The organism is Flavobacterium sp. F52, assembly GCF_000278705.1.
Classification (GTDB): domain Bacteria; phylum Bacteroidota; class Bacteroidia; order Flavobacteriales; family Flavobacteriaceae; genus Flavobacterium; species Flavobacterium anhuiense.
The window spans coordinates 230,686-288,356 of sequence record NZ_AKZQ01000019.1 but is presented as its reverse complement, the minus strand read 5'-3'; the positions used below and the strand labels follow the sequence as shown (position 1 = coordinate 288,356).

Annotated in this window: 50 protein-coding genes (2 of these 50 only partly in view); 15 read left to right on the top strand and 35 right to left on the bottom strand. The window is 33.2% G+C overall.

The genetic code is table 11. From position 1 onward, the window contains the following. Together FF52_RS06995 and FF52_RS06990 are read right to left on the bottom strand one after the other, a co-directional pair. Nucleotides 1-76: the 5' portion of a translation initiation factor gene (locus FF52_RS06995; protein ID WP_008464140.1), read on the bottom strand. The gene continues 257 nt to the left of window position 1, outside the view; the window shows 76 of its 333 coding nt (coding positions 1-76); its start codon is at nucleotides 74-76; the stop codon falls past the left edge of the window. Nucleotides 77-189: 113 nt separating this feature from the next. Then, complete coding sequence (locus FF52_RS06990; protein ID WP_008464139.1) at nucleotides 190-1,140, bottom strand: isopenicillin N synthase family dioxygenase; 951 nt, start codon at nucleotides 1,138-1,140, stop codon at nucleotides 190-192. A 189-nt stretch (nucleotides 1,141-1,329) separates the two neighbouring features. On the opposite strand from FF52_RS06990, the gene FF52_RS06985 reads away from it, so the two are divergent. Continuing rightward, nucleotides 1,330-3,306 (top strand): alpha-ketoacid dehydrogenase subunit alpha/beta, encoded by a 1,977-nt coding sequence (locus FF52_RS06985; RefSeq protein ID WP_008464138.1) that lies wholly within the window; start codon nucleotides 1,330-1,332, stop codon nucleotides 3,304-3,306. Nucleotides 3,307-3,380: 74 nt separating this feature from the next. On the opposite strand, the gene FF52_RS06980 is transcribed toward FF52_RS06985, so the two are convergent. The 4 genes from FF52_RS06980 to FF52_RS06965 form a co-directional block, all read right to left on the bottom strand. Beyond that, nucleotides 3,381-4,352 carry a quinone oxidoreductase family protein gene (locus tag FF52_RS06980; RefSeq protein ID WP_008464136.1) on the bottom strand — a complete coding sequence of 324 codons (972 nt, stop codon included), beginning with the start codon at nucleotides 4,350-4,352 and terminating at the stop codon, nucleotides 3,381-3,383. A gap of 120 nt (nucleotides 4,353-4,472) precedes the next feature. After that, a complete protein-coding gene (locus FF52_RS06975) occupies nucleotides 4,473-4,913 on the bottom strand; it encodes a Crp/Fnr family transcriptional regulator (RefSeq protein ID WP_237718536.1) in 441 nt (146 codons plus the stop codon). Nucleotides 4,914-5,059: 146 nt separating this feature from the next. Beyond that, nucleotides 5,060-5,482, bottom strand: coding sequence for a hypothetical protein (locus FF52_RS06970; RefSeq protein WP_008464131.1), 423 nt, complete (start codon nucleotides 5,480-5,482; stop codon nucleotides 5,060-5,062). A gap of 5 nt (nucleotides 5,483-5,487) precedes the next feature. Continuing rightward, a complete protein-coding gene (locus FF52_RS06965; RefSeq protein ID WP_008464130.1) occupies nucleotides 5,488-5,895 on the bottom strand; it encodes a hypothetical protein in 408 nt (135 codons plus the stop codon). An 81-nt stretch (nucleotides 5,896-5,976) separates the two neighbouring features. Between FF52_RS06965 and FF52_RS06960 the strand changes: the two genes are divergently transcribed. Then, complete coding sequence (locus FF52_RS06960; RefSeq protein ID WP_008464127.1) at nucleotides 5,977-6,390, top strand: hypothetical protein; 414 nt, start codon at nucleotides 5,977-5,979, stop codon at nucleotides 6,388-6,390. Between the two features lie 162 nt (nucleotides 6,391-6,552). On the opposite strand, the gene FF52_RS06955 is transcribed toward FF52_RS06960, so the two are convergent. After that, nucleotides 6,553-7,800 carry a mechanosensitive ion channel family protein gene (locus FF52_RS06955; protein WP_008464125.1) on the bottom strand — a complete coding sequence of 416 codons (1,248 nt, stop codon included), beginning with the start codon at nucleotides 7,798-7,800 and terminating at the stop codon, nucleotides 6,553-6,555. Beyond that, the gene (locus tag FF52_RS06950) at nucleotides 7,793-8,086 is read right to left on the bottom strand and encodes a DUF3817 domain-containing protein (RefSeq protein WP_008464118.1); all 294 of its coding nucleotides are present in this window, start codon (nucleotides 8,084-8,086) and stop codon (nucleotides 7,793-7,795) included. Before FF52_RS06950 ends, FF52_RS06955 begins: the two co-directional genes overlap by 8 nt. Nucleotides 8,087-8,226: 140 nt before the next feature. Here FF52_RS06950 and FF52_RS06945 point away from each other — a divergent pair, with 140 nt between their 5' ends. The 4 genes from FF52_RS06945 (at nucleotide 8,227) to FF52_RS06930 (ending at nucleotide 13,237) form a co-directional block, all read left to right on the top strand. After that, nucleotides 8,227-8,760, top strand: a complete 534-nt coding sequence (locus tag FF52_RS06945) for a DUF6155 family protein (protein ID WP_008464116.1) — start codon at nucleotides 8,227-8,229, stop codon at nucleotides 8,758-8,760. Nucleotides 8,761-8,869: 109 nt separating this feature from the next. Then, nucleotides 8,870-10,405, top strand: a complete 1,536-nt coding sequence (locus FF52_RS06940; protein WP_008464114.1) for a DEAD/DEAH box helicase — start codon at nucleotides 8,870-8,872, stop codon at nucleotides 10,403-10,405. A 151-nt stretch (nucleotides 10,406-10,556) separates the two neighbouring features. Next, on the top strand, nucleotides 10,557-11,891 hold the full coding sequence (locus FF52_RS06935; protein WP_008464112.1) for a DEAD/DEAH box helicase: 1,335 nt from the start codon (nucleotides 10,557-10,559) through the stop codon (nucleotides 11,889-11,891). 80 nt (nucleotides 11,892-11,971) lie between these two features. Continuing rightward, on the top strand, nucleotides 11,972-13,237 hold the full coding sequence (locus tag FF52_RS06930; RefSeq protein WP_008464110.1) for an NAD(P)/FAD-dependent oxidoreductase: 1,266 nt from the start codon (nucleotides 11,972-11,974) through the stop codon (nucleotides 13,235-13,237). Between the two features lie 132 nt (nucleotides 13,238-13,369). Here the strand turns inward: FF52_RS06930 and FF52_RS06925 are convergent, their stop codons facing one another. After that, nucleotides 13,370-14,599 (bottom strand): multidrug effflux MFS transporter, encoded by a 1,230-nt coding sequence (locus FF52_RS06925; RefSeq protein WP_008464108.1) that lies wholly within the window; start codon nucleotides 14,597-14,599, stop codon nucleotides 13,370-13,372. Nucleotides 14,600-14,743: 144 nt separating this feature from the next. On the opposite strand from FF52_RS06925, the gene FF52_RS06920 reads away from it, so the two are divergent. From FF52_RS06920 to FF52_RS06900, 5 genes are all read left to right on the top strand, one after another. Further along, nucleotides 14,744-15,160: a hypothetical protein gene (locus FF52_RS06920; protein WP_008464106.1), complete on the top strand. Its 417-nt coding sequence runs from the start codon at nucleotides 14,744-14,746 to the stop codon at nucleotides 15,158-15,160. A gap of 87 nt (nucleotides 15,161-15,247) precedes the next feature. Then, the gene (locus FF52_RS06915) at nucleotides 15,248-15,631 is read left to right on the top strand and encodes a hypothetical protein (RefSeq protein WP_008464105.1); all 384 of its coding nucleotides are present in this window, start codon (nucleotides 15,248-15,250) and stop codon (nucleotides 15,629-15,631) included. 705 nt (nucleotides 15,632-16,336) lie between these two features. Next, nucleotides 16,337-18,253, top strand: coding sequence for a DUF294 nucleotidyltransferase-like domain-containing protein (locus FF52_RS06910; protein ID WP_008464104.1), 1,917 nt, complete (start codon nucleotides 16,337-16,339; stop codon nucleotides 18,251-18,253). 3 nt (nucleotides 18,254-18,256) lie between these two features. Beyond that, nucleotides 18,257-18,853, top strand: coding sequence for a 3'-5' exonuclease (locus FF52_RS06905; RefSeq protein ID WP_008464103.1), 597 nt, complete (start codon nucleotides 18,257-18,259; stop codon nucleotides 18,851-18,853). Between the two features lie 192 nt (nucleotides 18,854-19,045). Further along, the gene (locus tag FF52_RS06900) at nucleotides 19,046-19,438 is read left to right on the top strand and encodes a hypothetical protein (RefSeq protein WP_008464102.1); all 393 of its coding nucleotides are present in this window, start codon (nucleotides 19,046-19,048) and stop codon (nucleotides 19,436-19,438) included. Nucleotides 19,439-19,510: 72 nt separating this feature from the next. Here FF52_RS06900 and acs read toward each other — a convergent pair whose 3' ends face one another. The 7 genes from acs to FF52_RS06865 all read right to left on the bottom strand — a co-directional run bounded on the left by acs (nucleotide 19,511) and on the right by FF52_RS06865 (nucleotide 30,203). After that, nucleotides 19,511-21,421 (bottom strand): acetate--CoA ligase, encoded by a 1,911-nt coding sequence (gene acs, locus FF52_RS06895; RefSeq protein WP_008464101.1) that lies wholly within the window; start codon nucleotides 21,419-21,421, stop codon nucleotides 19,511-19,513. 492 nt (nucleotides 21,422-21,913) lie between these two features. Next, a complete protein-coding gene (gene ilvC / locus FF52_RS06890) occupies nucleotides 21,914-23,383 on the bottom strand; it encodes a ketol-acid reductoisomerase (RefSeq protein ID WP_008464100.1) in 1,470 nt (489 codons plus the stop codon). A gap of 60 nt (nucleotides 23,384-23,443) precedes the next feature. Continuing rightward, nucleotides 23,444-23,965 carry an acetolactate synthase small subunit gene (gene ilvN / locus FF52_RS06885; protein ID WP_008464099.1) on the bottom strand — a complete coding sequence of 174 codons (522 nt, stop codon included), beginning with the start codon at nucleotides 23,963-23,965 and terminating at the stop codon, nucleotides 23,444-23,446. Nucleotides 23,966-24,054: 89 nt separating this feature from the next. After that, the gene (ilvB, locus tag FF52_RS06880) at nucleotides 24,055-25,743 is read right to left on the bottom strand and encodes a biosynthetic-type acetolactate synthase large subunit (RefSeq protein WP_008464098.1); all 1,689 of its coding nucleotides are present in this window, start codon (nucleotides 25,741-25,743) and stop codon (nucleotides 24,055-24,057) included. 160 nt (nucleotides 25,744-25,903) lie between these two features. Further along, complete coding sequence (ilvD, locus tag FF52_RS06875; RefSeq protein ID WP_008464097.1) at nucleotides 25,904-27,577, bottom strand: dihydroxy-acid dehydratase; 1,674 nt, start codon at nucleotides 27,575-27,577, stop codon at nucleotides 25,904-25,906. Between the two features lie 267 nt (nucleotides 27,578-27,844). Next, on the bottom strand, nucleotides 27,845-28,963 hold the full coding sequence (gene leuB, locus FF52_RS06870) for a 3-isopropylmalate dehydrogenase (RefSeq protein ID WP_008464095.1): 1,119 nt from the start codon (nucleotides 28,961-28,963) through the stop codon (nucleotides 27,845-27,847). A gap of 64 nt (nucleotides 28,964-29,027) precedes the next feature. Continuing rightward, nucleotides 29,028-30,203, bottom strand: coding sequence for a 2-isopropylmalate synthase (locus FF52_RS06865; RefSeq protein ID WP_008464093.1), 1,176 nt, complete (start codon nucleotides 30,201-30,203; stop codon nucleotides 29,028-29,030). Nucleotides 30,204-30,358: 155 nt separating this feature from the next. Here FF52_RS06865 and FF52_RS06860 point away from each other — a divergent pair, with 155 nt between their 5' ends. Then, nucleotides 30,359-31,903 (top strand): hypothetical protein, encoded by a 1,545-nt coding sequence (locus FF52_RS06860; protein ID WP_008464092.1) that lies wholly within the window; start codon nucleotides 30,359-30,361, stop codon nucleotides 31,901-31,903. Nucleotides 31,904-32,192: 289 nt separating this feature from the next. Here FF52_RS06860 and FF52_RS06855 read toward each other — a convergent pair whose 3' ends face one another. Next, the gene (locus FF52_RS06855) at nucleotides 32,193-33,848 is read right to left on the bottom strand and encodes a M1 family metallopeptidase (RefSeq protein WP_008464091.1); all 1,656 of its coding nucleotides are present in this window, start codon (nucleotides 33,846-33,848) and stop codon (nucleotides 32,193-32,195) included. A 162-nt stretch (nucleotides 33,849-34,010) separates the two neighbouring features. On the opposite strand from FF52_RS06855, the gene FF52_RS06850 reads away from it, so the two are divergent. Continuing rightward, nucleotides 34,011-34,709: a carbohydrate-binding family 9-like protein gene (locus FF52_RS06850; RefSeq protein ID WP_008464090.1), complete on the top strand. Its 699-nt coding sequence runs from the start codon at nucleotides 34,011-34,013 to the stop codon at nucleotides 34,707-34,709. Nucleotides 34,710-34,786: 77 nt separating this feature from the next. On the opposite strand, the gene hisIE is transcribed toward FF52_RS06850, so the two are convergent. The 10 genes from hisIE to FF52_RS06800 form a co-directional block, all read right to left on the bottom strand. Continuing rightward, complete coding sequence (gene hisIE / locus FF52_RS06845) at nucleotides 34,787-35,389, bottom strand: bifunctional phosphoribosyl-AMP cyclohydrolase/phosphoribosyl-ATP diphosphatase HisIE (protein ID WP_262486377.1); 603 nt, start codon at nucleotides 35,387-35,389, stop codon at nucleotides 34,787-34,789. 94 nt (nucleotides 35,390-35,483) lie between these two features. Beyond that, nucleotides 35,484-36,239: an imidazole glycerol phosphate synthase subunit HisF gene (gene hisF / locus FF52_RS06840; protein ID WP_008464088.1), complete on the bottom strand. Its 756-nt coding sequence runs from the start codon at nucleotides 36,237-36,239 to the stop codon at nucleotides 35,484-35,486. A gap of 74 nt (nucleotides 36,240-36,313) precedes the next feature. Beyond that, on the bottom strand, nucleotides 36,314-37,039 hold the full coding sequence (gene hisA, locus FF52_RS06835; RefSeq protein WP_008464087.1) for a 1-(5-phosphoribosyl)-5-[(5-phosphoribosylamino)methylideneamino]imidazole-4-carboxamide isomerase: 726 nt from the start codon (nucleotides 37,037-37,039) through the stop codon (nucleotides 36,314-36,316). 86 nt (nucleotides 37,040-37,125) lie between these two features. Then, nucleotides 37,126-37,707 carry an imidazole glycerol phosphate synthase subunit HisH gene (hisH, locus tag FF52_RS06830; protein WP_008464086.1) on the bottom strand — a complete coding sequence of 194 codons (582 nt, stop codon included), beginning with the start codon at nucleotides 37,705-37,707 and terminating at the stop codon, nucleotides 37,126-37,128. A 150-nt stretch (nucleotides 37,708-37,857) separates the two neighbouring features. Continuing rightward, the gene (gene hisB / locus FF52_RS06825; RefSeq protein WP_008464085.1) at nucleotides 37,858-38,994 is read right to left on the bottom strand and encodes a bifunctional histidinol-phosphatase/imidazoleglycerol-phosphate dehydratase HisB; all 1,137 of its coding nucleotides are present in this window, start codon (nucleotides 38,992-38,994) and stop codon (nucleotides 37,858-37,860) included. A gap of 54 nt (nucleotides 38,995-39,048) precedes the next feature. Continuing rightward, nucleotides 39,049-40,095, bottom strand: a complete 1,047-nt coding sequence (gene hisC / locus FF52_RS06820; protein WP_008464083.1) for a histidinol-phosphate transaminase — start codon at nucleotides 40,093-40,095, stop codon at nucleotides 39,049-39,051. Between the two features lie 97 nt (nucleotides 40,096-40,192). Beyond that, entirely contained in the window at nucleotides 40,193-41,476 is a 1,284-nt protein-coding gene (hisD, locus tag FF52_RS06815; protein WP_008464081.1) for a histidinol dehydrogenase, read from the bottom strand. A gap of 156 nt (nucleotides 41,477-41,632) precedes the next feature. Further along, nucleotides 41,633-42,490 (bottom strand): ATP phosphoribosyltransferase, encoded by an 858-nt coding sequence (gene hisG / locus FF52_RS06810; protein WP_008464079.1) that lies wholly within the window; start codon nucleotides 42,488-42,490, stop codon nucleotides 41,633-41,635. Between the two features lie 311 nt (nucleotides 42,491-42,801). Then, complete coding sequence (locus FF52_RS06805; protein ID WP_008464076.1) at nucleotides 42,802-44,202, bottom strand: sensor histidine kinase; 1,401 nt, start codon at nucleotides 44,200-44,202, stop codon at nucleotides 42,802-42,804. Between the two features lie 3 nt (nucleotides 44,203-44,205). Then, entirely contained in the window at nucleotides 44,206-44,868 is a 663-nt protein-coding gene (locus FF52_RS06800) for a response regulator transcription factor (RefSeq protein WP_008464075.1), read from the bottom strand. A gap of 197 nt (nucleotides 44,869-45,065) precedes the next feature. On the opposite strand from FF52_RS06800, the gene FF52_RS06795 reads away from it, so the two are divergent. Next, on the top strand, nucleotides 45,066-47,204 hold the full coding sequence (locus FF52_RS06795) for an LTA synthase family protein (RefSeq protein WP_008464074.1): 2,139 nt from the start codon (nucleotides 45,066-45,068) through the stop codon (nucleotides 47,202-47,204). 98 nt (nucleotides 47,205-47,302) lie between these two features. Here FF52_RS06795 and FF52_RS06790 read toward each other — a convergent pair whose 3' ends face one another. Next, nucleotides 47,303-48,301 (bottom strand): zinc dependent phospholipase C family protein, encoded by a 999-nt coding sequence (locus FF52_RS06790; protein ID WP_008464073.1) that lies wholly within the window; start codon nucleotides 48,299-48,301, stop codon nucleotides 47,303-47,305. A gap of 221 nt (nucleotides 48,302-48,522) precedes the next feature. Between FF52_RS06790 and FF52_RS06785 the strand changes: the two genes are divergently transcribed. Then, on the top strand, nucleotides 48,523-49,425 hold the full coding sequence (locus tag FF52_RS06785; RefSeq protein ID WP_237718534.1) for a hypothetical protein: 903 nt from the start codon (nucleotides 48,523-48,525) through the stop codon (nucleotides 49,423-49,425). Between the two features lie 152 nt (nucleotides 49,426-49,577). Here the strand turns inward: FF52_RS06785 and FF52_RS06780 are convergent, their stop codons facing one another. From FF52_RS06780 to FF52_RS06745, 7 genes are all read right to left on the bottom strand, one after another. After that, the gene (locus FF52_RS06780; RefSeq protein WP_008464071.1) at nucleotides 49,578-50,543 is read right to left on the bottom strand and encodes a YeiH family protein; all 966 of its coding nucleotides are present in this window, start codon (nucleotides 50,541-50,543) and stop codon (nucleotides 49,578-49,580) included. A 75-nt stretch (nucleotides 50,544-50,618) separates the two neighbouring features. Next, nucleotides 50,619-51,515 (bottom strand): LysR family transcriptional regulator, encoded by an 897-nt coding sequence (locus FF52_RS06775; protein ID WP_008464070.1) that lies wholly within the window; start codon nucleotides 51,513-51,515, stop codon nucleotides 50,619-50,621. A gap of 336 nt (nucleotides 51,516-51,851) precedes the next feature. After that, nucleotides 51,852-53,879 carry a hypothetical protein gene (locus FF52_RS06770; protein WP_008464068.1) on the bottom strand — a complete coding sequence of 676 codons (2,028 nt, stop codon included), beginning with the start codon at nucleotides 53,877-53,879 and terminating at the stop codon, nucleotides 51,852-51,854. Between the two features lie 80 nt (nucleotides 53,880-53,959). Next, nucleotides 53,960-54,706, bottom strand: a complete 747-nt coding sequence (gene fabG, locus FF52_RS06765) for a 3-oxoacyl-[acyl-carrier-protein] reductase (RefSeq protein WP_008464066.1) — start codon at nucleotides 54,704-54,706, stop codon at nucleotides 53,960-53,962. A 563-nt stretch (nucleotides 54,707-55,269) separates the two neighbouring features. Beyond that, on the bottom strand, nucleotides 55,270-56,628 hold the full coding sequence (locus FF52_RS06755; protein WP_008464058.1) for a DUF4302 domain-containing protein: 1,359 nt from the start codon (nucleotides 56,626-56,628) through the stop codon (nucleotides 55,270-55,272). Between the two features lie 32 nt (nucleotides 56,629-56,660). After that, nucleotides 56,661-57,524 (bottom strand): zinc-binding metallopeptidase, encoded by an 864-nt coding sequence (locus FF52_RS06750; RefSeq protein WP_008464056.1) that lies wholly within the window; start codon nucleotides 57,522-57,524, stop codon nucleotides 56,661-56,663. Nucleotides 57,525-57,545: 21 nt separating this feature from the next. Next, nucleotides 57,546-57,671 carry the end of a RagB/SusD family nutrient uptake outer membrane protein gene (locus tag FF52_RS06745; protein ID WP_008464051.1) on the bottom strand. The gene runs 1,359 nt beyond the window's last position, so the window shows 126 of its 1,485 coding nt (coding positions 1,360-1,485); the start codon falls outside the window, past its right edge; its stop codon occupies nucleotides 57,546-57,548.

Below are 57,671 nucleotides of genomic sequence, written 5' to 3'. Positions count from 1 at the left end.
GCTCTTCAACTTGTTCAGGCTCATTTGATTCAACATGATCTGGAAACAGATTCTTTAATTGATCTTTTAAGTCCATATTTTTTTTATTCTAAAAATAAATTTTCAAGCATAAAGATATCTAAAAATTAAATTCCAAACCCCAAGAAAAACTTGGAATTTGGAATTTTTATATCTAGAAAATATTTAAGCTTATTTTTTGATTAAGCCTAACTCTACTAAACGTTCGTATAAGAACTCTCCAGCTGTAATATCTTCGTATTTCTTTGGGTTTTCTTCATCAATGCAATTTTCAAGACAATCCAAACGCATATCGCTTACTGGGTGCATGAAAAACGGAATTGAATAACGTGAAGTTCCCCACAATTCTCTTGGCGGATTTACCACTTGGTGAATTGTAGATTTTAGTTTATTATTGGTGTGTCTAGACAACATATCACCAACATTGATTACCAATTCGTCATCTTCAGCAATGGCATCAATCCAATCGCCGTTGTGGTTTTGAACCTGTAATCCTTTTCCTTGAGCTCCCATCAACAATGTAATCAAGTTGATATCACCGTGAGCCGCCGCACGAATGGCGTTTTCTGGCTCAGAAGTAATAGGAGGGTAGTGGATTGGTCTTAAAATTGAGTTTCCTTCTTTTGCGTATTCATCAAAATAAAACTCATCTAAACCTAAATGTAAAGCCAAAGCTCTTAAAACATAAACACCCGTTTTTTCCAATTTTTGGTACGCTTCTTTACCAACCGCATTAAAACGAGGCAATTCGGTAACTTCAACATTGTCTGGGTATTCAGAAGCCCATCTTGAATCTTTGTCAACGTATTGGCCAAAATGCCAAAATTCTTTTAAATCTCCTTCTTTGCGTCCTTTAGCATGTTCTTTTCCAAAAGAAACATAACCTCTTTGTCCGCCGATTCCAGGAATTTCATATTTATGCTTAGTTTCTATTGGCAAGGCGAAAAAGTTTCTAATTTCACCATAAAGTTCGTCTACCAACTGATCATCAAGAAAATGACCTTTTAAGGCTACGAAGCCAATGTTTTCAAATGCACTGCCGATTTCATTTACAAATTTTTGTTTACGTTTCGGGTCGTCCGAAAGGAAATCACGTAAGTCTACACTAGGAATGTTTTGCATACTTTACATTTTTTATTTTAAAGAAGAAAGGTGTCATAAGTACCTTTCGCTAACAAAGGTAGATAATATTTTAGAAAATAATCTTAAGCTCAGGCATTAAAAGCAGATTTCTGATTAAAATTTTATTTTAGATTCTAATAAAACACCCGCAATTTGTTATATTTGAAACACTAAAAAACAAAAAATTACATGATCTTTTACCGCCAAAACCTGACTGACGCGCAATTATTAGATTTATATAGAAAAATATTAAAACCACGACTGATCGAAGAAAAGATGCTTATCTTGATTCGACAAGGAAAAGTTTCCAAATGGTTTTCTGGAATAGGACAAGAAGCCATTGCTGTTGGGGTAACAGCTGTTTTAGATCCGTCTGAATATGTGCTTCCAATGCACCGAAATCTTGGTGTTTTTACTACTAGAGAGATTCCGCTGCACCGTCTGTTCTCGCAATGGCAAGGAAAAGCAAACGGTTTTACAAAAGGCCGAGATAGAAGTTTTCACTTCGGAACGCAAGAATATAATATCATTGGAATGATTTCGCATTTGGGGCCTCAGTTAGGAATTGCTGACGGAATTGCCCTTGCGAACAAACTTCAAGACAATAAAAAAATAACCGCTGTTTTTACCGGAGAAGGCGCCACAAGTGAAGGCGATTTCCATGAAGCTCTAAATATTGCAGCTGTTTGGAAACTGCCTGTAATGTTTGTTATTGAAAATAATGGTTACGGACTTTCAACGCCAACCAACGAACAATATGCTTGTGAAAATCTTGCCGATAAAGGAATTGGCTACGGAATTGAAAGCTGGATTATTGACGGAAATAATATTGTAGAAATTTACAATAAACTGTCTCAGCTAAAGAAAGAAATGCAGGAAGATCCGCGTCCGATTTTATTGGAATTTAAAACTTTCAGAATGCGCGGGCATGAAGAGGCGAGTGGTACAAAATATGTTCCTCAGGATTTAATGGATCAATGGGAACTGAGAGATCCTGTTACGAATTACAGAAAATATTTGACCGAAAACGGAATTCTAACGACTGAATTAGATGAACAATTTCATGCCCAAATAAAACAGGAAATCGATGAAAATTGGGCAATAGCAAATGCCGAACCTGAAATTGAACCAACTTATAGCGGAGAATTAGATGATGTTTATGAAGAGTTTCAATATGAGGAATATAGTCCTAATTCTGAATCAGAAAATATTCGTTTTATAGATGCCATCAGAAATAGTTTAGAGCAGTCCATGTGGCGCCATAAAAACCTCGTGATTATGGGACAGGATATTGCTGAATATGGAGGAGCTTTTAAAATTACAGAGGGTTTTGTTGATGCTTTTGGAAAAGACAGAATACGCAATACGCCAATCTGCGAAAGCGCCGTAATTTCAACCGGAATGGGACTTTCTATAAATGGTTATAAAGCGATTGTAGAAATGCAATTTGCTGATTTTGTTTCATCTGGTTTTAATCCGATAGTAAATCTTTTAGCAAAATCACATTACCGCTGGGGCGAAAAAGCCGATGTTGTCGTTCGAATGCCTTGCGGAGGAGGAACTCAGGCTGGACCATTTCACTCCCAAACCAATGAGGCTTGGTTTACTAAAACTCCAGGTTTAAAAGTTGTTTATCCAGCATTTCCTTATGATGCTAAAGGACTTTTGAATACTGCAATCAACGATCCGAATCCTGTTTTATTCTTCGAACATAAATTATTATACCGCAGTATTTATCAAGATGTTCCAAAGGACTATTATACTATTCCTTTAGGTAAAGCCGCTTTGGTAAAAGAAGGAAAATCGGTAACGATTATTGCATTTGGAGCAACTGTTCATTGGGCTTTAGACACTTTATCGCAACATCCAGAAATTGATGCTGATGTAATTGATTTAAGAACTTTACAGCCTTTAGACACTGAAACTATTTTTGCTTCGGTTAAAAAAACAGGAAGAGCTATAATCTACCAAGAAGACACTATGTTTGGCGGAATCGCAAGTGATATTTCGGCTTTAATTATGGAAAACTGCTTCGAATATCTAGATGCTCCTGTAAAACGTGTAGCAAGTTTAGATTCGCCAATTCCATTTACAAAAGCACTTGAAGATCAGTTTTTGCCAAGAAATAGATTCGAACAAACTCTGAAAGAGTTATTAGAATACTAAGTTTCTGAGATACTGAGTTGCTAAGACGCTAAGAAAAAAACTTAAAATCTTAGCAACTTAGAGCCTTGGAAACTTTAAATAAGAACAACCAATCGTTTCCCGTCTGGAACTTCTGCATTCCACATTTTTTCTATATCTGATAAATTCACTGTTTCAATATTTACTTTTAGTATATTTTTTGAAGCTAAAAGAAACATTTCTGGAAGTATTTCAGAAAATAAGAGTTTGACTTCTTCTTTTGACCAGCTTCCCAATCCAGAACCAGATAATTGAAGATCGACACTTCGTAAAATCTGAGCCGATAATTGAATAGTATCTCCAGACATTGAGCCTACAGAAACATATCGGGTTTTGTGCGTAAAATTCCCATTTCCTTTTAAAACTGAAAAAATAAGTTCTGCAGAATGTCCCCATAAATAATCTATTACAATATCTATTGGAGTATTTTTATGGATTTCTTTTAACTGAGAAATAAAAGATACGTCATCTTGTTTTAAGGAAATAATTTCATTGGCACCCAATTCTAAAAGACTTTCAAGCGATTTTTCATTTCTTCCTGTAACAATAATGTTTTTAGCTCCATAATGCTTTGCAATTTGAGCAGCTATTTGTCCCGTAAAACCAGTTGCTCCATTAATTAAAACCGTTTCTCCCGGTTTTATTCCCGCTCTAAAACGAAGTGCCATTGCCGAACCAGCGACTGCATTCGGCATTGCCGCGGCTGTTGCATTATCAATTCCGTCTGGCAAAGCTACCATTCGATTTTTCTCTACAAGTGCTTTTTCTGCGATTGTTCCAGAGATTCCGCGAGCGTAAACTCTTGTTCCGTTTTCTAGAACTCCGATTCCGTCGCTTCCGACTATAAATCCGTTTTGATTTTCTTTTTCTGACGAATAATGATCTCCGCTGGCAATTCCTTTATCCAAATTGGTAATGGCTACGGCTTTTACAGAAACTAAAACTTCATTTTCATTTGATGCAATTGGTTCTGGAAATTCTGCATATTTTGGCAATTCGCCTTTTTTATAAACTCCTGCTGCTTTCATAATTATTTAATTTTATGAAGCAAAATTATAAAGTCGTATATGAGCAAACGATAACATTTGTTATCAAATTTTCTTTAAACCATATAAGTTATATAAGTCAATTTAAGCTTGAGTTAAAAGTCAATTATTCTTTATTATTAGTTTACTTTTTAGTCTGCTTAGATGCACAGTAGTTATTCCCAAATAAGAAGCGATATAATGTTGCGGAACACGCATTATGATCTGAGGCCTTTCTTTAATTAAATTAGTATATCGCTCTACAGGAGAATTTTTTATGAACGAAACAAAATATTTCATATAATCAAAAGTACGCTCAAAAAGCATATTAATTAGACTATCCCTTAATTCTGGTATTTCTTTGATTTCTTCGAGAATTTTATCCAGATCATTTTTATGAATCCACCACAAAATTGAAGGCTCAATCGTTTCTATATTTGTTGGACTTGGAAGTTTCTTCATAAAACTTTCGATAGAAGCAACGCTCTGATTTTCGAAAAAGAATTGCGTAGTCAGATCTTTTCCGTTATTGTTAAACCAAACCCGAATACAGCCTTTTTCTATGATATAAAGTTTCTTTGAAACTTCGCCTTCTTCTAAAAGCGTAGTTTTTGCAGTAACTTCAAGACGGCTGAAATAACCGATATATTCGTTCCATTTCTCATCAGTTAAAGGGATTTATTTCGGAATTGATTGAACATGTTTTCAAATTATAAGTTCCAAAAATAGGTTACAGCTTTTATCAAAATTACTATTCCAATAAAATAATAAATCGCATAAAATCCAATATCCAGTGAGTTAAATAAAAGTATGAAAGAGAGATATGGATAGCTGTCAACAAGTATTCTATAAATCCTATTTATTTTTAAATCTTTAAATTCATAAAGAATAAATTTATGCTTAACATCATCAAAATATTTTAAATTTAAAATTGATGCAACTATTCCAAAAGCGCTAAAACTGTAAAAAGTAATATCATTAAATGACTGAAAAAATAAAGAATATAAAGTCAATATGTTTATAAAAAAAAGAATAGACAAAAATCTTGCAGTTGAAGATTCAGCCGAAGTCTTATTTGTTTCCGAAATAATTTCATAAGTACGAAAGTACAGATAATGGTATGCTTTAGTCATTATTGTTATTTAGAATCCGATTCCACTTCAAACAATTGCACCTGATTTTTCAATCGGTCAATTAATAAATTCATCATTCTTTTATTTAGATCAGAAGAATTTTTAATATAAGTATTGTATTCATCTACTGTAAAAAGCGCCATTACGATTCCTTTTAATGAATTTCTGAATTTAATATCTTTTTGAATGGAATTTTCGATGGTCTGAAGTTTCTTTTCAACCGAATAAGAATAAAAATCGGGTTTGTTTTTGTTTACGTAATTGATAAAAACGGCAATGAACAAGTCGTTTTGAAGTTTTAAAATCGGCCTGATGGTCTGGTTTTGAAAGATCTCATCTGCTGAAGATTGAGCACTTACGGTTCCTAAAGTTTCGCCTCTGAATTCTTTTAAAAAAGTGTCTCTATCTTCCATGTCTTTTGTTTTAAGTTTTTCTTAAAGTTAACGAAATAATCCCACAGTAAAAACCTATTTTTGTTTTTCTAAAAATAAATTATGCGATTATTTCTGTTTCTATGCTTATTATTAGCTTCTTGCAATTCTAAAGAAGATAAAGAAAAATATAACCGCCAATTATATCGCGCTGTAAATAATAAAGATACAGCTGTTTTGGACATTCACATAAATGACAAACGTTTTTATGGACGCTACGAAATTTCACATTACGGAGCCGGAAAAGATTCTGGCGATGTGAGAGGTCACTTAAGAGGCGATACGCTGAGAGGCGATTTCCATTATATTTCTTTTGGTGGCGGATGGAAAAGAGTTCCTTTGGCGCTTTTAAAGAAAGATGGCAAACTTTATTTAGGAAAAGGAGTTATCGGAACGTATTTCAATCTTCCGTGTTATGTTTCAGAAGTTCCTATTGAGTATACTAACCCAGAGTTTCTTTTTGAAAGGATAGAGTAGGGATTATTAAAATTCCAAACTGAAATGGCATGTGTGTTTTACCGCAAAGCACGCAAAGTCTTTTTGATATACTAAACCTATAAAAACGCAAAGTTCGCAAAGCTTTGTGAAAAAAACCTTGCGAACCTTGCGTAAATCTTTGCGAACTTTGCGGTCAAAAATCTAACCAATACTCGACGGTAATTCAAAAATTTCAAGATCAAAATATCTTACTGACGCCATTACGTGGTCGAAAATATCGGCCATAATATATTCATAATTTGCCCAGCGCTTGTCACTTGAAAATACGTAGATCTCCAACGGAACTCCATGTGCCGTCGATTGCAACTGTCGGCATATGATGTGCATATTTTTATTTAATCCGGGATGATCAGTCAAATATTGAATGATGTATTTTCTAAACAATCCTAAATTGGTCATGTTTCGGCCATTTAGCGAAAGCGTTTTATCAATTCCTCTAAGATCATTGTATCGGTCAATTTCCGCTTGACGGCTGTCAATATAAGAAGTGATGAGCTGTACTTTTCGCAATTGACGCAAATCTTCATCATTTAAAAAACGAATGGTGCTGCTTTTAATCAAAATATGTCTTTTGATGCGTCTCCCTTCAGATTTCTGCATTCCGCGCCAGTTCTGAAAAGAATCTGAACTTAAAGCATAGGTTGGAATTGTGGTTATGGTGTTATCAAAATTTCGAACTTTTACAGTTGTCAAATTGATTTCTATAACATCTCCGTCAGCTCCAAATTTATCCATTGTAATCCAGTCGCCAATACGAACCATATCGTTTATGGCAACCTGAACACTAGAAACAAATCCAAGAATAGTATCTCTGAAAATCAAGATGATAATTGCCGAAAGTGTTCCTAGAATAGTTAAAAGTTCTCCTTTCTTAATTCCGAATAAAGTAGAAATAATCATGGCAACTCCAAAAATCCAAAGCACGATCATAATAACCTGAACAAAGCTGTCAATTGGTTTGTCACTGTATTCTGGTTTTTGTTTTAAATAATCACGTAACGAATTAAAAACAGTTCTAACAATCCATAATCCGAGTAATACAATATAGATGCCGACTATTTTTCCAAACATGGATTCCCAATATTCGTATTTATCCAGAATAACGGGAACGGCTTTGTAAATAAAGAAAAACGGAATTAAATAAGCGGTATATCTAGTGGTTTTATTTTGAATTAAATAATCGTCAAATTTAGTTTTAGTTCGCTGAGCGAAAATAGCGGTCAAAGTGACTAAAATAAATTTGGCGGCGTAATAAATTACATAAGCAAGTGCTATTAAAATAGCGATGTTAAAGATCAAGCTGGTATAAGACGCCACGTTGCGGCTCATTCCCCAATCTCTAAAAACAGGATATAAAAAATTAAATATTTTCTCCAAAAACTTATGCATTTGCTTTAGTTTCTAAATATTTTTTCTCAATGTAAAAAGTTCCAAACGGAATAAGAGAAGCCACTAAAATGATTGCAAAAGTTTTTAAATCCCAATTCATTGATTTTTTCAATAAAAAGGCTAAAAGAATGTATCCGATAAATAAAACACCGTGTGTCATTCCTAACGGACGTAATAATGTATGGTAAAGTTCAGGATTATTGTTTTTGATAATTAACATATTAGCAAATAATACTAAATAAGAGATTCCCTCTAAAATGGCAGTAACTTTGAAAATCTTGAGCATGTATATATTTTTTAAGTTTTATGCCAGCAAAATTAAGGATTCTGGATTGATTTTAGAATTTAAAACTCACAAATTAAATCAATCCGATGGGCTGAAAATTGGAATTTGGAATTTAAAATTTTGAAAATTATCTTTACTCTATGAGTAAAAGAGATTTAAAAAAATATTTAGGCGAATTATCAAAAGAGCAGTTGGAAGAACAATTGATAGAATTGTACGAGAAATTTGCTCCAGTAAAAGTGTATTATGACTTTGTTTTTAACCCGAAAGAAGACAAATTGCTTCAGGAGGCAAAAGTCAAAATCTCGCACGAATATTTTCCAATCAAAAAACCTGGAGCAAAATGGCGTCCAAAAGCCAAAATGAGACGATCTGTTGCTCAGAAATTAATCAAACATTTTATGATGTTGGGCGTTGACTCGTATGTGGTGGCTGACATTATGCTTTACAATATTGAAATTGCGCAAACGTTTTCTTCGCAGAATTTCATCAAACAGGAATTATTTTACAAAAGCCTCTTTAATTCTTTTGAGCAGGCGGTAAATTATATTGTTTCAAACGGAATTTTTACTGATTTTAAATTGCGAATTAATACTATTTTGGAGGAAACTTTAAATCAAAAATGGAAAAATAGATACGATTTTGAGGCAATTTTAGAGAAAATCGACTACTAAAACCCTTTCTCATAAAAAATCTTTATTCAAAAAAAATATTTATTTTACGTTAAAAGAGGATGAATAACTGTTTTTTCGATGTATTTTTGCAAAAATCCAAAAATAAACAATGTCTCAAACTTTAGAAATACAAAGAGAAGATAAAAAAGAACTGTATGCATACCAAAAAGGCGATATTGACGCTATTTTTGACCGTTTAGATAATGCTCCTCCGAAACACCACTTACTGTATCAGCTTCCAACTGGAGGAGGAAAAACAGTAATATTTTCTGAAATCGTACGCCGCTATTTGTCTAATAACGATAAAAAAGTGGTGGTTTTGACGCACCGTATCGAACTTTGTAAACAAACTTCAAAAATGTTGACAGGTTTTGGCGTTACAAACAAAATAATCAATAGTAAAGTAAAAGAATTGCCAGACCAGAATGATTTTTCATGTTTTGTGGCAATGGTTGAAACTTTAAAAAACCGTATTAATGATGAAAAACTTCATCTAGACAATATTGGTTTGGTTATTATTGATGAGGCACACTACAACTCATTTAGAAAATTATTAAACTCATTTAAAAATGCTTTTATCCTTGGAGTAACAGCAACACCTTTGAGTTCTAATATAAAACTACCAATGCACCAAAGTTACCACGAACTTATTGTTGGTGATACAATTGGCTCATTGATTGAAAAAGGTTTCTTGGCAAAAGCAACAACTTACAGCTACGACGTTGGTTTGACTTCATTAAAAGTGGGTATCAATGGAGATTATACTGTAAAATCTTCAGACGATTTATATACCAATACTTTGATGCAGGAAAAACTGCTTCATGCGTATACAGAACGCTCTTTAGGAAAGAAAACCTTGATTTTCAATAACGGTATTCATACGTCTTTGTATGTATATGAAACTTTTAGAGAAGCAGGCTACGATATCAGACACTTAGACAACACAAGTAGTTCTGAAGAGCGTAAAGACATTTTGCAGTGGTTTAAAAAGACTCCAGATGCCATTTTGACTTCTGTCGGAATTTTGACAACTGGTTTTGACGAACCAACTGTAGAGACGATTATTTTGAATAGAGCAACAAAATCGTTGACTTTGTATTTCCAAATGATTGGTCGTGGTTCTCGTAAATTGCCTGGAAAAGATGAGTTTACAGTTATCGATTTAGGAAACAACGCCGCTCGTTTTGGTTTATGGAGTGATCCTGTAAACTGGCAGCATATTTTTAAATCTCCAGAATTTTACTTGGAAAATCTTCGCGATGACCACGAAATTGAAATGTTCTTTAAATACAGCATGCCACCAGAATTGCGTGCGAAATTCAGTAAAACTGCCGATGTTAGTTTTGATGTAGATGAAGAACACAAATTAATCATCAAACAGAATCTTCGTTCTAAAGTAGTTTTAGATAAATCTCTAGATCAGCATGCTTCGATGTGTGTTGATAATACTGAAACACTTCAGGAAGCAAAAATGCTTGCGAGAGAATTAGAAGATGATATTGAAGATCGTATCAAACGTTATTCTAAATGTTTAAGTCAATGCAGTAAAAACTACCGCGAATGGCTAGTTGACGATTACAAACAAAGATTAACTTTATTAATAGGTAAAAAGTATCGTGAGAAAATCATGAACGAACCAGATTGATAATTTCAATTAATACAAAAAATTATATGATCTTTGTCAAAGTTTAAAACTTTGGCAAAGATTTTTATTTTCAAGTCATCCCAAAAAAACATTCAAATATTGAGTAATCTGCATCAAATCTAAAATCAGAACTCAAAAATCTAAAATAATTATGTCTAAACCATTCTCAACATTAGGAATTTCAGCTCCAATTTTAAAAGCTTTAAGCGAATTAAACATTGTTGAACCTACAGAAATTCAACAAAAAACAATTCCGTTATTTTTGAGCGAAGCCCATGATATTGTTGGTTTAGCCAAAACAGGAACAGGAAAAACGGCCGCTTTCGGATTGCCTTTATTGCAATTGGTCAATACAGAATCGACAATAATTCAAGCTGTAATTTTGGTTCCGACCAGAGAATTAGGTCAGCAGATTTTTAGAAACTTAGAAAGTTTTTCAAAATATATTCCCAATATATCTATAGCTCAAATTTGCGGAGGAACTCCAATAAAACCGCAAATTGAACGATTAAAAGAAGGTGCTCAAATTGTAGTGGCAACTCCAGGACGTTTAATCGATTTGATTCAACGAAAAGCAATCGATTTAAAACAAACTGAGTATTTGGTTTTGGACGAAGCTGATGAAATGGTAGCGATTCTTAAAGAAAGTTTAGACCAAATTATTGCTGAAATTCCAAAAAAACATCGCACTTTATTATTCTCGGCAACACTTCCTGGAACGATAAAACAGCTGATTCAAAATTATTTGCATAAAAATGTAATTCAGATAAGTGCCAACATGGAAACTGTTGGAAACGAAGGAATTGATCACGAATATATTGTGGTTGATCCGATTGAAAAACTAGAAGTTTTAATGCATTTCTTGAATTCTAGAGACGGTGAAAGAGGTATTATTTTCTGTAAAACGAAAGCTGCTGTTAACAAATTAGCCAAAAATCTAGCGATAAATAAATTTTCTTCAGGTGCGCTTCACGGAAGTTTGACACAAGGTATTCGTGACCGAATTATGGAACAATTTCGTGAAGGACATATCAATATTTTGGTTGCAACAGATTTGGCTGCGAGAGGAATCGATGTAAAAGAAATCTCCTATGTAATTAATTATCATTTGCCTGACACTTACGAAAATTACGTTCACCGAAGCGGAAGAACCGCAAGGGCAGGAGCAAAAGGACTTTCGTTGACCGTTTTACAGCAAGAAGAAGTTTTTGAAATTGCTGATTTTGAAAGAGAATTGGGAATTCAGTTTTCGGAATTTAAAAAACCTTCTGCAGCAAGTGTCGAAGAAAATAATATGCTTTTGTGGGCGAGACAAATCTTTAAAACAAAACCAAATCACGAGCTTTCTGCAGATTTAAAAACAAAAGTAAAAACCGTTTTTCATCATTTGACTAAAGACGAACTTATCGAGAAATTAATGGCAAGTTATGTACTACAGAACAAAATCGATATAGTTGATAAAACAGTTAAAAAATTCAAAAAGTAATAAATATGACAATTGTCATTGCATATTAAAGTTGTATATTTATAAGGAATAATTTTATAATCCTACTTAATACAACATATATGAAAATAGTCATTATTGGAGGTGGATTTGCAGGAATCAATCTGGCAAAAGAGCTTGTAAATCAGCCTCAAATACAAGTAACTCTTGTAGACAAGAATAATTATAATTTTTTTCCACCACTTATATATCAGGTTGCTACGGCATTTTTAGAGCCATCAAGCATTAGCTATCCGTTCAGAAAATTCTTTGCTGGCAAGAAAAATCTGCAGTTTCGTTTAGGCGAATTATTATCAGTTTCTCCTGCCGAAAAGAAAATCACTCTAAGTAACGGAGAACTAGAATACGATTACCTTGTTTTTGCAACTGGAGCAGAGACGAGTTATTTTGGTATGGAAAACGTGATGAAAAACGCTATCCCGATGAAAACCTTAAATGATGCCATCGTAATGCGTAATACATTACTTAAAAACCTTGAAAAAGCTGCCATTTGTAAGGATATGCGAAAAAGACGTAAATTACTTACAATTGTTGTAGCAGGAGGGGGGCCAACAGGAGTAGAGGTTTCTGGAATGTTTGCCGAAATGAGGAAAAATATTCTTTTGAAAGAATACCCAGAATTAGATACCTCTGCCAGCAATGTTTATTTGGTTGATGGTGGCGATGCACTTTTGGCGCCAATGAGCAAAGATTCGCAAAAAGATACTTTAGAAGCTTTGACAAAACTTGGAGTTGTGGTTAAATTAAACACTAAAGTTGTAGATTATGTTGACGACACTGTAGTTTTTGAAAATGGAGAAACCATCAAAACCAAAAACTTAATTTGGGCTGCTGGGGTTTCTGCTAAAATTTTCGAAGGAATTCCAAAAGAAAGTTACGGACGTGGTCGACGTATGGCAACTGATGAATTTAACAAAGTGAATGGCGTAGATAATATTTATGCCATTGGAGACACTGCTATTTTAGCAGGAGATAAAAATTTCCCTGATGGTCATCCGCAGGTTGCACAAGTAGCTATTCAGCAAGGTTTAAATCTGGCTAAAAACTTCAAAGCCATGGTTGCTAATAAGCCACTTAAACCTTTTGCTTACAAGGACAAAGGATCGATGGCCATTATCGGAAAAGCAAAAGCTGTTGTAGATTTGCCAAGTCCAAAATGGCATTTTAAAGGCTTCTTTGCTTGGATTATCTGGCTGTTTATTCACTTAATTTCTCTAATCACTTACAGAAACAGATTAAATACATTCTGGAACTGGATGGTAGCGTATTTTGCAAAAGATCAATCGCTTAGAATGATTATTAGACCAGATAAAAAGACACAGAATTAGAGTTTAAAATTCCAATTTTTTAAATTCCAAATTCCAATTTATAGAAAAGCCAAAATCTTTTGATTTTGGCTTTTTATATTTAAATTATTGAAGTTTTGGAATTTGGAATTTCTTTTTTGAAATTTAAAACTTTTAATGACCAATCATAACATCATCACTATCTGATAGTTCAACTTTCTCTTTTATAAATCGTTTACCAATATTTAAAATTATAAATGCGGTTATAGTTGTAGTCGTCATAATCGCGACCATTGGCGTTACAGAATCTTTCACAAAAACACCAACTGCAAACGAAGCCAAAGCACCGATTCCAAGCTGAATTGCACCCATTAATGCAGAAGCACTTCCGGTATTCTTAGCAAAAGGAGCCAACGTTAATCCCGCAGTATTGGGATTTGAAATTCCTAAACATGCCAAAAACAAGAATAACATTCCGATAGTTTGATACAATCCTAAAAGGTCATTTAAAGCCAAAATCAGGAACATTATACTTATAACAGATTGAGAAATCAAAGCTCCAAAAATCATCTGTTCGCTCGAAAATCTCTTTAATAGCATAGAATTCAACTGACTTGAACCAATAAAACTAACAGACATAAGCGCGAAAATCCATCCATAAGTTTTAGCATCAACTTTATAAATATCCATAAATACCAGAGGAGAAGCCGCCACATAAGAAAATAATCCTGAAAAAGCGACAGCGCCTGTAAACGCATACGTATAAAATTGAGGTTCTTTTATTACCAGAAGAAAATTAGACAGAATCGGTTTTGGCTTTAACGAAATCGAAGTGTCTGGTTTGTAAGTGTTTGGAAGTCCAAATTGTGAAGCAGCCAAAATCACGATTCCCATACACATTAGTATAAAAAAGACAGCGTGCCAGCCCAAATCTTCAGTAACATAACCGCCAATGGTTGGTGCGAGCATTGGAGAAAGTCCCACAACGAGCATTAAAAGCGAAAACACCTTGGGAATATCTTTTACAGGAAATAAATCACGAACCATTGCTACTGAGGCTACAGTTGCGGCACAGCTACCAATAGCTTGAACAAAACGAAGCATTATAAAAGCATCAATATCAGCAACATAAATACATCCCAAAGACGCAAGAATGTAGACCAAAAGTCCAACTAAGAGAGGTTTTTTACGTCCGAAACGATCTAATAAAGGGCCATAAAGTAATTGTCCGGCCGAAATTCCGATGAAATAACTGGATAAGCTCATCGAAACTTTAGCAACCGTAGTATTTAAATCTTTTGCAATTCCCGAAAAACCAGGCAGGTACATATCGATTGAAAAAGGACCAAGAGCAGTTAAAGAGCCCAATATCAGAATGAGCTGAATATATTTTTTTGTTGTCATTATCTTAAAAAGTGGCTTATAATTTTTTGCAAAGGTAAAGATTTCATACCTTGTAGTATAACTTGAAAAAGTTTATAACAATAAATTAAAGTAATTGCCAACATTATTTAGTGTAACTGTTTATTAATCTTTAAATTAGAAATTATGAAAAAGTACCTTTTACTAGCTGCAATTTTATGCACATCAATTACGTTTGCACAGACCATTACATCTAAACAAGAAGAAGCTAGTATTGAACAATACGAACTCTTAAAAAAAGTAAACCAATATTATCCGGATATTACCTTAAGCAAATCGGTGACGAATTTTTACGCTGACGGCAAAATTATCGATTCGCAACAGGATTTTGACTTAAGAGGCACAAAATTTTCAAGTTATAAATTAGGCATTGAGCCAGGAAACAAAAAAGTGAAATTTGATTATACATCTAGTGAGGCTGGTCATGTGTACGGCGACGTTACTATTTTTAACGGAAATGCTTTGCGAACTACGTTTAACGAAAAAACAAATCAAGTTGACGTATCACTAAATGGGAAATCGGTTTATTTAAAAAAATTATAGATTTGAGAAAACTTTAGAAAAAGCATCGCAAACTTGTGATGCTTTTTTGATTTATATTTGGTTCAGATTTTAATAACACAAACTACAATGAAAAAATTTCTTTTCCTGGCATTTTTAATTTCCATGCAAGCATTCTCGCAGCAAAACAAATTCTCAGGAACTTGGGGAAGCCAAAAATGCAAAGACTGCAAGAAAGAATATAGTTTTATGATTACGATAGCTCAGTCAAATTATAAGATTTTTGGAACTGCGGAAGTTACTAGCGAACACAAAGATTTAAATTCAGGAATTTTAGAAGTTACCGGACATGTTTATCCGCATGGCGACAAAGCGCAAATAAAACTCAAAGATAAAAACGGAGTTACAGCTAGCGCAGTTTTGTTTGTAAACGATGCCGTAATTCAGTTCAATAAAAATGGCGGAGGTGATGTTGTTCCAAAAGAGATGATTTTGAATAAATTATATGAATAAGCTCCTTCTCGGAGCTATTTCATTTTGAACTATAATTTATATTATGTAAAATAGAATATTTTAGAAACCGCCCTATATATGCGCTGTATGCATTTCTTTTGAAAATGCTTTCAAATATCTAAAATTTCACTTCCTTACTTCTGGCGTATATTTGATGAATATTTTTTTTATAAAAGAATTAAAAATTAAAATTCGTATAAATACGCTGTATGGTTTTTGTTTTAAAAAATCTTCAAATATTGAAAATTTAGATTATCTTGATTTAAGGAAATTTTATTGATTATTAGAACAAATTTCTGAAAATTCAAATCGATCATAAATCCGTTATATGAATTTTAAAATAAAACATTTTCAAATATTGAAAAATTAGCTTGATGAATTTATTGCTGAAATTTATTAGGCTGAATATTTTCTTTCAAATTCAAACCAACTATAAATGCGCTATATGATTTTAAAATCAAAAAAAATTGAAATATTGCAAAATTATGAAACTTGATTCGAATTGTTTATTTTTCGTCTAAATCAAACATCAGTTTCAGAATCATAATATTTAAAATTTCAAAACATTAAAACTTTTACAGGTCTTATTGCCATTATCTTTTAACATTTCTTTAAAATAATTAGTTTCTCCTAAAGAACCTTTCGTTGTAAGACTTTATTTTACTATTTTTACATTCGATACTTTAAAAATAAATTATCACACATATGAATACAGTTGCTGAACATATTGCAGATTTTTTAAAAGAATACAAACCGTTTGATAACCTGACTTTCCAGGAATTATCAGATATTGCCACGAATATTCGTGTCATCAATTTAGAAAAGCATGCGGTATTATTTCAAAATAACGATCCGCTTCATGAAAGTTTTTATGTTGTAGCTTCTGGTGTCATTAATCTTACGACTATTGCAGACGCCGAAGAAACCATTATAAATAAATGTCACGAAGGCGATATTTTTGGTTTACGTCCGTTTTTTGCAAAAAACAACTACATGATGACCGCTAAAGCACGTGAGGAAAGTATTATTTATGCTATTCCTATTGCCGTATTTAGACCATTTGTAGCCAATAATTCTGATGTATTGAACTTTCTTTTGGAGAGTTTTGCTGTAAATTCACGTCACACCAAAGACAGCGTGGGTTCTAACGGCAAGCTAATTTCTGATAGCGATTACATTGATCAGCAGACAGAAATGCAATATATTCAGTCACTTAACTATAATAATTCGCCTCTAACAACTCAAGCCACATCTATAATTAAGGATGTTGCACTTTTAATGACTGATTCTATGGTAGATAATATCATAATCTGTGGCGAGAAAAATCATCCAATTGGAATTGTCACCAATGCTGATTTGTCTTCAAAAATTGCAACTGGACGCTATCCTATTACTGAAACCATTGACAAGATTATGTCTTCTCCGGTTGTTACAGTTTTAGAAAATGTGTCTTTGGCAGAAGCACAATTGTTAATGCTGAAACATAATGTAACTCACTTATGCGTTACTAAAGACGGTACAAGCAAATCTGTTGTAAAAGGAATTATTTCCGAACACGATCTTATTGTTGCTCAAGCTAGTAACCCAGGTGTATTAATTAAAGAAATTAAGCGTTCTCAACTTCCAAAAGACTTAAAACAAATACGCGATCGTCTATCAGATTTGATTCAGAATTCGATTCAAAAAAATATCCCAATCTCACATGTTAGCAATATAGCAAGCGAGATTAACTTAGCTATCATTAAAAGGGCAGTCGAATTATCAATTTTAGACTTAGGCTCCCCTCCTGCACGTTTTGCATGGTTAAGTATTGGTAGTCAAGGACGTAAAGAACAATTATTGCTTACAGATCAGGATAGCATTTTAATTTTTGAGGACGTTACTCCAGAGAAATACAGAGAGGTAAAAGATTATTTCTTGAGACTGGCTAAACGCGCTACTTCTATACTAGAAAAAGTGGGCTATGATTATTGTCCAAATGGGCACATGGCAAGCAACATGCTTTGGTGTAAATCATTGAGCGACTGGACTAAACAATACAATAGCTGGATGAATACTCCAGGTGAAAATAGTAATGATTTGAGCAGTATTTTCTTTGATTATGAAATTGTTTTTGGAGAACCAAAAATTGAAGAAGCAATAGAAAGCGTAATTTTTAAAAATGCCGTTAATAACACTTTGTTCTTTGACTTTTTAGGAAATGATGCCTTAAAGAAAAATTCTCCTTTGAGTTTCTTCAAGAAATTTATAACGGAAGAAGATGGACCACATAAAGATAAATTTGATATCAAGACAAGAGCTTTGATGCCGCTAATTGATGGTGCACGTTTATTAATATTAAATGCCAACATAAAAGGAATTCAAAATACGTATCTAAGATTCAAACAATTAGCAATTACAGATTCTAAAAATGCCGAAATATACTTAAGCTGTGCGGAAGCATTCTTGACACTTTCCAAATTTAGAACTGTTGAAGGATTAAAAAATGACGACTCTGGCCAATATATTAATTTAAGAGAAATGTCAAAATCTGACAAAGAGAAATTAAAAAATGCATTGTCCCCAATGAAAGACCTGGAGGAACTGATTAAGAGTAAATTTCAATTGACACAATTCTCATAAAACATGCTAGACTGGCTAAAAAATATCAATAAAGACTATCCAGATTTCTGGAAAGATTATTTAACTAAATTCGAAACTAAACCTAATAAGTTTGTTGTATTGTCAACTGAAACTTCTGGCTTAAATCCGGATAAAGATGTTATATTATCACTTGGAGCCTTTTCAGTTATTGATAACAGCATTGTTATTAAAGAAAATTTTGAAACCGTTTTATTACAATATAAATACCTTCAAGACAATGGGCTTTCAAATGAATTTATCATTGAAAGCAAAATGATGAAAATGCCTGAACCTGATGCACTTGAAGCCTTTGTGAATTTTATCGGAAATTCTATTTTGGTTGGACATCATATCAATTTTGATATCGAAATGTTGAATGCATCTTTGGAACGTTTAAACTGTGGAAGACTAAAAAATGAGGCTTTAGATGTAGATGTAATGTACAGAAAATTGACTGATATAAATGACAAGCAATTTTCTCTTGATGATTTATGCGGAATTTATAAAATCCCAAAAAGCGACAGAAATTCTTCTTCTGAAGATGCTTATAGGATTGGACTTCTATTCTTGAAATTAAAATCTAGATTGGGAATTAAATAAATTAAAAATAATCAATTCTGTATGATCTAAAAATGCCTCTTAAATTTTTAAGAGGCATTTTGTTTATTTAAGCTTTAACACAAAATTATAAGCTCATATATTTTTCAAATTAAGTAAAACAGTAATTTTATATCAAATTATATTTCCAAAAAACAAACAAAAACACAGTCTATTTTTTAATTAAAAAAATCTATGAAAAAGCTTTTATTTATGTTGCCATTGCTGTTTTTTGTTTCAGCAATTTTTGCCCAAAATCAAGACCCTTCTTCTAAACGAATTTTAGGAAACTGGTATTCTAAAACAAACCTAAGTATCAAATGGACTTTTACGCAAGACGGGCGAGTTTACAATTATAACCAAGACAGAATGGCTGTAATGTATAAATATACCATTTCACATAGTTGCCAAAATTTTACGGATGATACAGAAGAATTTATAACTTTAATGGACAAAGATGGTAATCAATTCTGTTTTAAAATAAATGGAATAAATGAAAACAAAAATGGAATTCTGTCGCTCACTAATTTAAGCAACATGCAGCAACTTATTTTTGTAAACGATGCAAATTCAAAAGTTGCTCAATAATATATTTTTAAAAATTCTTTAAAAAAAAAACGCCTCTAAATTAAGAGGCGTTTTTTTTGTTTATGTTTCAAATTAAGAAATTCTTTCTTTCATAATTTCTTCAACTACTTCTGGATTTAGTAAAGTCGTTGTATCTCCAAAATTAGAAAAATCTCCTTCTGCTATTTTACGCAGTATTCTACGCATAATTTTTCCTGAACGAGTTTTTGGCAAACCAGAAACGAATTGAATCTTGTCTAATTTAGCGATTGGCCCAATGTGATCTGCAATATATTGATTAATCTCCTTAGCCAGATTTTCTTTGTTTCTAACTTCTCCTGTTTCTTTCAGAATTACAAAACCATATAAAGCATTTCCTTTAATATCGTGAGGGAATCCAACAATAGCAGATTCTGCAACAGCTGGATGTTCGTTGATCGCATCTTCAATTGGCGCAGTTCCTAAGTTATGTCCAGAAACAATTACTACATCATCTACTCTACCGGTGATTCTGTAATAACCCACTTCATCTCTTAATGCTCCGTCTCCAGTAAAATATTTTCCAGGGAAAGCAGAGAAATAAGTCTCTTTGTAACGATCGTGATTACCCCAAATAGTTCTGGCAATTCCTGGCCACGGGAATTTAATACACAAACTTCCAACTACTTGATTTCCTTCAATTTCATTGCGTTTTTCATCCATCAAAACTGGCTGAATTCCAGGCAATGGTAAAGTTGCATACGTTGGTTTTGTTGGTGTTACAAAAGCAATCGGCGAAATCATGATTCCTCCTGTTTCTGTCTGCCACCAAGTATCTACAACTGGACATCTCTTATCTCCAACGTGGTCATTAAACCAGTGCCAAGCTTCTTCGTTGATTGGCTCTCCAACAGATCCAATAACTTTAAGTGATTTAAGAGGATATTTTTGAATATAATCTAAACTTTCTTTTGCCAACGAACGGATTGCAGTTGGTGCAGTATAGAATTGTGTAATTTTATGTTTTTCGATAATATCCCAAAAACGGCTAAAATCCGGATAAGAAGGCACTCCTTCAAAAATTACAGTTGTAGCGCCATTCAATAATGGTCCGTACAATATATAAGAGTGACCTGTAATCCATCCGATATCTGCAGTACACCAGAAAATGTCATTGTCTTCGTAATTGAAAACGTTTTTAAAAGTATACGCTGTATATACCATGTAACCTGCAGTAGTATGAACCATTCCTTTTGGTTTTCCTGTTGATCCTGAAGTATATAAAATAAATAAAGGATCTTCGGCATCCATAATTTCAGCAACGCTATTATCCAAAGCTGCGTCTAATAATGGTTGCAACCAAATGTCACGGCCCTCTTTCATTTTAACATCAGTATTAGTTCTTTTTGCAACTAAAACTTTTGTTACAGAAGGACAAGTTTCTAAAGCTTCATCAACAATTCCTTTAAGATCAATTGTTTTATTTCCTCTATAACCTCCGTCAGATGTAATCACCATTTTACACTCGCAATCGTTGATTCTTGCAGAAACTGCAGAAGCAGAAAATCCAGCAAAAACTACTGAGTGAATTGCTCCAATTCTAGCACAAGCTAAAACAGCAACAGCCAATTCTGGAATCATTGGCAAATAAATGCAAACTCTGTCCCCTTTACGAACACCTTGCTCGCGAAGAACGTTTGCCATTTTTGAAACTCTCTCGTATAATTCATTATACGATATATGTAAAGCCTCTTCAGAAGGATCGTTCGGTTCAAAAATAATTGCCGTCTTCTCTCCTCTTTTGCTTAAATGTCTATCAATACAGTTTTTGGTAATGTTAACTTTAGCATCTGTAAACCATTTTACTTCAGCCTCAGCCATATTAAAATCAACAACTTTTTCCCATTGCTGGTACCATGTGAAATTCTCCTCTGCTATTTTTCCCCAAAATTTTCTTGGCTCTCTTATTGACTTATTGTAATGTTTAAAGTATTGTTCTAAATTTTCAATTTTGTAATAGCTCATCGTTTGTTGAATTTTTTTATAAATGTATTAAATCTGAACGTATCCGTGAAATAATTTAATTCATAAATTTTATCAAAAAAAAACATTTATTTAATAAAATATGATAATTATCTGAAATTATTTTAAAACTTTATTTTTTATTATTACTTAAGGGCAAAAAAGGCATAATAAACAGATATTATGCCTTTTTTAATTTAACAAATTTCAATAACAATTAATTTTGTAAATGCGTTGCAAAATTTTTCTCTATTTTGAAAATAGCAGCATCCTTATTAATTAAAACAGAAATTTCAACAAGTATATTTTTTTTCAAAATATACCCCATTTTAGGGATCCGCTTCACTTAACTTGCTTATTATCTGAAGTTAAGTGAATGCAATATGCATCTATATCTATTATCTTAATAAGTGCTTACTAATTCAAAATATTACAAATCATTGATACAGTGCAAATTCCGCAGAATCGGATTCTGCGGAAATTCCCAATTTTTTATTATCCAATTTTTTTCATTGCTGTCATAGACTCTCTCAACCAAGCTCCTACTTCTTCGATAGGATGCTGACGGATTGCTTTGTTTACAGCAATTAATACGGTATTGTCTACTCCGTTTGAAGTAGAAAATGGTTTACCTATAATATTAGTTTCAACTTTTTTCATGAATTCAGTCAATAATGGCTTACACGCATGATCAAATAAGTAACATCCGTACTCAGCAGTGTCAGAAATTACACGGTTCATTTCGAATAATTTCTTTCTTGCAATTGTGTTTGCAATTAATGGCAATTCATGTAAAGACTCATAATAAGCAGATTCTTCGATGATTCCAGCCTCTGTCATTGTTTCGAAAGCTAATTCAACACCAGCTTTTACCATTGCAATCATCAATACTCCATTATCAAAATATTCTTGCTCAGAGATTGGAGCTTCTTGTGGAGCTGTTTTTTCGAAGTTAGTTTCTCCTGTTGCAGCTCTCCATTTCAATAAGTTAACATCGTCATTTGCCCAGTCAATCATCATAGTTCTAGAGAATTCCCCAGAAATGATATCGTCTTGGTGTTTTTGGAATAACGGACGCATGATATCTTTCAATTCTTCAGCCAATTCGTAAGCTTCAATTTTTGAAGGATTGTTTAAACGATCCATCATATTTGTAATACCACCGTGTTTCAAAGCTTCAGTGATAGTTTCCCATCCGTATTGGATTAATTTAGATGCATAAGCAGGATCGATTCCTTTTTCAACCATTTTATCAAAACATAAAATAGATCCTGTTTGCAATAATCCGCAAAGAATTGTCTGCTCACCCATTAAGTCTGATTTTACTTCAGCCACGAAAGATGATCTTAAAACTCCAGCTCTGTGTCCTCCAGTTGCTACAGCATAAGCTTTTGCTTGATCTAAACCAAATCCGTTCGGATCGTTCTCTGGGTGAACAGCGATAAGAGTTGGAACTCCAAATCCTCTTTTGTATTCTTCACGTACCTCAGAACCTGGACATTTAGGAGCACACATAATAACAGTGATGTCTTTACGAATCTGCATTCCTTCTTCCACAATGTTAAATCCGTGAGAATAAGCCAAAGTAGAACCTTGTTTCATTAATGGCATAATAGCAGTTACCACAGCAGTGTGTTGTTTGTCTGGTGTAAGGTTGCAAACTAGATCTGCAGTTGGAATCAATTCTTCGTAAGTTCCTACTTTGAAACCATTTTCAGTTGCATTTTTATAAGAAGCTCTTTTTTCTGCAATTGCATCTGCACGCAATGCGTAAGAAATGTCTAAACCAGAATCTCTCATGTTTAAACCTTGATTCAAACCTTGTGCTCCACAACCAACAATTACAACTTTTTTTCCAGCCAATGCTGCAATTCCGTCTGCAAATTCAGATTGCTCCATAAATTCGCAAACTCCTAATTGTTCTAATTGTAATCTAAGTGGTAATGTATTGAAATAATTTGCCATTTTTGTTTTAATATTTAATGAAATGAAATTTAATATTGATTATATATAACTAAGATTTTATTATTTAAAAGTTTCTAGCAATGAAGAAATTTCCATTTTTTGCTTAGAAACTGATATTCTTCCCGAACGCACAAACTGCATAATTCCGTATGGTTTGAACTTTTGGTATAATTCTTCAATTTCAGAACGTCTTCCTGATTTTGAAATCACAAAGAAATCTCGAGAAACGGTAACAATTGTCGACTGGCTCTCTTTGATAATATTCTGAATCTGTTTCTCGTCAAACAACAAGCTTGAAGCGATTTTAAACAAGGCATTTTCTAAGAAAATAGTCTCTTCATCTGTATGATAAAATGCTTTTATAACTTCAATTTGTTTTTCGATCTGGCCTACAATATTCTGAACCCATTTTTCTGTCGTGTTTACAACAATGATAAATCTTGAAACATTCTCTATTTCTGATTCTGAAACATTTAGACTTAATATATTAATGTGACGCTTTAAGAATATTCCAGATATTCTATTCAACAGTCCCACATTATTTTCTGAGTATACCGATATGGTAAATGTTTTATCTTCCATTTGTTTTTAGTTTTTTTTTGTTTCACGTTTCAAGTTTCACATTCTCAACAGAACTTGAAACCTGAAACTTAAAACTTGAAACTTTTTACTTAACTTAATCTAATTTCTGATACACAAGCTCCTGTTGGAATCATTGGGAAAACGTTGTTTTCTTTTTCGACTACAACTTCTAAGAAGTATGAATCTTTTGACGCCAGCATCTCAGCGACTGCAGCATCTAAATCTTCACGCTGTGTAACTTTTTTAGATTTGATATGATATCCTTCAGCAATGGCAATGAAATTTGGATTGATCATTTTTGTTGAAGCATATCTGTTATCAAAAAATAATTCTTGCCACTGGCGAACCATTCCTAAGAATTCGTTGTTTAAAACCACAATTTTTACTGGAACTTCTGTTTGAAAAATTGTTCCTAGTTCCTGAATTGTCATCTGGAAACCTCCATCACCAATAATAGCTACTACTTCGCGATCTGGTTTTCCCATTTTTGCTCCAATCGCAGCAGGCAATGCGAATCCCATTGTTCCTAAACCTCCTGAAGTAATATTACTTTTTGTTGAATTGAATTTAGCGTAACGGCAAGCAAACATCTGGTGCTGACCAACATCTGAAACGATAATGGCATCACCTTTTGAGTGTTTGTTGATCATTTCGATTGTTTCTCCCATCGAAATTCCTTTACCGTTTGTTGGATTTAATTCTTCTTTTATTACAGAATCATATTCAACTTTACTTAATTCTTTAAACTCATTGTGCCATAAATCATGAGATTTTGCATCTAATAATGGCAATAAAGCAGCCAAAGATTCTTTAACATCTCCTAAAACAGCAATATCCGTCTTAACGTTTTTATCAATCTCAGCAGGATCAATTTCGAAGTGAATTACTTTTGCTTGTTTTGCATAAGTGCTTAATTTACCTGTAACACGGTCGTCAAAACGCATTCCGAAAGCAATTAAAACATCACATTCGTTTGTTAGCAAATTTGGCGCATAATTTCCGTGCATTCCAAGCATACCAACGTTCAAAGGATGATCTGTTGGTAAAGCTGACAATCCTAAGATTGTCCAAGCTGCTGGAATTCCAGATTTTTCAATCACTGCTTTAAACTCAGCTTCTGCCTGACCTAAAATAATCCCTTGACCAAAAACAATAAGCGGTTTTTTTGCACTATTAATTAAAGCTGCAGCTTCGGCAACTTTGTCTAAATTTAATTTTGGAACAGGAACATAACTTCTAATTCCTGTGCATTTTTCATAACTAAATTCGAACTCATCAAATTGAGCATTTTTAGTAATATCAACCAAAACTGGCCCTGGACGTCCAGAACGAGCAATGTAAAATGCTTTTGCAATAATTTCAGGAATTTGAGAAGCTTCGGTTACTTGGAAATTCCATTTTGTAACCGGAGTTGAAATTCCGATAATATCGGTTTCCTGAAATGCATCAGATCCCAATAAATGTCTTCCAACTTGCCCCGTAATACACACTAAAGGAGTTGAATCGATTTGAGCATCTGCGATACCAGTTACTAAATTTGTAGCTCCTGGTCCAGAAGTAGCAATGGCCACCCCTACTTTTCCTGTAGCCCTTGCATAACCTTGAGCTGCATGCGTTGCACCTTGTTCATGACGCACTAAAACGTGGTGCAACTGATCTTGAAATTTATATAATTCGTCGTAAACTGGCATTATAGCTCCACCTGGATAACCATAAATCAAATCTACTCCTTCTGCTAATAAACATCTTATAACGGCTTCTGCCCCTGATATTTTCATAGTATATTGTTTTTCCAATGTCAAATTTCAATTTCAAAATTCAATGGCAGTATCAAAAATCAATTTCATCTTTAACTTTAAGTTTATTTTTGAAATTTTTAATTTTTATTGCTATTGCTTTTTGTTATTGTAATTGATATTGATTTTTGATTTTTTATAATTATTTATCGGTTACACATCCTGTTGATGCACTCGAAACCGACTTAGCGTATTTAAGTAAAACCCCTCTGTCAACTTTTAAAGCCGGCTGAACCCAAGCCGCTTTTCTTGCTGCAAATTCTTCGTCAGATATCTTCAGGTCGATTGTATTTTTCACAGCATCAATGGCGATTAAGTCACCATCTTTTACTAGTGCAATACCACCACCGTCATATGCTTCTGGTGTAACGTGTCCTACCACGAAACCGTGCGAACCGCCCGAGAATCTACCGTCTGTAATTAGCGCACAACTGCTTCCTAATCCAGCTCCAATAATCGCAGATGTAGGCTTCAGCATTTCAGGCATTCCCGGACCACCTTTTGGTCCACAACCCCTGATGACGACTACATTACCTGGTTTAATCTTTCCGGCTTGAAGACCTGGAATTACTTCAAATTCACCTTCAAATACAACAGCTGGCCCTTCGAAATATTCTCCTTCTTTTCCGCTGATTTTTGCTACAGCACCTTCAGTAGCAAGATTTCCGTATAATACCTGAATATTTCCTGTTGGTTTTAATGCTTTTTGAATTTCATGAATTACTTCTTGTCCGTCTTGTAAATCTGGAGTTGAAGCTAAGTTTTCTGCAACTGTTTTTCCTGTAACTGTTAAACAATCCCCATGAATAAGCCCAACTTTCAATAAGTATTTCATAACTGCTGGAATACCTCCTACTTCGTGAATGTCTTCCATCATGTATTTACCGCTTGGCTTCATGTCTGCCAATACTGGTGTTCTATCGTTAATTGCTTGGAAATCATCTAATGTAATTGTGATTCCAACTGAGTGAGCCATTGCAATTAAGTGCATAACAGCATTTGTAGAACCACCTAAAACAGCTACAATTGTGATAGCGTTTTCAAAAGCCTTGCGAGTCATAATGTCTCTTGGCTTAATATCTTTTTCTAATAATATTTTGATTGCTTTTCCAGCTTCAAGACATTCGTCTCTTTTCTCCTGACTTAAAGCAGGGTTTGAAGAACTATAAGGCAAACTCATCCCTAATGCTTCAATAGCAGAAGACATTGTATTTGCAGTGTACATTCCACCGCAAGCACCAGCTCCTGGGCAAGCATTTTGAATAACACCTTTAAAATCTTCTGGAGTAATTTCGCCTTTTACTTTTTTTCCTAAAGCTTCAAAAGCAGAAACGATATTTAAAGATTCTCCTTTCCATTTTCCAGAATGGATAGAACCTCCGTAAACCATAAGAGATGGGCGGTTTAACCTCCCCATTGCAATTAAAGCACCAGGCATATTTTTATCGCATCCAGGAATTGCAATTAAACTATCATACCATTGTGCTCCCACAACTGTTTCGATAGAATCTGCAATTACATCACGAGAAACTAGTGAGTAACGCATACCTTCAGTTCCGTTAGAAATACCATCACTGACACCAATGGTATTAAAAATAAGTCCGACAAGATCTGCATCCCAGACACCTTTTTTAACATCTTGTGCTAAATCATTAAGGTGCATGTTACAAGTGTTACCATCGTAACCCATGCTCACAATTCCAACTTGTGCTTTTTTTAAATCTTCTTCAGTTAAACCAATTCCGTACAACATCGCTTGCGCCGCAGGCTGTGTTTGATCTTGTGTGATGGTCTTGCTGTACTTATTTAATTCCATTATAGTTTTATTTTTTTAATTTTTTGTTCAAAAAAAAACCTTCCAGTATTTGGAAGGTTTGTAATATAGTCTTTCAATTATATTTATAACATTCCCGATGCAGATGTGTGAATCACATTGACAACAACGACAGAAGTAATAATAATTGAGATTTGCATCATTTATTTTTTAGTGTCACAAAAGTAAATAAACTTCTGGAAGTAAAAAAATAAAATCTCAACATTTACAATACTTCTTGTGATTATATTCAAGTTTTAACAAAAAATATTAAACAATTGTAGATTGCCCAATACTTACATTGTCATTATTGAAATAAAGCAAATCATCTTTGCTGAAAATAAAATTAGAAACAAACTCTCCAACTTCATTTGTTCCAAATTTTGAGTCTGGCCTCAAATCAACTGTAACTACTTTGTATTCAATTGCTTTTTCAACCGCTTTATAGATTACATGAGCTTCTTTAGTTAATCCAAAGTGCTCTAGCAAAAGTGCTGCAGCCAAAATGGAAGCAATCGGATTGGCAATGTTTTTGCCTTTCGCCTGTGGATATGATCCGTGAATTGGTTCAAACAAAGCATTTTTTTCACCTAAAGATACCGATGGCAATAATCCAATTGAACCTGTAATTACGCTAGCTTCATCAGATAAAATATCTCCGAACAAATTCTCAGTCAAAATCACATCAAATTGTTTCGGATTTAAGATTAACTGCATTGCTGCATTATCCACAAATAAGAAATCAAGTTTAACATCTGAATACTCTTCGCTCACTTTCTGAACGACTTTTCTCCATAATCTTGAAGTTTCCAAAACATTTGCTTTGTCTACCATTGTTAGCTTTTTACGTCTTTTTTGCGCCGATTTAAAAGCTAAATGTGCAATTCTTGTAATTTCTTCTTCTGAATATTCACATAAATCCGAAGCATGTGTTCCTTCTTCATTAAGTGTTTTAGTTCCAAAATAAGCTCCACCAGTTAATTCTCTAAAAATGGTAAAATCAGCTCCTTCAATAATTTCTCTTTTTAAAGGAGAAGATTCGATTAAGGCTTTATAAGGTTTTATAGGACGAATATTAGCAAACAATCCTAATTCTTTTCGCAATTTTAATAATCCTTGCTCTGGGCGAACCTTTGCATTTGGATTGTTATCATATTTAGGATCTCCAATTGCACCAAGCAAAACCGCATCTGTATTTAAGCACAGATTTAGAGTCTGCTCCGGCAAAGGGCTTCCCGTTTTATCGATAGCAACCGCTCCCATCAGTGCTTCTTCAAAAACAAATTCATGATTATACACTTCGCCAATGGCGTACAAAGCTTTTTTAGCCTGTAATATTACTTCAGGTCCAATTCCATCTCCTGGTAAAACTGCAATTTTTAAATTCATAATCTCTCGCTCTTTATGTCTTTAAATCCTTATTGTTCCTTAAACTCTTATTTTTATACTTATTTTAGTTTCTTATTAAATCTCCTTCTATTTTAGAAGCTTCTATAATTTGGTGGATATCTGCGTCTACAACTTCTTTTTTAATATCAGCGAATTTCAAGAATTCGATGTAAACGATATCCAATTGTGTTTTTGTCAATTCGTAACCTACTTTTTTAGCACGGTAAGCCAAAGCAGCTCTTCCGCTTCTTGCTGTTAAAATGATTGAAGATTCATTCACTCCCACATCTAGCGGATCCATGATCTCGTAAGTTGCTCTGTTTTTGATTACACCATCTTGGTGAATACCAGAACTGTGTGCAAAAGCATTTGCTCCAACAATTGCTTTATTTGGCTGTACAATCATTCCCATACTTTCAGAAACTAAACGGCTCATTTCGTTCAATTCTCTTGTATTAATGTTTGTATCTAAATTTAAGTAAGGGTGCTGTTTGAAAATCATTACCACTTCTTCAAGTGCAGTGTTTCCAGCTCTTTCGCCTATACCATTAATAGTACATTCAATTTGTCTTGCTCCATTTATAGCTCCTGCGATCGAATTTGCAGTTGCCATTCCTAAATCATTATGACAGTGGCATGAAAGGATAACGTTTTCGATTCCTTTTACGTTTTCTTTTAAGTATTTAATTTTTGCTCCGTATTCTTCTGGAAGACAATATCCAGTAGTATCAGGAATATTCAATACTGTAGCTCCAGATTTGATAACTTCTTCACAAACTTTAGCTAAGAACGCATTGTCTGTTCTACCAGCATCTTCAGCGTAGAATTCAACATCTTCTACATAAGATTTAGCGTGTGATACAGCAAATTTTGCTCTTGCAATAATATCTTCAGGCGTAGTATTTAATTTGTGGAGTATGTGAGATTCCGAAGTTCCGATTCCAGTATGGATTCTAGGTTTCTTAGCATGCTTTAAAGCAGCTGCAGCAACATCAATGTCGTTTTTTACGGCTCTTGTTAGTCCACAGACGGTTGCATTTTCTACAATTTTACAAATCTCAGAGACCGATAAAAAATCGCCCGGACTTGACACAGGAAAGCCTGCTTCGATAATGTCAACTCCCATTTTGTCTAGTCGTTCTGCGATAACTAATTTCTGTTTAGTATCTAACTTACATCCTGGAACTTGTTCACCATCTCGCAATGTGGTGTCAAAAATTTGAACTTTCTCTCTATTCATATTCATTTATTTAATGTAATTTCACATCTTGATAACAAATATATATTGTACTATTACAGTATGAAATTCATTTTAATGAAATTATACTGTTTATAAAACGACTTATACTATATTAACTAACTTATAATCAGTAAGTTATATTATTATTTTTTACAATGGCTAACCATCAAAAAGATTTCTTATTTGTTCTAATCAAATCACTTTCGAAATCAGAAAAAAGGCAGTTTAAAATTTTTGCAAGCCGATTAGAAACGAGTTCAAATACAAAATTTATCGAATTATTCAACATTTTAGATAAATCTGAAGTTTACGATGAAAAACTCATTTTGAAAAGTGGTGTTATCCAAAAAGTGCAGTTATCTAACTTAAAATCATACTTATACAAACAAATCCTGGTTAGTATAAGACTAAATATTCCTAGTCAGAATATTCGTTATCAGCTTCGAGAGCAAATGGATTTTGCTGTTATTCTTTATAATAAAGGATTATATAAGCAGAGCTTGAAAATATTGGATAAAACCAAACAGCAAGCTTTAGAGAATGATGAAAAATATATGGCGTATGAAATTGTTGAATTCGAAAAGCTAATTGAATCGCAATACATCACCCGAAGTATTCAAGGTCGTGCTGACGAATTGGTAGTTCAGGCCAAAGAATTGAATTATAGAAATACTATTTCAAGCAAATTATCCAATTTATCTCTTCAGCTGTACGGAATCATGCTGAAAACAGGTTATGTTAAAAATGATGAAGAGTACAGATATATTGATGATTACTTTAATAAGCATATTTCCAAGCTTGATGAGAGTAAATTTGGTTTCCGAGAAAAGTATTGGTTTTACAATGCCAATCTTTGGCGAAGCTTTCTAGTACAAGATTTCTTGGCGAGTTATAAATTTGCTTATAAATGGGTTCAGCTTTTCTATGACAATCCAAATATGATTTATCTGAATCCTGTTTTCTTCTTAAAAGGAAATCATTATTTCTTAGAATCGCTTTATATGTTAAAATATAAATCGAATTTCAAGAAATATCTAAATCTTCTGGAAGAAACAATCGCTGATCCTAAATTTCCTGTAAACGATAATCTTGCCTCATTGTCTTTCTTATATGTCTATAACAATAAATTGAATCTGCATATATTAGAAGGAACATTTGCAGAAAGCGAATATCTGATTCCTGAGATTTTAAATAAACTGAAATTGCACAGCGAACATCTTGACGAGCATCACGAGATGTTGTTTTTCTATAAAATTGCTTCTATTTATTTTGGTAACGAAAAATACAATGAGTGCATCAATTATTTAGACAAAATCATCAACAATAAAAACTTGACGATGCGTGAAGATTTAATGTGTTTTGCGAGATTATTGTCGCTTATTGCGCATTATGAGCTTGGGAAGGATTATTATTTAGAAAATCATTTAAAAAGCACATATAAGTTCTTATTGAAAATGAACGACTTGCATGAAGTTCAAAAAGAAATTATCAAGTTTTTAAGAAACCTAAACAACTTCTATCCTGCTGATATCAAAAAGGAATTCAAGAAAATGCACACTCGTTTCGTTGAGCTTGAAAAGAATACATATGAAAAAAGGGCTTTCTTATATTTAGATATCATTTCGTGGCTCGAAAGCAAAATCGAAAATAGGAAAATTGCTGATATTATTAAGGAGAAAGCGAAATTGAATAATCGTTAAGATTTAAATTCTAATAAAGAAATTCCAAATCCCAATAAAAAGCCTTGAATTTCAAGGCTTTTTTGTCATTTCGACGAAGGAGAAATCTTCGCAAGTAGCTCTGTAACAAAAGTCCAATCTTTGTGGAGTTTCTTGTGGAGATTTCTCCTTCGTCGAAATGACATACTAGATGCTAAAAACTACAAACCCGACAGTTTTTAAAAACCTGTCGGGTTTCAAAATCAAAAAAATCCCAAACTCCACTTAAAATTGGAATTTGGGATTTTAAAAATTGAAATTTGTCGAATTTTTATTCGACTATATTAGAAGTAGTAACATAGAAGTTTTTGTCTACTTCCAGTTTTCTGTCTTCGTTATCTGTTTTTATAGACTGCCATTCTGTGGTTGGTTTTAACCAAGTTTCTACTCCATTAATTTTAACTTTTACTGGCATATCAAATTTAGAAACACAATTAGTCCAATGGTAACCAAAAGTTCCGTTTTTAAACATATATTCAAAAACCGGAATTTGGGTTGTGGTTAAATATTGTGCAAAAACTCTATTGAAATTAATTCCAGATTGTTCGTTAATATAATCTTGAATCTGTTTTCCTGTAACGGTTTGATGATAAAAAGTCTTATTCATGCCTCTTAAAATCGATTTCCATTTAGCATCATCATTAATTATTTGACGAATTGTATGAAGCATATTGGCTCCTTTTGGATACATATCTCCAGATCCTTCATTATTTACATCATAATACCCGATGATTGGCTTGTCATTTTCAATATTTTGTCTGCATCCAATAACATATTCAGCACCAGCTTCTTTACCATAATAATACTCTACAAAAAGGCTCTCAGAATAATTGGTAAAACTCTCATGAACCCACATATCTGCAATATCTTTGTAGGTAATATTGTTAGCGTACCATTCGTGTCCAGATTCATGAATGATGATAAAATCAAATTTTAGTCCCCAACCTGTTCCACTTAAGTCACGTCCTAAATAACCTTGTTTATATTGGTTTCCATAAGTTACAGAACTTTGGTGCTCCATTCCTAAATAAGGCACTTCTACCAATTTATAGCTGTCTTCGTAAAAAGGATATGGTCCAAACCAGCTTTCAAAAGCTTTCAACATTTTTGGAGCATCTTTGAAATGTTCTTTAGCTAAAGCTAAATTATCTTTAAGAACATAATAATTACAATCTAAATTTCCTTTTTCCCCTTTAAATACTTCAGAGAAATTTACATAGTCACCAATATTGATGTTTACACCGTAATTATTAATTGGATTAGAAACATACCAATTGAAAGTTTTAGTTCCGTCTTTTTCTTTTTTAACGCTTTTCAGTCTTCCGTTAGAAACCTCCGTTAAATCTCCTGGCACATTCACGCTGATAAGCATATTTTCTACTTCATCATACATATGATCTTTGCAAGGCCACCAAACACTAGCGCCTAAACCCTGACAAGATGTAGCAATAAAATCTTTTCCGTTTTTATCTTTTTTCCAAGAAAAACCTCCATCCCATGGTGCTCTTACAGCTTCTTTCGGTTTTCCTTCATAATAAACTATAATCTCCTTAGTATCACCAACTTTTTGTTTTTCATTTAAAGTAATAAAAAACGCATTTCCATCTCTTTCAAATTTTAATTCTTTTCCGTTCTGCGTTACCTTGGTAATATTCATTGGCTGCTGCAAATCGATCTGCATACGGTTATTTTCTGTCAAAACAGTATAACGAACAGTATTCGAACCTGAAATTGATTTTTCTTTTGGATTTACCTTTACATTAAGATGATAATATTTTAAATCCCACCAAGCTCTTTCCTTTGTGATGCTTCCGCGTAAAGTGTCTTGATGTGTAAAAACGGTTTCTGACTTATTTAAAAGTCCCTGAGCATTGGCCGCAAAACCAACTAAAAAGGCGATAAATGCCCCACAAAAGTGTTTTTTCATTATTTATAAATTTGAAATAAATAAGGTTGTCAAACCTGTTTTAATCTTCAACAAATGTAAACATTCATATCAAACTTTTTAAATTTTTATCATTTTAACAATCAAAAACAATAGATAAACTCATTTTCTTTATTTTAGCGATTCAATTCTATTTAGTGTTTTATGAAATTGCAATACATTACTATTGTTTCGCTTTTATTCTGCCAATTATCCGTTTATTCTCAGACATTTCCTGTTCATAAAACAAATGGCGAAATTAATATTGATGGTGATTTATCAGAGTGGAAAACGCCTTTTCTTGATCCGTTTTCAATTCATAACACAGGCGAAAAAGCTTCCCAACAAACTTTTGTTTCACTTTCGTGGAATAGCAGAAACCTATATATAGCTTATAAATGCACTGATTCTAAAATCATTGGAGCACCGCAAACAAAAGATTCTCAAATATTCAACACCGATGATTTAGCTGAAATTTTTCTAGATCCAGATGGAGATGGCCAAAATTATATTGAAATTGGAGTGAATGCATTTTCTACAAATTACGATTTGGTTTTAAAATGCATTTCGCCAGAATGTGGAGGATGGAATACGGCAATGGATTTCGATATTAAAGGCTTAGAATCTGTAAGCAAAATAAATTCTGATGGCTATACAGTAGAAATCAAAATCCCTTTTTCTAGCCTCAAAAAAATTGAAAATGGCGGCTTTAAAAAACCGAAAACTGGGACAAAATGGCGAGGAAATGCTTTTAGAATTGATTACGGTGAAACCACTGAATACATTGCTTTACAGCCTTATAAAACTTCAGTTTTTGGATTTCATCAGCCACAAGAATTTGCGGTTTTTGAGTTTGTGGAGTAATAATTTTGATTCAAGTTTCAAGTTTTAAGTTTCATGTTCTGTGAGCAACTTGAAACTTGAAACTTGAAACAACAAAACTATTTTTGACGTCTTTTCAAAACTTCAACAACGTCATTCAGTTTATAACCTTTCGCCTGTAATAAAATCAAATAGTGAAATAGTAGATCGGCGCTTTCGCTAAGGAATAAATCGTCATTATCGTCTTTCGCTTCGATAACGACTTCTACAGCTTCCTCACCTACTTTTTGCGCTATTTTATTTATTCCTTTTGCAAACAAAGAAGCCACATAACTCTGTTCAGAATCAGCATTTTCTCTACGGGTTTTAATTGTATTTTCCAACTGAGAAATAAAACCGTAATTCGCATCATTTGGTTCTTGCCAACAGGTATCTGCTCCTGTATGACATGTTGGCCCGACAGGTTTTGCCTGAATTAAAAGCGTATCGCCGTCACAGTCATTTTTAATGCTTACTAAATTTAAAAAGTTGCCACTCTCCTCGCCTTTTGTCCAAAGTCTTTGTTTGGATCGGCTGAAAAAAGTTACTTTTTGTGTTTCTATTGTTTTTTGAAGCGATTCTTCGTTCATATATCCCAGCATCAAAACATTTTTTGTTTCTGAATCCTGAATTATCGCCGGAATTAATCCGTGTGCGCTTTTGATATCGATTTCCATTTTAATTTTAGATTTTAGTCCCGATAGCTATCGGGAAGATTTTAGATTAATTTCTAAACTCGGATTATTGGAATTTGGAATTTAAAAATTAGAATTTTTCTCAAATTCTCACTTCTATATTATTATCTCTTAATTCTTGTTTTAGGGCTTTAATTTCGATTTCTTTAAAGTGGAAAACACTTGCCGCTAAAGCTGCGTCTGCTTTTCCTTTTTGAAACGAATCTACGAAATGCTGAATATTTCCAGCTCCTCCAGAAGCAATAATCGGAATATTTACTAATTCTGAAAGTTTAGCCAAAGCTTCGTTTGCAAACCCATTTTTGGTTCCGTCATTATCCATAGAAGTAAATAAAATCTCTCCTGCACCACGTTCTGCCACTTCAACAGCCCAGTCAAATAAATTCAATTCAGTTGGTACTTTTCCGCCAACTAAATGCACAATCCATTGTCCGTCGATTTGCTTGGCATCAATTGCTACTACAACACATTGGCTTCCAAATTTCTGCGCTAAATCATTAATTAATTGTGGATTTTTAACTGCCGATGAATTGATTGAAACTTTATCAGCTCCATTATTCAGCAGAATATCAACATCTTCAACAGATGAAATCCCACCACCAACCGTAAACGGAATATTGATTTTTTCTGCAACACTTCGCACCATATTGACAAGTGTTTTACGTCTTTCTTCTGTTGCCGAAATATCCAGAAAAACCAATTCGTCTGCGCCTTCAGCCGAGTAAATTGCCGCCAATTCAACTGGATCTCCAGCGTCTCGCAAGTCAACGAAATTAACGCCTTTTACGGTTCTTCCGTTTTTTATATCTAAACAAGGTATTATTCTTTTTGCTAACATTTTTTATTTTAGTTGTTGGTTATTGGTTGATTGTTGTTGGTTAATGCGATAAACTATCAGCCGACAACTAATAACTATAAACCAATTATATAGTTTTCTAACTGTTTCAAAGTAATTCTTCCTTCGTAAATTGCTTTTCCTATAATTGTCCCCTCACAGCCTAATTCTGCTAGTTTGGGCAATTCCTCGAAAGTCGAAATTCCGCCTGAAGCGATTAATTTTACACCTTCCCCTTCTGCTAAAATCTTTTTATACAAATCAAAACTTGGACCTTGAAGCATTCCGTCTTTGGCAATATCTGTACAGATAACGTACTGAATTCCTTTCGATTGATAATCTTGAATGAATGGAATCAAATCTTCATTTGATTCTTCTAACCAGCCTGAAACAGCAATTTTTTCGTCTTTAGCATCAGCTCCCAGAATGATTTTCTCAGTTCCATATTGTGAAATCCATTTTTCGAAGATTGTTCTGTTTTTTACGGCAATGCTTCCGCCAGTAATTTGATTAGCACCGCTTTCAAAAGCAATTCTCAAATCGTCGTCTGATTTTAATCCGCCACCAAAATCAATTTTTAAGCTGGTTTGTGTAGCGATTTGTTCTAAAATCTTATAATTGACAATTTTGCTTGATTTTGCGCCGTCAAGATCTACTAAATGCAGATATTCGATTCCGTGCGCTTCAAATGATTTTGCCACTTCAAGCGGATTCTCGTTGTAAATTATTTTCGTATCATAATCACCTTTGGACAAACGAACGCATTTTCCATCAATGATATCTATGGCTGGTATTATTCTCATTTTTATTATTTTAGATTTCTAATTTTAGATTTTTAGATTCTAAAAATTGAAATTGATTTTTGATATTTTGATTGATATTGAAGTTTTTACATTTTTAAAAAGTTTCCGAGAATCTTTTCTCCAACATCACCGCTTTTTTCTGGGTGAAATTGTGTTCCGTAAAAATTATCTTTTTGTAATGCCGATGCATATTCTACATCATAATTAGTTTTAGCCACAGCGTATTGGCAATTTGGAGCGTAAAAACTGTGAACCAAATACATAAATTCATTTTCAGAAACATCCTTAAACAAATCAGTTTTTAAATCATAAATCTGATTCCAGCCCATTTGAGGCACTTTTACGTTGTTTGAAAATTTCAAAACATCAACATCAAAAATCCCTAAACCTTCGGTATTTCCTTCTTCGGTCTTATTGCACATCAATTGCATTCCAAGACAGATTCCCAAAACTGGCTGTTTTAATTGAGGAATCAAACTGTTCAAACCGCTTTCGCGAAGTTTAGCCATAGCTGAACTCGCCTCGCCAACGCCAGGAAAAATCACTTTATCTGCCGATTTAATTTCCTCTGGATTATTACTCAGAACAGCTTTAAAACCCAATCTTTCAATAGCAAACATAATGCTCTGAATATTCCCTGCTCCGTAATTTATAATTACTATTTTCAAAATTATTTTTAGATTTTAGATTTTAGATTTTAGATTTCTCTTCAACTTAAAATCATTAATACTATTTTACTTAACCGCTAGGTTCGCAAAGATTTACGCTAAGAACGCGAAAAAACTTGTGTGCTTTGCGTACTTTGCGGTTAAACTTTTTTACAACATACCTTTAGTACTTGGCAAAATCATTTTTTCTGTATCCCTTTTTACGGCTACTTTTATGGCTTTTGCGAAAGCTTTAAAAATAGCTTCAATTTTGTGATGCTCGTTAATTCCTTCTGCTTTTATATTTAAGTTGGCTTTTGCGCCGTCTGTAAATGATTTAAAGAAATGATAAAACATTTCTGTTGGCATTTTACCTACCATTTCGCGTTTGAATTCAGTTTCCCAAACAAGCCAGTTTCTTCCGCCAAAATCAATTGCAGCTTGTGCTAAACAATCATCCATTGGAAGGCAGAAACCATAACGTTCTATTCCTAATTTATTTCCTAACGCTTTCGCGAAAACTTCTCCTAAGGCAATTGCTGTATCTTCAATTGTATGGTGCTCATCGACTTCTAAATCGCCTTTTACTATGATTTCTAAGTCCATTTGACCATGACGTGAGATTTGGTCTAACATGTGGTCGAAAAACGCAATTCCAGTATCGATTTTGCTTTTTCCTGTTCCGTCAAGATTCAGATTAATGTAAATATCTGTTTCATTTGTTTTTCTTGTAATTGAGGCTGAGCGCGCTTCTAATTTCAAAAACTCATAGATTTTCTTCCAATCCATTGTCTGTAAAACGATTGTTTCATTCAATTCTTCACGTTTAGATGAAATTTCATTGCTTCCAATTCCATCCGTATCGTTCATGAAAATCGCTTTTGCACCAAGATTTTTAGCCAATTCAACATCAGTCAAACGATCACCTAAAACAAAAGAATTCGCCAAATCATATTCTGGATTATTCAAATATTTAGTCAGCATTCCGGTTCTTGGTTTGCGAGTTGGCGCATTTTCTTCTGGAAAAGTTCTGTCAACGAAGATTTCATCAAAAACAACTCCTTCGTTTTCAAATGCTTTTAGAATAAAATTCTGCGTTGGCCAAAATGTATCTTCTGGAAAACTATCAGTTCCTAAGCCGTCCTGATTCGTTACCATTGCCAATTCGTAATCTAATTCAGCAGCAATTTTAGCCAAATATTGAAATGCTTTTGGATAAAACTCCAGTTTATCTAGGCTATCTAATTGATAATTTTCAGGTTCTAAAACAATCGTCCCGTCACGATCGATAAAAAGTACTTTTTTCATGGTTTATAGTTTGAGACCTAGCAGGTTTTAAAAACCTGTTAGGTCTGTCATAGTTTATAACAATTTCAATTCTCTAATTACAACCGCATTTTCTTCTTTTGTTCCTATTGTAAAACGAAGACAATTTTCACATAAAGGTTGTGTTGTTCTGTTTCTGATAACAATTCCTTTTTCGATTAACTGGTCGTATCTTTTGTTTGCGTCATCTACTTTTGCCAAGATAAAATTGGCTTCTGTTGGATACACTTTCTCAACAAAATTTACTTCAAGCAATACTTTAAGCAACTCTTCTCTTTGCTCAATAATAGAAGCTATTTCTTGTTTAATTTTATCAGAATCTTTTAAACGTTCTTTAGCTCTTTGCTGTGTTAATTCATTTACGTTATAAGGCGGTTTGATTTTGTTTAAAATTGAAATCACTTCCTCAGAAGCATAACAAATTCCTAAACGAATCCCAGCTAAACCATACGCTTTTGAAAGAGTTTGAGTAATCACTAAATTCGGATATTCGTCGATTTCTGTCAGCCAGCTTTCTTTATCTGAAAAATCAATATAGGCTTCATCAATTACCACTAAACCATTGAAGTTTTGAAGCAATTTCACTACGCTTTCATCAGAGAAAGAATTTCCCGTTGGATTGTTTGGCGAACACAAAAAGATGATTTTAGTGTTTTCGTCAACTGCTTCTAAAATCTTTTCAACCTGAGGCTGAAAATCGGTTGAAAGCAAAACTTCTCTATTTTCTACTGCATTGATGTTTGCCAAAACTCCGTACATACCATATGTAGGCGGAAGCGAAATAACATTGTCTTTGTTAGGTTCACAAAAAGCTCTAAAAAGCAAGTCTAAAACTTCATCACTTCCGTTTCCTAGCAAAATCTGACTTTGCTTTACTAAATTATTTTTAGCCAAAATCACTTTAACCGAATTCTGCTGAGGATCTGGATAACGATTTACGCCATTCTGATACGGATTTTCATTGGCATCCAAAAAAATCATTTCCGCTGTATCAAAATCTTCAAACTCATCTCTCGCAGAAGAATAGGGTTTTAACGATTTTACGTTTTCTCTAGTTATTGTGTTTATATCGAATATGTTCATTTGTTGTTGTTTTTTGGACTATTAGAAACAAGAAACAAGAGAAAAGACTTCTTATCTTACCCACTCAATATCTTTCTTCTTGCTTCTTTTCTCTTTCTTATTCTAAACTCTTTAATCTCAGCGTCACAGCATTCTTATGCGCTTGTAACCCTTCGGCTTCAGCCATTAATTCTATAGCTTTTCCAATGTTTTGAATTCCTTTTTCTGAAATTTTCTGGAATGTCATTGATTTCATAAAACTGTCTAGATTTACACCGCTGTAATTCTTCGCATAACCATTTGTTGGCAATGTATGATTGGTTCCCGAAGCGTAATCTCCAGCACTTTCGGGCGTATAATTCCCTATGAAGACAGAACCTGCGTTTACAATTCCGTTGCAATAGAAATCATCATATTCTGAGCAGATTATAAAATGTTCTGGGCCATATTCATTGATTAAATCTAAAGCAATCTGATCATTTTCGACATAAATCAATTTTGAATTTTCAATTGCTTTTTCTGCTATAGCTTTTCTAGGAAGAACTTCCAATTGTGATTGAACTTCTTTTTCTACTTCTGCAATTAGCTTTTTTGAAGTCGAAACTAAAATTACCTGACTGTCAGTTCCGTGTTCTGCTTGAGATAATAAATCTGAAGCTACAAAAGCTGGAACCGCTGTATCATCAGCAACAATTAACAGTTCTGAAGGCCCTGCAGGCATATCAATTGCAACGCCAAATTGAGTTGCCAACTGTTTCGCAACCGTTACAAATTGATTTCCTGGTCCGAAAATCTTATATACTTTCGGAATTGATTGTGTCCCGAAAGTCATTCCTGCAATAGCTTGGATTCCGCCAACTTTTAGAATTTTAGTTACACTGCATAAATTTGCAGCATACAAAATGGCGGGATTAATTTTTCCTTTTTTATCTGGCGGAGAACATAACACAATTTCTTTACAGCCAGCAATCTCAGCAGGAACAGCCAACATTAAAACAGTCGAAAACAAAGGCGCTGTTCCTCCAGGAATATACAAACCGATTTTTTGAATTGGTCTTTTCTCCTGCCAACAGTTTACTCCTTCAATAGTTTCAACAGAAACACGATCTGTTTTTTGAGCGTTGTGGAACTTATAAATATTGTCTTTCGCTAATTCAATAGCTTCTTTCAGCTCGTTCGGAATCAAGCTAATCGCTTCTTCAATTTCTGCTTGTGAAACTTCATAATTGTCTTGAGAAATTCCGTCAAAAATCGAAGTATATTTTGCAACAGCTTCATCTCCTTTTCTTTGAACTTCTTTAAAGATTTCTTTTACCGTAAGTTCTATATCGTCTACAGTTTTAGTCGGTCTTTTTAATATTTCTGACCAGATTTCTGGTTTTGGATTATCTATTTTATTCATGCCTTTATTTTTTTAACCGCAAAGGGCGCAAGGTTTTATTATTCTCTTTGTCTTGAAAAAACGCTAAGTTCGCAAAGCTGCATCCGCAACTTGGAATTTGGACTCGAGCGATAGCGAATAGGTGAAGCAATTTTCATATTGGAATTTCTGCTTTTTTTATAGTACCATTTTCTCAATTGGACAAACTAGAATTCCTTCTGCTCCTACTTCTTTTAACTGATCTATTACATCCCAAAAAGTATCTTTGTCGATTACTGAGTGAACACTGCTCCAACCTTCTTGCGCTAGCGGAAGAACCGTTAAACTTCTTAAAACTGGAAGGATTTTTCCAACTGCTTCAATTTTGTCATTTGGAACGTTCATTAGGATATATTTTGAATTTCTAGCTCTTAAAACAGCTTGAATTCTGAATTTTAAAGTATCAATGTGTTTCTGGATTTCTGGAGAAACTTTTGGTGAAACTGCCAAAACTGCTTCACTTTTCAAAATAACTTCAACTTCTTTTAAGTTGTTTTTGAACAAAGTGCTTCCGCTAGAAACAATATCTACAATGGCATCTGCAAGACCAATATTTGGAGCAATTTCTACAGAACCAGAGATTTGGTGAATATCTACAGTCAGACCAAATTTATTAAAATATTCGGTAACTGTATTGGGATAAGAGGTAGCAATACGAAGATTTGCTAAATCTTGCACCGAATTGTATTCGAAGGTTTTAGGAACAGCAACAGAAACCTTGCATTTTGAAAATCCTAATTTCTGGACCACTTCGATTCCTTTTCCTTTTTCTACCAAAAGATTATCGCCAACTATAGCTAAATCTACCACTCCATCGATTAAATATTGAGGAATATCTGAATTTCTAAGATATAAAACTTCAAGAGGAAAATTTGAAGCCTCGGCTTTTAACTGGTCGATTCCGTTGTTGATTGAAATACCGCAGTCCTTTAAGATTTGAATGCTGTCTTCATTTAAACGTCCAGATTTTTGAATTGCAATTTTTAAAGTACTCATTTTTTTAGTTGTTTGTTGAATTAATAGTTTGAGTACAAAGAGAGCTTGAATTAAAAAACCCGTTTGATGTACTCAAACGGGTTTTAAAATATGATGATTTACATGCATACCATTAACACATCGCTTGAGAGCAATAATGTAAATGATGATGATGTAATTGAATTGAAATCATGATTTGTTTTGTTTTTTACTTCTTTGATTCGGTTGCAAATATACTAGATAAAATAATTAAAAAGCAATTTTTATTTTAACTTAACGATAGTTTATTGTTAAAAATCGTTTTGAAGGGCATTTTAGTTAATGATTTTAAATTACTTTAACGAATTATCATATTCATCAAAAACCAATAAAACTCGCGTGCCTATACCAATTTCGCTTTCAATTTTAAATTTAATTTTAAGCAAATCGGTCATTCGTTTTACAATAAACAAACCAAGCCCAGTTCCTTTTATTTCTGAATGATTTAAAGAATCTGATCTGAAGAAAGGATTCAAAATAGATTCTAAATCTTTTTTTGCGATTCCAATTCCTTGATCTGAAATATTGCAGATAATTTTCTCGTTTTCTCTCGATAAGGAAATTCGAACTTCACTATCGGGTTTTGAGTATTTTATGGCATTTGAGATGATATTTCGAAGAATTGTTACCGCTAAGTAATTATCGGAATAAATATAAAACTCTTCTGAAGCGTCTAAAATCACATTTACTTTTCCTACTTTAATTTTCTCTGTATTTAATTTCAGTACATCTAAAACGACAGCATTTAAATAAACTTTTTCTTTAAGAATATTCTGTTTTTGATTCTCAAATCGAGCCATCATAAGCAGCTGATCAACAAGAGAATTCAAATGGTCTACCTCATTAATACAATAATTAATTTTTTCTTCGTATTCTTTGTTGTCACGGGGTTTACGTATAAGCACTTCAAGTGTTCCTTTAATAACAGTTAAAGGTGTTCTCAATTCATGAGAAGCATCAGAAGTGAATTGTTTTTCGCGCTCTATTGCGTCTTCAATTCGATTTAATAAATTATTAATAGTCTTAGAAAGCACAAATAATTCGTCTCTTGTTTTTGGAAGCGGAATACGTGCTTTCAGATTGTCTTTTGTAATAATCTTAGAAGTCTGAATAATATTATTTATCGGCTTTATGCTTCTTCCAGCATAAAATCTTGCTAAGAAAAAAAGAATCAAAAGAATGATTGGAAAAGTAATTAATAAGGTATCCATCAAATTATCCAATACTTTTGAAGAATCTGAAAGTGACATGGCAATAATCAAATATCCAACTTTTTTGGAGTGCACGTGAAGCGGAACTTGGATTTGGCGAATTTTATTGCCTAATAATTGTGCATCAAAAAGTTGAAAATGATTTTTATTTTCATGAAAAACGAGTTTTTCATTTTTTAAGTTCGGAGACTTTTCTATTATTTTTTTATTTAAATCTAAAAACTGGACAAATACAGGATTTACATCAACAGAATTATGCTCTCTTTCTTCCCATTCTTCCGCATCCATAAAAACGACCCTACCTTTTTCAATTTTAATTTCCCTAAGATGATCTTGAACTTCTATGTTTAAATTTTCATCTATATGATTGTAAACAGTCAGTTTTACAATAAAATAAATAGCAGAAAAAACCGCCAAAACCAAAAGCCCAGTTCCTACGATATAATTTAGTGCTATTCTGTCTTTAAAAGATAATGATGTCATTTGTTAATCATTAGCAATATATCCAATGCCTCGGATGGTTTTAATATAGTCTTCCTCGATTTTAAGGTTCAGTTTTTTTCTAATGGCATTCATGAAAACATCAATAACACCTGTATCGTACTCAAAATTAATTTCCCAGACGTCTCGCAAAATCTGGTTTCTGGTACAGACTTTTCCTTTATGCTGTATTAAATAAGCTAGTAATTCAAATTCGCGTTGGGTCAGCGAAATTTCTTCATCTCCTTTCAATACAATATGTCTGGACAAGTCCATCGTAATATTTCCGAGAGTTAGGGTTTCAGTTTGTTTTTTATTTCTAAAGTGAACTTTAATTCGCTCCACCAATTCTTCAAAACTAAAAGGCTTTTTGATATAATCGTTTGCACCAGCTTTCAGGCCTTCAATAGTTTCTTGAACTGTGTCTTTTGCAGTTAAAAAAATAATTGGAGTAAAATGATCTTTAACTCTAATAGCTTTGCACAAATCTAGGCCGTTTATTTTTGGCAACATCCAATCTAAAAGAATTAAATCAAATTTTTGTTCCTGAACCAGTTCAAAACCTTTAGAACCATCAGCAGCTGTAGTAATTTGATACCCTTCTTCTTGCAAACCTTGTTTTAGAAATTGAACAATTCCTACTTCGTCTTCAACTATTAAAATATGCATTTATCGTATCTGATTAAATTTGAATTCATTTTACCAATTCAAAGATAGATAATTTAGCTCTCAGAAATAATCCTTATCATTAATAAAAAAGGCAATCAACTTCTTAAGCAAACATTAAGTCAATGTTAAGTAAGGTAAAAGTGGAACTTAATCTGGCGTTAATCATTCGAAATTAATTTTGTAAAAAAATAAGTCCGATGAATTTTTACAAAAAACTTTCGCCTTTCTATAACCTTGCTCTACTGTATTTTATTGTAAGTTTTACGCTTAGAATGGTATTGCTTTTCCATCCCATTACTCAAAGTTCGTTTACTTTTACAGAGAGCTTAAAAATATTCTCACTTGGCTTATTGTCAGATGCTTTCGTGTTTGTACTAGCTTCGGGCTTTTTGTGGCTTTACCTTATTTTTATTTCCAATTCAAAATACAACAAGCCTTACGGGTATATTATTCTGGCAGGTTTTGTAGCGCTTTTGCTTTATATCGTATCAGGAAAAAGCATTTTTGACGAATACGGCGGTGCTTTACCCAGAATCGTTTTGATTTTTGTTTCCTTAAAAACACTTTTGTTTGCGCTTTTCCTTTTCCTTCCAAAACACAGAGATAAAATCAGGTTTTGGCTTTTTGCTTTTGTGATCTTTTTATACGTTTTATTGATTCTTCAAAATGCGATAAGCGAATTCTTCTTCTGGAATGAATTTGGAGTAAAATATAATTTCATCGCAGTTAATTACCTAATCTACACTAATGAAGTCATAGGAAATATTATGCAGTCTTATCCAGTCGTTCCTATATTTTCTGCTTTATTTATCGTTACAGGAACTATTGCTTATTTCATTATTAAGAATTCTAGAAATTATATTGATGAGATTCCAAATTTTAATGAAAAATTGAAAATTACAGCTCTTTATGCAGTTTTATTTGTTGCGTCATTGTTGGCTGTTCCAGGATTAGCCAAAACAGAAAATTCTAAAAACGTCTTTGTTAATGAACTGCAATCGAACGGAATCTATAAATTCTATCTGGCTTTTCAGAATAATAAATTGGATTATTTTAAATTTTACAAAACAATTCCGAACGAAAAAGCATTTGCTTTGTTAAAACAGGATTTACCTGCTATTTCTGGTAAAAACACTTTACACGAAATAAAAGAGACTTCTCTTGAACAGCATAAAAATGTGGTATTAATTACTATTGAAAGCTTAAGCGCCGATTTTATGAAAATGTATGGAAACGAGCAAAATATTACGCCATTTTTAGACAGTCTTGCACAAAAAAGTTTACTCTTTACAAATGTGTATGCAGCAGGAAACCGCACAGTTCGTGGACTTGAAGCTGTAACTTTATGCCTTCCTCCTACAGCTGGCGAAAGTGTGGTTAAAAGAGAAGACAACAAAAACAAGTTCTCGACTGGATCTGTATTCCTTAAAAAAGGGTATAATGTGAAATTCATGTACGGTGGAGATGCTTTTTTTGACAATATGCAGGATTTTTATACTGGAAACGGCTATCAAATTATTGACAAATCGAGTTTTGCTGAAAATGAAGTTACTTTTTCGAACGTGTGGGGAGTTTGCGATGAAGACATGTATAACAAAGCAATTAAAGTTATGAATGCTGAGGCTAAACAAAATAAGCCTTTCTTCAATCATATCATGACTGTTAGCAACCATAGACCTTTTACTTATCCAAACAATAAAATTGACATTCCCGGAAATATCAAATCACGAGACGGAGGCGTGAAATATACTGATTACGCACTTAAACAATTCTTTAAACAGGCAGAAAAACAGCCTTGGTTTAAAAATACTGTTTTTGTAATTGTAGCCGATCACTGTGCTTCTAGTGCAGGAAAAACAGAACTTCCGTTGGATAAATACAGAATTCCAGCTCTAATATATTCTTCAGATATAAAACCTGAAAAATACACCAAATTAATGTCGCAGATTGACCTCATGCCAACATTATTTGGACTTTTAAATTTTGACTACGAAAGCAAATTCTTTGGCCGTGATGTATTTAAACCAGATTATCAGCCTAGAGCTTTTATAGCAACTTATCAAGATCTTGGTTTAATAAAAGATAATGTTTTGACAATTTTATCTCCAAAGCAACAGATAAAACAGTTTCAATTGAAACTTTACGAAAGAGCCGGAATCTCTCCAGAATTTCAAATCCATTATGATGAAATTCCGCTAAAAACTGAAAACAAGAACTTGGTCGACGAAACTATTTCTTACTATCAATCAGCTTCATATGTTTTAAAAGAGAAAGAATATCAGTTTAAAGATTTAGCCGATAAGCATAAAAAATTATATGCAAACATTCATCATTAAAAAGAAAAACAAAAGCCTCAAAATCGTAAAGAATTTGAGGCTTTTGTTTATAGTTTCAGCTTAACTTGAAACATGAAACTTAAAACTTGAAACAAAAATTAGTCGTTCTGATTTTTCATTCCAAATAAATTTCCTTTCTGGTATAATTTTAAATCATCCTGCAAAAATTGGTAGTTTCTTTGAGTAACAGCTGGCGAATCCAAATCGCTCAAATCTGGTTTTCCTGCATTTACCCAAGCAGTATACCAAAAACTTGCCGTTGCAGAAATTGCTTTTCTCATTTGACTTTCAACCATTCCGTTTAATTCTGCATGCAATTTCCCAGCATATTCATCAGAAAACTTAGAAGTATTGTATTTTGTTTTAGCGATTTTACCATCAGCATCCATTTCAAAAACTTTGTTTTCAGGAGTTGCAGTTCTTAGCTTTTTATCAATGTCCAATAAAGGCTGTGCAAAACTGTGAGTATCATTAATCATATCCCAAATGGCTTTATGAACATCGGCATAATACTGAGCTTCTGGAACATTTAATTTATAATTCTTAACAAATAATTCTGGCAATCTACTTTCCCAAAGTGAATGAATTCCCTTTTGATCAGTCAATTGTCCGTCATGATTTTTAGAAGTGTGCAAAGGCATGTGAGCATCGCCAATATAGTGACCTAAATCTGCTGCAAGAAATAAGATTTCAGCTCTATTTTTTTCTTTAAAAGCCTTTGTCAATTTTGCCATCATATCTTCAATATACCAAGGTAGAATTCCGTTATCGCTCAAAAATTTAGCATCGTACTTTTGTTTTGCTTCTTCTAATGTTTGTGGATATGTGTCAGCAGATCCAAAGTTTTCCATATCGAAATAATGCCTTGGGCCTTCTTCTTTATAATTTAAAGCATACTTACGGATATCGGGAACCGAAGCTTCTTGTGTAATAAAATCAATGTGGTTGTAAAAAAAGATCTGTAATTGTTTTGGTAAAGCCATTACAGCTGCTTTGTTAATACGCTCATGGCCAACATTTCCCCATGACAGCATAATAAACCCAATAACTAAAGCTCCGAAAGCTATTAATTTTGGTCTCATTTGGATTTTCTTCATTTGTTTTTTTATTAGAGGGAGCAAATTTAGCTTTAATTAAAGAATACGCAAAAAATACTGTAATTAAGATTTCCTAAATTTAGATTTTTGAGATTTTCCGCTCCAAAAGAAACAGAAGTTTATATTAACAATAGTTTTCTTTATATATTTGTTTTTATAATTAATATACTTTTATGCGCCAGATTATCTTAAATCTCTTCTTGCTTACCTCCTCCTTATGCTTGGCACAAGAAACTGACATTCAACTAAAAAATATCAGCGACACTATATTAAACCCAAAAAGGATTCTTAAAGTTTCTGAACCGCTTGATGGCATAAAAACAATTCAAAAGCTATTTCCTGGCAATCTCTATCATTTTGCCGATAAAAATAATTTTATTAGCTGGAAATGTAAAGCATGCAAACCAGCTCCTTTTTTGGACGTAAATGGTGTCGAAGGCGACCAATTATTTCCATATATCGAAGGTGTTGCAACAAGACTTTTAGCCAATATTGATTATAAAGATTCAAAAGGAAATCAATTCAAAATACTAGCTTTTAATCACTCTGTCCATGATGAAGACGGATTGCAGACTGGGCGTTTTTCTGGAGGATTGCTAGGTTTGGCAAAATTTGCTAAAAATGGCAATTTATGGGAAATGCGATCTTTCCAGCCAGCAGTTGCTGCATTTGGAGCTTTTGCGCAATGCCCAACTCCAAAATTGATTGAAATTGGAGAGGATCAATTTGCTTTTACATTGCTGCATGTTAATGGTGGCGCAGGCGGTCCTTTTGAAGGATGGCTATACTTGGTTGCTGGTTTTGACGGAAAATATCAGCCGATAATGGAAGTCGACAATTATCAACTTACAAACGTCCAAAGTATACAATGGTCTGGAACATATACAGTTATGAATGATAATGCAAAAAAGCATTTTAGAGATATTATTGTCAAAACAACAGGCACGTTTAATAAAGCTTTAAAAGCTCAAGACGAATTCGAAACAAATCTTCCAGAAGAAATTGCAGCTATGGCAAAATTAAAAAAGTCGTTTAATTTTGAGATTGAAAGACGTTATGCTTTCAAAGGAAAATTTTACAAAATGATTGATAAACCAATTGTAAAATTCTCCAATGTAAAGTAATAGTTAAAAACTTTTGAGTATGCTTTTACCGCAAAGAACACAAAGATTTTTTACTTAAGATTGAGAATACAAACGCAAAGTTCGCAAAGTTTTTTGAACAAAGCTTTGCGAACTTTGCGTAACTCCTTGCGCTCTTTGCGGTTAAAAAAATACTAGCCCAAATAAAGAATTGACACTAAAGCAAAAACGGCTATAAAAATCCAAAGAAAAATTCCTTGAAGCAAAGGCTTTACTCCTACTGTTTTTAAGGTGGCAAAATTTAAAGTTGCTCCAATCAAAAACAAAGTTATGGTTAAACCAATTTTGGCAATCCCAACGAGATGGCCAGTAAAAAAGGCTGTTGACGGAGCGTAAGTATTTACTAACATCGCCACAACAAACAAACCGATAAAATAAGGTATTTTGATTTTTGAATTCTTGCTTTTAAAAAGAAAAGCAGTCAAAATTGAAATGGGAATAATCCATAAAGCTCTTGCTAATTTTACTGTTGTAGCAACTTGTAAGGCTTCTGCGCCATATTTATTTGCCGCTCCGACTACAGAACTCGTATCATGAATGGCAATGGCACACCATAAACCAAAATCTTTTTGCGATAAATCCAATTGATGTCCGATAAACGGAAAAATAAACAAGGCAATTGAATTGAGTATAAAAATAACACCCAAAGCAATTGAAGTTTGATTTTCGTTTGACTTGATTACTGGTGAAATGGCAGCAATAGCGCTTCCTCCACAGATTGCTGTTCCACAAGAAATCAAATGAGAAGTTTTTTTCTCTGTTTTAAGCCATTTCCCCAACAGAAACCCGAAGAGTAAAGTACTAAAAATTGAAAAAACAGTTAGAACAAATCCTTCTTTTCCCGCAGAAACTGCATTATTGGCATTCATTCCAAACCCTAAACCAACCACAGAAAACTGCAATAAAAATGTAATAGCTTTATGATTGAATTCTACAAATGGATTTCCGAAAAGATTCACAATCAAAACACCTAACAAAAGTGCAATTGGCGGGGATATAATTGAAAATAAACATAAAAGAATTACAGCGAGAAATAAAACTTGCTGCAATGACTGATTAATTTCAAATAATTGTGCTGTGCTTTGTTCTTTTGTTTTCAAAATAAATGGGTATTGATATTATGTCGCAAAGTTCTGCCGTTTATATTAAAAACACCAATCGCAAATTACAATAGGCTATAACTTCAGGTTATAATGATTTGCTAAATTTTGAATAAATAATTCTGACAAAGCGTCTGATTTTCCTTGTAAGGTGGCAATATAAAAATATCTTTCTATTGACAACTTTTCTACATCTAAAACAATTAATTCTTTGTTTTTCAATTCCTTATTTACAGCATGAATAGACATAAAGGCAAAACAATCTGAATTTAATAAATACGATTTTATACTTTCTGTGCTCCCAAGCTGCATTTCGATTTGTAAATCTGAAAATTTTAAACCTGCTTTTTTCAAGGCAAATTCTATAACTTCAAGTGTTCCAGATCCACGCTCTCGAGTTATGAATTTCATTGATTTTAAATCATTTACTGAAATTTCGTTTTGTTTTGCTAAAGGATTATTGCTATTGCAGACTAAAACCAGTTCGTCTTTTAAAAACGGAATGTATTTTATGGATTGATTTTTTGATTGCCCTTCAACAATCCCGATTTCGATTTCTTTATTGATTAAAGCTGTTTCGATTTGTTCTGTATTTCCATTCAGCAGATTGACTTTTATGTCTTTTTGTTTCTGATGAAAACTAGCTAAAACTGGAGAAATAATATATTGCGAAATGGTTGTACTCGCTCCTAACCTAAGCAAACCTTGACGTTCTGCATTAAATGAGCTCATCTCAAAATCTATCTCGCGATAAATATCAAAAATACTTTTAGTATATTTTTGCAGCATTTTTCCCGCTGGAGTTAAGGCAATTTTAGAACCGTTTCGTTCGAAAAGTTTAGTTTTATAAGTTTCTTCTAATTCTTGAATATGTTTAGAAACTGCTGGCTGCGTAATATACAATTCTGTTGCCGCTTTAGTAAAATTAAGGCGGAGCGCAACGGTGTAGAAAACTTTTAGCCTAAAGTCCATAACTATTGTTTGTTTTGTTTCATGTTTAAAGTTTCAAGAAAAACTTTGAACCTTCCCCTCAATTCAACCTTTTTTTTGTTTTATTATGCAGCCTTATTGTATAGTCCCTACGGGGCAATTTACTTTGTGATCGTTTTTCTACCAATCTTAAACTCCTAACGGAGTTTGTTTCGTAAATATTATTATAAACAGATCTTATTATCAAATTTAGATCTCTAAAACAGTTTCTATTTAGCAGAATAATTAACAAAATTCTAGGAATAAAATTCTCGTAGAGTTTAAATCGGTACCCCTTAAGTTGACGCACTTTGTCTCGTAGGGACTTTACATGATGCATTATAAAAGCCCATTATACTTTCTAACAAACCATTCTGTAGTCAATAAAGCAACAATCAAAATCAATAACCAAACCCAGTCGATAATTGGAGTTTTACTTGAAACATTTTTCTCGATCGATTTGTATTCTTTGTTTTCCAAAAGTGTATTTATCAATTGATCGGATTGATCTTCGAAGAAAGCTTTTCCACCAGTCTGCTGCGCCAATTGCTGTAATTTTTGAACATCTGGATTTACGAATTGTTTTTCGATATCAAAATCTAAAATTTCAAAATGGCCTGCGTACGACGTATTTGAGTTTAATTCTTTTACTGTAAAATTATATTTTCCAGCTGGAAGTCCTTCCAAATTAGCTGAGAAAGAATTACTTCCTTTTAGTAAATCGTAATTTTTGGTTTGTTTGGTTGCTGCATTTACAACACTAATTGTAAGTCGCGCTTTTTCATCAAACTCGTAATTTTTATTGAAATACTGTGCATTGATGATAATTTCTTCTCCAGAGTTATAAAAACTTTCGTGTGTTACTACCAAAGATTTTTTTGAAGCCGATGATGCTAGATATTGAACGATTTTATCAATAAAAACGTCATACTTTTCAAAAGACTGGTTATCAACATGGCTTTGCAAACGCCATTTCCAGCTATTTTCTCCTAAAAGAAAAGCAGTTCTTTTGCCTTGGTTTTCGGCGAAAGCCAATAATGGAGCATTTGTAGAAACGTTTCTTATTTTTGATGAAAGCAAAACAGACACATTTCCATTTGTACTTATATTTCCAAACGGATTCTGTAAAGCTGGGAAATTTTCAAAACCAATATCATCAATTGCAAACAGATTAAAATCTGCATGGAATTCATTTAGAAAATCTTCTCGCTGATTGCTCATTTTAAAAATCAGATTATTTTGCTGCTGATTTAAAAAATTGAAATCGGTATTGTTTCCTGTTATAATAAAGGTGTTTGTGCCTTTTAATTTATTATTATCAAATATCGGCTTGAAAGCAGTTGTTGGCTGGTATAAAACCAAAACAGAAACATCCTGTAAGTCGTTAATATGATTTGGCTTAACTAATATTACTTTACGCTGTGCATTAACTTCTATCGAGCGTTTTAAAGATGCAATATCTGGATGATTAATTGCTGAAACAATAGCAATTGTCGACTTTTGGTCGATAATTTCAACTGCAAAATTTTTGAGGTTATTATAGCTGTTTTTTTCTTTAACCGAAGATTGAATGCTAGCTTTATAAATCTGTAAACCAACTTTATCAGCCGGAAGAAGCAAATTTAAAGAAGCTGTCTTTTTTGAAGGTGAGAAAGAAAGTTTTTCTTTTGCCACAACTGTATTTCCTTGTGTAATGGTAAATTCTGCATTGGCCGTTTTATCGCCGGCATATTGCAGAAAAACTTCTACAGGAAATTTATTTTTATGAAACGCGTATTTATTTACGTTCAATTGATTGATTTTTAAATCAAAAAAAGTGGTTGTATCTCCCACAACCAAAGGATAAACTTTATTGACAGGATCGAATCTATACACATAGTCGTTTCCTGTAGTTTGATTTCCGTCGGTAATAATTACTGTCGGGAAAATCAGATTTTTGTTGATGCTTTTTAAATTCTTTGCTGCTTCGTCTAAATTGGTTTGATTTCCCTTAAAATCAAATTTATCCGAAGTTTTAAAATCGTTATCAAATTGATATGATTGGATTTCAAATTTTTCCTTTAATGCAGGATTTGAAACCAGTTTTTGATATAATTCTACCGCTTTTTTATCTGATTTTAAAGCAACGATTGAACTCGAATTATCAACTACAATTGCCAAAGGCGTTTTGGTAATCTCTAAAGAATTTTTAGAAATTATCGGATTAATCAATAAAACCAATAATCCGAAAATGGCTAGAAAACGTAAAAAAGCCAAAAGTATAATCACATTGGATTTACTTTTGGCTTTGAAAAAATATTGAAAGTACGATAAACCACCAGCAATTACTAAAGAAAGCAATAATAAAAGAATCGTGTTTGTCGTCATATTTATTTTTAAGTTTATGGTTTTTAGCTTAAAGTTTATGGTTGTGAACTATAAACAACAAACCATCAACAATCAACTTATTAGGTAAGCATTCCTCCGCAAACGTTAAGAACTTGTCCTGTTACGTAAGCACTCATATCAGAAGCTAAGAAAAGGCAAGCATTTGCTACGTCTTCTGGAGTTCCTCCACGTTTCAATGGAATACCTTCTCTCCATCCTTTTACTACATCTTCTGATAATTTTGCAGTCATTTCAGTTTCGATGAAACCTGGAGCGATTGCATTGCAACGAATGTTACGAGAACCTAACTCAAGCGCTACAGATTTAGTAAATCCGATTGCACCGGCTTTAGAAGCTGCATAATTTGTCTGACCTGCGTTTCCAGAAACTCCAACAACAGAACTAATGTTGATGATAGATCCAGCTCTTTGTTTTAAGAAAGTTTTCTGAATCGCTTTTGTCATATTAAAAACCGATTTCAAGTTTACATCAATTACTTGGTCAAAATCTGCCTCAGACATACGCATTAAAAGGTTGTCTTTTGTAATTCCAGCATTATTGATTAAGATATCTACAGTTCCAAAATCTGCTAAAACAGCATCAACAAAAGTTTGAGCTTCGTTAAAATCTGCTGCGTTAGATTGGTATCCTTTTGCTTTAACGCCTAAACTATTTAATTCTGCCTCCAAAGCTTCTGCAGATGCTGCAGATGAGCTGTATGTAAAAGCAACGTTTGCTCCATGCTTAGCAAAAACTTCAGCAATTCCTTTTCCAATTCCACGGCTTGCACCAGTAATAATTGCAACTTTTCCTTCTAGTAATTTCATATTAAGGTATTCGTTTTTATTTTTTGAATTACAAATATAGATTATTTGGGCGTTTAATAAAATTTGTAATACAAAATTTGGCTTAAGAATTTTCGATGTCAACAAAACAAAAAAAAACAGCTCATGAAATGAGCTGTTTTCCCCCAAAATAAAAAAACAAAACTAAAAAGTTTAAATGTGATTTTGTTTCGTAATAAAAAATATAACAATCATGACTACCGCCATAATTAGCATTCTAAAAATCGAAGATTTAAATTCTTTTGTTTCCTCAACTTTATCTTTTTTCCATTGTTTGATAAGATTCCAAATCATGATTGGAAAAATTACGATTATGGAGATATACAAATAATATCTAACGTATTCGTAGTAATATTGATTTATAAGTAAGAGAATAGCTCCCCATAAGAAAATTGCAATAGTTGCTGGTGTCAATATTTTTTTTATCATAAATATTTATTAATAAAAGTTAGATTGTTTTAATGCAGAAATTATCTTTGGTAAAAGAGCAACTCAAATTGAGTTGCTCTTTTTAAAATAAAAACCATTCAAAATTATTTAACTAACTATTGGAATGCGTAAGTAGTGATTCTAAAACTGCTTGATGCACCTGTAAAAGTATAGATGGTATTGGTAAACTGAATTCTAAAACTTTCTTTTGTTACATACAGACCTTTAGGATCTAGTAGCTTATCATCTAGATTTTTCACTAAAGCCTGGGCAGCAATAACTGATGTACCATTATGCCATAATGAATGTTTTAAAATGATAGTTTTATTCACAGCATCTTCTGTTACAGTTACTCTATGATAGAAAGTTGCTTTTCCGCCTGTAAAACTATACATTATATCTGCAGTTCCGTTGTTATAGAAAGTAAATTGAACACGATTTACTTTTTGTGTTGAAGGAAGCGCGGCATTAATTTCATTTAAAAGCTGCAAACACAATGGTGAATTTGTTGGTGCTGTTGATAGATTAGCCGCTATATAACCAAATGCTGTAGAAGGTGCTCCAGCAGCAGGAAGTGTTACTTTATAATCATCTGTAAGTACAAGAGGCGCATTACTGTATTTGATCGCAGCCGACACTCCATTTGTTCCTGTAGCCGTAAAACTTCCATCTGCAGGGTTATAAACAAAATTGGTCAAATTTTGCCCGCCTACAACTATAGCAGGACTTAAAACAATGCTTGTTGGTGTGTATCCCACTCCTCTACTGATCACTTCTGATGAACCTGCATCAATAGATTTTGAAGTAGAAAATCTTGTTACAGGAGAAAATGAGAAATCATATTTCTTAGTAGTACTTCCATCTTTAATTTCTAATAACTTAAACAGAGGACTATTGATTCCGCCAACCAAATTTGCTTCTGTATCTAAATTTTTAGATAGATCTGCCCAATCTTGAGCCGTTGCTTTTACAAAGCGAATTTCTCTCACAAGTCGGTTACTTCTAAAAAGGATATCTCCATTTTCTTGTCCATAGTATAAGAATTGAAAATCTCCTAAATAACCTTTTCCTCTTAAAGCAGTAGTAGGATAACTATTTGAATCTGAAAGCAAATGAATTCTGTTATATGTATCAAACAACAAGCTAACAGTACTTCCTAAAACTACATTGTAATCGCTTTGATAAACCGCTGTATCATCATCAAAATCTGAAGCCATTTGCACTTTCCCATCTGCAGAAAATTTAAACAAATGTGTGTACCCTCCGAGCTGGGTGTCATCCGTAAAGTAAATAGCTTTCCATCCAAATTCTGAATCTAATAGAGTAGTACTTAACTCACTCTTCTGAGCATTTAAACGCTCAACAGGAGTTTTATCAAACAGTTTTTCTGCATCTGTATCATTCGAACAAGAACCTAATAATAAGATTGCTAAAACAGCAGTCGTCAGGAACTTAAATATATTTTTTGGTTTCATAAACTTAGTATTTTAGTTATACACTATTAAGGTTAATTGTTATTTATAACTTTTGTTGTATTTCTTTCTGCTGCATCTCTCAAAGCATAGAAATCAATATTAAAAGCGTCTTTATAATATTGCACAACAATCGCTTCTTTTTGCTGCAGTTTTGCTCTACCTGCAGGATCTGTAATACTGGCAAGAATTGCTGCATATTCTGCTTTTGTACTTGTCAAAATTGTAGAAGCCGTCTCTGCAAAATCTTCAATAATATTGTTTCTAGCATAATTGGTCACAAATCCAAGGTTTCTTGAAGTTGCCAAAACTTCTAAATGCCAAGTTCCAGTATAATCTCCAGGACTGATTTTCTGCCAAGCCTGCTCATCAAACGGTTTGTTTTGATTCAGTATGTGTACATATTCGTGTTGAATAGTATGCACAAATTCCGTTACATTGGCACGATTTGTTTTATTTAAGTAATCTACTTCAAAAAGCGTAATTCTTTGCCCAGAATCTGCAATACCTAATGTTCTTGTACCATTTGTGTTTGAGTTTACACCTCCAACTAAAACAATTTCTCTTGGAGCTACTTTTTTGACAAAATCTGCACCACCAATTTCAGTATAACTATCTAGCCAGATTTGTTTTACTACTTCTAATGCAGGCTTCACTTTATTTACCATTGGAGGAAATAAAAATCGGTTATTATCTACCGTATTTTGATTCCATTTATACTGAGCGTTGATATTATAAGGGCTAAGATAATTGGCTGTAATCCAATTATCCAATTCTGTTTTTGTTGGCTGAGTATAATCTAACTGACTTTCTCTTGGCTGATCTTCGTGTGCACAAGATGTAATTGTTAATACACCTACAATTAATAATACTGCTTTATATTGTTTTAATATTTTCATCGTACTAAATTTAATTGAATTTTATCTTGGATTTTTTTCTACACCATAGTTTGATGCGCTAAGTGGAATCTGCATTGCTCTTCGTTTGTCGTCTTTAACTAATGTGTTGGTTGGCTTTCCGAAAGTTGCATGGTTAACGACTAAATT

Coding starts and splice junctions, on each gene's coding strand:
- FF52_RS06965 (WP_008464130.1), bottom strand. CDS start 5,895: ATGGAAGATAGAGACACTTTTTTAAAAGAATTCAGAGGCGAAACTTTA.
- FF52_RS06850 (WP_008464090.1), top strand. CDS start 34,011: ATGAAATTGCAATACATTACTATTGTTTCGCTTTTATTCTGCCAATTA.
- ilvC (WP_008464100.1), bottom strand. CDS start 23,383: ATGGCAAATTATTTCAATACATTACCACTTAGATTACAATTAGAACAA.
- FF52_RS06750 (WP_008464056.1), bottom strand. CDS start 57,524: ATGAAAATATTAAAACAATATAAAGCAGTATTATTAATTGTAGGTGTA.
- FF52_RS06930 (WP_008464110.1), top strand. CDS start 11,972: ATGAAAATAGTCATTATTGGAGGTGGATTTGCAGGAATCAATCTGGCA.
- ilvD (WP_008464097.1), bottom strand. CDS start 27,577: ATGGAATTAAATAAGTACAGCAAGACCATCACACAAGATCAAACACAG.
- FF52_RS06915 (WP_008464105.1), top strand. CDS start 15,248: ATGAAAAAATTTCTTTTCCTGGCATTTTTAATTTCCATGCAAGCATTC.
- FF52_RS06775 (WP_008464070.1), bottom strand. CDS start 51,515: ATGGACTTTAGGCTAAAAGTTTTCTACACCGTTGCGCTCCGCCTTAAT.
- hisF (WP_008464088.1), bottom strand. CDS start 36,239: ATGTTAGCAAAAAGAATAATACCTTGTTTAGATATAAAAAACGGAAGA.
- leuB (WP_008464095.1), bottom strand. CDS start 28,963: ATGAATTTAAAAATTGCAGTTTTACCAGGAGATGGAATTGGACCTGAA.
- FF52_RS06910 (WP_008464104.1), top strand. CDS start 16,337: ATGAATACAGTTGCTGAACATATTGCAGATTTTTTAAAAGAATACAAA.
- ilvN (WP_008464099.1), bottom strand. CDS start 23,965: ATGGAAGATAAAACATTTACCATATCGGTATACTCAGAAAATAATGTG.
- fabG (WP_008464066.1), bottom strand. CDS start 54,706: ATGAAATTACTAGAAGGAAAAGTTGCAATTATTACTGGTGCAAGCCGT.
- FF52_RS06800 (WP_008464075.1), bottom strand. CDS start 44,868: ATGCATATTTTAATAGTTGAAGACGAAGTAGGAATTGTTCAATTTCTA.
- FF52_RS06865 (WP_008464093.1), bottom strand. CDS start 30,203: ATGAATAGAGAGAAAGTTCAAATTTTTGACACCACATTGCGAGATGGT.
- FF52_RS06795 (WP_008464074.1), top strand. CDS start 45,066: ATGAATTTTTACAAAAAACTTTCGCCTTTCTATAACCTTGCTCTACTG.
- FF52_RS06920 (WP_008464106.1), top strand. CDS start 14,744: ATGAAAAAGTACCTTTTACTAGCTGCAATTTTATGCACATCAATTACG.
- hisB (WP_008464085.1), bottom strand. CDS start 38,994: ATGAAAAAAGTACTTTTTATCGATCGTGACGGGACGATTGTTTTAGAA.
- acs (WP_008464101.1), bottom strand. CDS start 21,421: ATGAGCTATTACAAAATTGAAAATTTAGAACAATACTTTAAACATTAC.
- FF52_RS06940 (WP_008464114.1), top strand. CDS start 8,870: ATGTCTCAAACTTTAGAAATACAAAGAGAAGATAAAAAAGAACTGTAT.
- FF52_RS06925 (WP_008464108.1), bottom strand. CDS start 14,599: ATGACAACAAAAAAATATATTCAGCTCATTCTGATATTGGGCTCTTTA.
- FF52_RS06990 (WP_008464139.1), bottom strand. CDS start 1,140: ATGCAAAACATTCCTAGTGTAGACTTACGTGATTTCCTTTCGGACGAC.
- hisD (WP_008464081.1), bottom strand. CDS start 41,476: ATGAATAAAATAGATAATCCAAAACCAGAAATCTGGTCAGAAATATTA.
- hisG (WP_008464079.1), bottom strand. CDS start 42,490: ATGAGTACTTTAAAAATTGCAATTCAAAAATCTGGACGTTTAAATGAA.
- FF52_RS06960 (WP_008464127.1), top strand. CDS start 5,977: ATGCGATTATTTCTGTTTCTATGCTTATTATTAGCTTCTTGCAATTCT.
- ilvB (WP_008464098.1), bottom strand. CDS start 25,743: ATGAAAATATCAGGGGCAGAAGCCGTTATAAGATGTTTATTAGCAGAA.
- FF52_RS06950 (WP_008464118.1), bottom strand. CDS start 8,086: ATGCTCAAGATTTTCAAAGTTACTGCCATTTTAGAGGGAATCTCTTAT.
- FF52_RS06980 (WP_008464136.1), bottom strand. CDS start 4,352: ATGAAAGCAGCAGGAGTTTATAAAAAAGGCGAATTGCCAAAATATGCA.
- FF52_RS06935 (WP_008464112.1), top strand. CDS start 10,557: ATGTCTAAACCATTCTCAACATTAGGAATTTCAGCTCCAATTTTAAAA.
- FF52_RS06970 (WP_008464131.1), bottom strand. CDS start 5,482: ATGACTAAAGCATACCATTATCTGTACTTTCGTACTTATGAAATTATT.
- hisA (WP_008464087.1), bottom strand. CDS start 37,039: ATGAGAATAATACCAGCCATAGATATCATTGATGGAAAATGCGTTCGT.
- FF52_RS06755 (WP_008464058.1), bottom strand. CDS start 56,628: ATGAAACCAAAAAATATATTTAAGTTCCTGACGACTGCTGTTTTAGCA.
- FF52_RS06805 (WP_008464076.1), bottom strand. CDS start 44,202: ATGACATCATTATCTTTTAAAGACAGAATAGCACTAAATTATATCGTA.
- FF52_RS06860 (WP_008464092.1), top strand. CDS start 30,359: ATGGCTAACCATCAAAAAGATTTCTTATTTGTTCTAATCAAATCACTT.
- FF52_RS06985 (WP_008464138.1), top strand. CDS start 1,330: ATGATCTTTTACCGCCAAAACCTGACTGACGCGCAATTATTAGATTTA.
- hisC (WP_008464083.1), bottom strand. CDS start 40,095: ATGAACATATTCGATATAAACACAATAACTAGAGAAAACGTAAAATCG.
- FF52_RS06790 (WP_008464073.1), bottom strand. CDS start 48,301: ATGAAGAAAATCCAAATGAGACCAAAATTAATAGCTTTCGGAGCTTTA.
- FF52_RS06945 (WP_008464116.1), top strand. CDS start 8,227: ATGAGTAAAAGAGATTTAAAAAAATATTTAGGCGAATTATCAAAAGAG.
- FF52_RS06905 (WP_008464103.1), top strand. CDS start 18,257: ATGCTAGACTGGCTAAAAAATATCAATAAAGACTATCCAGATTTCTGG.
- FF52_RS06855 (WP_008464091.1), bottom strand. CDS start 33,848: ATGAAAAAACACTTTTGTGGGGCATTTATCGCCTTTTTAGTTGGTTTT.
- FF52_RS06900 (WP_008464102.1), top strand. CDS start 19,046: ATGAAAAAGCTTTTATTTATGTTGCCATTGCTGTTTTTTGTTTCAGCA.
- FF52_RS06955 (WP_008464125.1), bottom strand. CDS start 7,800: ATGCATAAGTTTTTGGAGAAAATATTTAATTTTTTATATCCTGTTTTT.
- FF52_RS06770 (WP_008464068.1), bottom strand. CDS start 53,879: ATGACGACAAACACGATTCTTTTATTATTGCTTTCTTTAGTAATTGCT.